This is a genomic window from Betaproteobacteria bacterium (assembly GCA_009377585.1).
GTDB lineage: Bacteria > Pseudomonadota > Gammaproteobacteria > Burkholderiales > WYBJ01 > WYBJ01.
In genome coordinates this window covers 67761-125431 of record WHTS01000002.1, presented here as the reverse complement: position 1 = coordinate 125431, position 57671 = coordinate 67761, and the positions used below count along the sequence as shown (strand labels likewise).

General features: G+C 67.0%; 49 protein-coding genes and 1 tRNA gene (1 of these 50 only partly in view). 36 read left to right on the top strand and 14 right to left on the bottom strand.

Annotated features, from left to right (window positions below):
- On the top strand, nucleotides 1–1185 hold the 3' portion of the coding sequence (locus GEV05_01360) for a hypothetical protein (protein MPZ42052.1). 255 nt of this gene lie to the left of the window's left edge; the window shows 1185 of its 1440 coding nt (coding positions 256–1440); its start codon lies beyond the left edge, outside the window; the stop codon is at nucleotides 1183–1185.
- Between the two features lie 9 nt (nucleotides 1186–1194).
- On the opposite strand, the gene GEV05_01355 is transcribed toward GEV05_01360, so the two are convergent.
- Entirely contained in the window at nucleotides 1195–5457 is a 4263-nt protein-coding gene (locus tag GEV05_01355) for a DUF748 domain-containing protein (GenBank protein ID MPZ42051.1), read from the bottom strand.
- A gap of 3 nt (nucleotides 5458–5460) precedes the next feature.
- Here GEV05_01355 and hrpA point away from each other — a divergent pair, with 3 nt between their 5' ends.
- Both hrpA and GEV05_01345 read left to right on the top strand, forming a co-directional pair.
- Entirely contained in the window at nucleotides 5461–9372 is a 3912-nt protein-coding gene (gene hrpA, locus GEV05_01350) for an ATP-dependent RNA helicase HrpA (GenBank protein MPZ42050.1), read from the top strand.
- 149 nt (nucleotides 9373–9521) lie between these two features.
- Complete coding sequence (locus tag GEV05_01345) at nucleotides 9522–9905, top strand: hypothetical protein (protein ID MPZ42049.1); 384 nt, start codon at nucleotides 9522–9524, stop codon at nucleotides 9903–9905.
- 83 nt (nucleotides 9906–9988) lie between these two features.
- Here GEV05_01345 and msrA read toward each other — a convergent pair whose 3' ends face one another.
- Nucleotides 9989–10642: a peptide-methionine (S)-S-oxide reductase MsrA gene (gene msrA / locus GEV05_01340; GenBank protein ID MPZ42048.1), complete on the bottom strand. Its 654-nt coding sequence runs from the start codon at nucleotides 10640–10642 to the stop codon at nucleotides 9989–9991.
- 139 nt (nucleotides 10643–10781) lie between these two features.
- Between msrA and GEV05_01335 the strand changes: the two genes are divergently transcribed.
- Nucleotides 10782–11945 carry an FHA domain-containing protein gene (locus GEV05_01335; GenBank protein MPZ42047.1) on the top strand — a complete coding sequence of 388 codons (1164 nt, stop codon included), beginning with the start codon at nucleotides 10782–10784 and terminating at the stop codon, nucleotides 11943–11945.
- A gap of 22 nt (nucleotides 11946–11967) precedes the next feature.
- Here GEV05_01335 and GEV05_01330 read toward each other — a convergent pair whose 3' ends face one another.
- Nucleotides 11968–13413, bottom strand: coding sequence for an FAD-binding protein (locus GEV05_01330; GenBank protein MPZ42046.1), 1446 nt, complete (start codon nucleotides 13411–13413; stop codon nucleotides 11968–11970).
- Between the two features lie 306 nt (nucleotides 13414–13719).
- On the opposite strand from GEV05_01330, the gene GEV05_01325 reads away from it, so the two are divergent.
- The 18 genes from GEV05_01325 to GEV05_01240 all read left to right on the top strand — a co-directional run bounded on the left by GEV05_01325 (nucleotide 13720) and on the right by GEV05_01240 (nucleotide 32005).
- On the top strand, nucleotides 13720–14688 hold the full coding sequence (locus GEV05_01325; protein MPZ42045.1) for an acetyl-CoA carboxylase carboxyltransferase subunit alpha: 969 nt from the start codon (nucleotides 13720–13722) through the stop codon (nucleotides 14686–14688).
- The gene (gene tilS / locus GEV05_01320) at nucleotides 14657–16081 is read left to right on the top strand and encodes a tRNA lysidine(34) synthetase TilS (protein MPZ42044.1); all 1425 of its coding nucleotides are present in this window, start codon (nucleotides 14657–14659) and stop codon (nucleotides 16079–16081) included. The genes GEV05_01325 and tilS overlap by 32 nt, the downstream gene beginning before the upstream one ends.
- A gap of 62 nt (nucleotides 16082–16143) precedes the next feature.
- The gene (locus GEV05_01315; protein ID MPZ42043.1) at nucleotides 16144–16569 is read left to right on the top strand and encodes a nucleoside-diphosphate kinase; all 426 of its coding nucleotides are present in this window, start codon (nucleotides 16144–16146) and stop codon (nucleotides 16567–16569) included.
- A complete protein-coding gene (rlmN, locus tag GEV05_01310; GenBank protein ID MPZ42042.1) occupies nucleotides 16569–17657 on the top strand; it encodes a 23S rRNA (adenine(2503)-C(2))-methyltransferase RlmN in 1089 nt (362 codons plus the stop codon). Before GEV05_01315 ends, rlmN begins: the two co-directional genes overlap by 1 nt.
- Nucleotides 17654–18439: a type IV pilus biogenesis/stability protein PilW gene (pilW, locus tag GEV05_01305; GenBank protein ID MPZ42041.1), complete on the top strand. Its 786-nt coding sequence runs from the start codon at nucleotides 17654–17656 to the stop codon at nucleotides 18437–18439. Before rlmN ends, pilW begins: the two co-directional genes overlap by 4 nt.
- The gene (locus GEV05_01300; protein ID MPZ42040.1) at nucleotides 18436–19392 is read left to right on the top strand and encodes a DUF4115 domain-containing protein; all 957 of its coding nucleotides are present in this window, start codon (nucleotides 18436–18438) and stop codon (nucleotides 19390–19392) included. The genes pilW and GEV05_01300 overlap by 4 nt, the downstream gene beginning before the upstream one ends.
- A gap of 11 nt (nucleotides 19393–19403) precedes the next feature.
- Entirely contained in the window at nucleotides 19404–20669 is a 1266-nt protein-coding gene (gene ispG / locus GEV05_01295) for a flavodoxin-dependent (E)-4-hydroxy-3-methylbut-2-enyl-diphosphate synthase (GenBank protein ID MPZ42039.1), read from the top strand.
- A gap of 102 nt (nucleotides 20670–20771) precedes the next feature.
- Complete coding sequence (hisS, locus tag GEV05_01290; GenBank protein MPZ42038.1) at nucleotides 20772–22043, top strand: histidine--tRNA ligase; 1272 nt, start codon at nucleotides 20772–20774, stop codon at nucleotides 22041–22043.
- A 101-nt stretch (nucleotides 22044–22144) separates the two neighbouring features.
- Entirely contained in the window at nucleotides 22145–22783 is a 639-nt protein-coding gene (locus GEV05_01285; GenBank protein MPZ42037.1) for a tetratricopeptide repeat protein, read from the top strand.
- On the top strand, nucleotides 22780–23934 hold the full coding sequence (gene bamB / locus GEV05_01280) for an outer membrane protein assembly factor BamB (protein ID MPZ42036.1): 1155 nt from the start codon (nucleotides 22780–22782) through the stop codon (nucleotides 23932–23934). Before GEV05_01285 ends, bamB begins: the two co-directional genes overlap by 4 nt.
- 64 nt (nucleotides 23935–23998) lie before the next feature.
- Entirely contained in the window at nucleotides 23999–25357 is a 1359-nt protein-coding gene (gene der / locus GEV05_01275; GenBank protein ID MPZ42035.1) for a ribosome biogenesis GTPase Der, read from the top strand.
- Nucleotides 25358–25632: 275 nt separating this feature from the next.
- A complete protein-coding gene (hfq, locus tag GEV05_01270; GenBank protein MPZ42034.1) occupies nucleotides 25633–25872 on the top strand; it encodes an RNA chaperone Hfq in 240 nt (79 codons plus the stop codon).
- On the top strand, nucleotides 25872–26981 hold the full coding sequence (gene hflX / locus GEV05_01265; protein ID MPZ42033.1) for a GTPase HflX: 1110 nt from the start codon (nucleotides 25872–25874) through the stop codon (nucleotides 26979–26981). The genes hfq and hflX overlap by 1 nt, the downstream gene beginning before the upstream one ends.
- A 38-nt stretch (nucleotides 26982–27019) precedes the next feature.
- Nucleotides 27020–28195: an FtsH protease activity modulator HflK gene (gene hflK, locus GEV05_01260; protein MPZ42032.1), complete on the top strand. Its 1176-nt coding sequence runs from the start codon at nucleotides 27020–27022 to the stop codon at nucleotides 28193–28195.
- Nucleotides 28195–29073 carry a protease modulator HflC gene (gene hflC, locus GEV05_01255; protein ID MPZ42031.1) on the top strand — a complete coding sequence of 293 codons (879 nt, stop codon included), beginning with the start codon at nucleotides 28195–28197 and terminating at the stop codon, nucleotides 29071–29073. Before hflK ends, hflC begins: the two co-directional genes overlap by 1 nt.
- 47 nt (nucleotides 29074–29120) lie before the next feature.
- Complete coding sequence (locus GEV05_01250; protein MPZ42030.1) at nucleotides 29121–29306, top strand: DUF2065 family protein; 186 nt, start codon at nucleotides 29121–29123, stop codon at nucleotides 29304–29306.
- Nucleotides 29307–29377: 71 nt separating this feature from the next.
- Nucleotides 29378–30625: an ATP phosphoribosyltransferase regulatory subunit gene (locus GEV05_01245; protein ID MPZ42029.1), complete on the top strand. Its 1248-nt coding sequence runs from the start codon at nucleotides 29378–29380 to the stop codon at nucleotides 30623–30625.
- 87 nt (nucleotides 30626–30712) lie between these two features.
- Nucleotides 30713–32005, top strand: coding sequence for an adenylosuccinate synthase (locus tag GEV05_01240; GenBank protein MPZ42028.1), 1293 nt, complete (start codon nucleotides 30713–30715; stop codon nucleotides 32003–32005).
- A gap of 86 nt (nucleotides 32006–32091) precedes the next feature.
- Here the strand turns inward: GEV05_01240 and GEV05_01235 are convergent.
- Nucleotides 32092–32178: transfer RNA gene (locus GEV05_01235), tRNA-Leu, on the bottom strand.
- A 38-nt stretch (nucleotides 32179–32216) separates the two neighbouring features.
- Between GEV05_01235 and rnr the strand changes: the two genes are divergently transcribed.
- The 7 genes from rnr to dnaB all read left to right on the top strand — a co-directional run bounded on the left by rnr (nucleotide 32217) and on the right by dnaB (nucleotide 38305).
- Nucleotides 32217–34394 (top strand): ribonuclease R, encoded by a 2178-nt coding sequence (gene rnr / locus GEV05_01230; GenBank protein MPZ42027.1) that lies wholly within the window; start codon nucleotides 32217–32219, stop codon nucleotides 34392–34394.
- Nucleotides 34387–35166 (top strand): 23S rRNA (guanosine(2251)-2'-O)-methyltransferase RlmB, encoded by a 780-nt coding sequence (gene rlmB / locus GEV05_01225; protein ID MPZ42026.1) that lies wholly within the window; start codon nucleotides 34387–34389, stop codon nucleotides 35164–35166. The genes rnr and rlmB overlap by 8 nt, the downstream gene beginning before the upstream one ends.
- Before the next feature lie 65 nt (nucleotides 35167–35231).
- Nucleotides 35232–35723, top strand: coding sequence for a 30S ribosomal protein S6 (rpsF, locus tag GEV05_01220; protein MPZ42025.1), 492 nt, complete (start codon nucleotides 35232–35234; stop codon nucleotides 35721–35723).
- 26 nt (nucleotides 35724–35749) lie between these two features.
- The gene (gene priB, locus GEV05_01215; GenBank protein MPZ42024.1) at nucleotides 35750–36016 is read left to right on the top strand and encodes a primosomal replication protein N; all 267 of its coding nucleotides are present in this window, start codon (nucleotides 35750–35752) and stop codon (nucleotides 36014–36016) included.
- Between the two features lie 9 nt (nucleotides 36017–36025).
- Nucleotides 36026–36322: a 30S ribosomal protein S18 gene (rpsR, locus tag GEV05_01210; protein MPZ42023.1), complete on the top strand. Its 297-nt coding sequence runs from the start codon at nucleotides 36026–36028 to the stop codon at nucleotides 36320–36322.
- Nucleotides 36323–36335: 13 nt separating this feature from the next.
- Nucleotides 36336–36788 carry a 50S ribosomal protein L9 gene (locus GEV05_01205; GenBank protein MPZ42022.1) on the top strand — a complete coding sequence of 151 codons (453 nt, stop codon included), beginning with the start codon at nucleotides 36336–36338 and terminating at the stop codon, nucleotides 36786–36788.
- Nucleotides 36789–36919: 131 nt separating this feature from the next.
- Nucleotides 36920–38305: a replicative DNA helicase gene (dnaB, locus tag GEV05_01200; protein MPZ42021.1), complete on the top strand. Its 1386-nt coding sequence runs from the start codon at nucleotides 36920–36922 to the stop codon at nucleotides 38303–38305.
- Nucleotides 38306–38399: 94 nt separating this feature from the next.
- Here the strand turns inward: dnaB and GEV05_01195 are convergent, their stop codons facing one another.
- From GEV05_01195 to mnmH, 5 genes are all read right to left on the bottom strand, one after another.
- Nucleotides 38400–39827, bottom strand: coding sequence for an AAA family ATPase (locus GEV05_01195; GenBank protein ID MPZ42020.1), 1428 nt, complete (start codon nucleotides 39825–39827; stop codon nucleotides 38400–38402).
- Between the two features lie 6 nt (nucleotides 39828–39833).
- Nucleotides 39834–40295: a redoxin domain-containing protein gene (locus GEV05_01190; protein ID MPZ42019.1), complete on the bottom strand. Its 462-nt coding sequence runs from the start codon at nucleotides 40293–40295 to the stop codon at nucleotides 39834–39836.
- 87 nt (nucleotides 40296–40382) lie between these two features.
- Complete coding sequence (locus tag GEV05_01185) at nucleotides 40383–41339, bottom strand: polysaccharide deacetylase family protein (GenBank protein MPZ42018.1); 957 nt, start codon at nucleotides 41337–41339, stop codon at nucleotides 40383–40385.
- Entirely contained in the window at nucleotides 41339–41857 is a 519-nt protein-coding gene (locus GEV05_01180; GenBank protein ID MPZ42017.1) for a GNAT family N-acetyltransferase, read from the bottom strand. Before GEV05_01180 ends, GEV05_01185 begins: the two co-directional genes overlap by 1 nt.
- Before the next feature lie 103 nt (nucleotides 41858–41960).
- A complete protein-coding gene (gene mnmH, locus GEV05_01175) occupies nucleotides 41961–43043 on the bottom strand; it encodes a tRNA 2-selenouridine(34) synthase MnmH (protein ID MPZ42016.1) in 1083 nt (360 codons plus the stop codon).
- A 53-nt stretch (nucleotides 43044–43096) separates the two neighbouring features.
- Between mnmH and selD the strand changes: the two genes are divergently transcribed.
- The gene (gene selD / locus GEV05_01170; GenBank protein MPZ42015.1) at nucleotides 43097–44170 is read left to right on the top strand and encodes a selenide, water dikinase SelD; all 1074 of its coding nucleotides are present in this window, start codon (nucleotides 43097–43099) and stop codon (nucleotides 44168–44170) included.
- On the opposite strand, the gene GEV05_01165 is transcribed toward selD, so the two are convergent.
- Nucleotides 44136–44768, bottom strand: a complete 633-nt coding sequence (locus GEV05_01165; protein MPZ42014.1) for an arylesterase — start codon at nucleotides 44766–44768, stop codon at nucleotides 44136–44138. The two genes, selD and GEV05_01165, sit on opposite strands and share 35 nt — an antisense overlap.
- Between GEV05_01165 and GEV05_01160 the strand changes: the two genes are divergently transcribed.
- From GEV05_01160 to GEV05_01140, 5 genes are all read left to right on the top strand, one after another.
- Nucleotides 44767–45462, top strand: a complete 696-nt coding sequence (locus tag GEV05_01160) for an ATP-binding cassette domain-containing protein (protein MPZ42013.1) — start codon at nucleotides 44767–44769, stop codon at nucleotides 45460–45462. The two genes, GEV05_01165 and GEV05_01160, sit on opposite strands and share 2 nt — an antisense overlap.
- Before the next feature lie 35 nt (nucleotides 45463–45497).
- A complete protein-coding gene (locus GEV05_01155; GenBank protein ID MPZ42012.1) occupies nucleotides 45498–47948 on the top strand; it encodes an FtsX-like permease family protein in 2451 nt (816 codons plus the stop codon).
- 154 nt (nucleotides 47949–48102) lie between these two features.
- Nucleotides 48103–49530, top strand: a complete 1428-nt coding sequence (gene rmuC, locus GEV05_01150) for a DNA recombination protein RmuC (GenBank protein MPZ42011.1) — start codon at nucleotides 48103–48105, stop codon at nucleotides 49528–49530.
- A 141-nt stretch (nucleotides 49531–49671) separates the two neighbouring features.
- The gene (locus GEV05_01145) at nucleotides 49672–50460 is read left to right on the top strand and encodes a hypothetical protein (protein MPZ42010.1); all 789 of its coding nucleotides are present in this window, start codon (nucleotides 49672–49674) and stop codon (nucleotides 50458–50460) included.
- Between the two features lie 18 nt (nucleotides 50461–50478).
- Entirely contained in the window at nucleotides 50479–52383 is a 1905-nt protein-coding gene (locus GEV05_01140) for an EAL domain-containing protein (protein MPZ42009.1), read from the top strand.
- A gap of 58 nt (nucleotides 52384–52441) precedes the next feature.
- Here the strand turns inward: GEV05_01140 and mobA are convergent, their stop codons facing one another.
- From mobA to GEV05_01120, 4 genes are all read right to left on the bottom strand, one after another.
- Nucleotides 52442–53014 (bottom strand): molybdenum cofactor guanylyltransferase, encoded by a 573-nt coding sequence (gene mobA, locus GEV05_01135; GenBank protein ID MPZ42008.1) that lies wholly within the window; start codon nucleotides 53012–53014, stop codon nucleotides 52442–52444.
- A 50-nt stretch (nucleotides 53015–53064) separates the two neighbouring features.
- Nucleotides 53065–53913, bottom strand: a complete 849-nt coding sequence (locus GEV05_01130; protein MPZ42007.1) for a sulfurtransferase FdhD — start codon at nucleotides 53911–53913, stop codon at nucleotides 53065–53067.
- On the bottom strand, nucleotides 53914–54945 hold the full coding sequence (gene moaA / locus GEV05_01125; protein MPZ42006.1) for a GTP 3',8-cyclase MoaA: 1032 nt from the start codon (nucleotides 54943–54945) through the stop codon (nucleotides 53914–53916).
- Nucleotides 54946–55054: 109 nt separating this feature from the next.
- Nucleotides 55055–56326 (bottom strand): molybdopterin molybdenumtransferase MoeA, encoded by a 1272-nt coding sequence (locus GEV05_01120; GenBank protein MPZ42005.1) that lies wholly within the window; start codon nucleotides 56324–56326, stop codon nucleotides 55055–55057.
- 353 nt (nucleotides 56327–56679) lie between these two features.
- On the opposite strand from GEV05_01120, the gene GEV05_01115 reads away from it, so the two are divergent.
- Nucleotides 56680–57671, top strand: a 992-nt coding sequence (locus tag GEV05_01115) for a hypothetical protein (GenBank protein ID MPZ42004.1), incomplete at its 3' end; no start/stop codon positions are given.

Genomic DNA, 57671 nt, shown 5'->3' with positions numbered 1-57671 from the left:
GACCGCCATGTGCTGATCGACGGTGGCTACAACCGCGCGAAGCAGCAGACCGGGAAGAACGCGGCCGATTTCGTCGACTGGAAGTTCGTGCGCGACTACGGCCGCGACGCGATCGTGCTCGACGCGATGATGAGCTCGCACTGCGATGCCGATCACTACGGCGGGCTGTGGGACTTGCTCGAGCCGGCGCACCAGGACGAGCTGGATGCGAAGTCGGTCGAGGTGAAGGCTTTCTACCACGCCGGCGTTTCGTGGTGGAGCGATGCGGGCAAGCGCAATCTCGGACCGGTCGAGAACGATCGCCTGGTTCGCCTGCTGCAGGGCCGCACGAGCCTGCGGGAAGCGTTGCGCGCAGGCGCGCAACCGGCATTGCAGGGGGAATGGGCGAGCTTCCTGCGCCGGGTGCTGGCGTGCGGTTGCAAGGTCAAGCGATTGAGCGATCGCACCCCCTATGTGCCCGGATTCGATCCGGAACAGGGCGCGGCGTCGCTGCGCGTGCTCGCCCCGGTGGAGCCGGACAAGGGGCGCCTGTACGATCTCGGAAGCAATTCGCAGAACACCAATGGCAACAGCCTCGTGCTGCGCCTCGACTACGGGCGCGCACGCATACTCCTCACCGGCGATCTCAACCGCAATGCGCACCGTCGCCTGCTCGAAGCCTATACCGGCAGCCGGCTGGATTTCGCCTGCGATGTGGCCAAGAGTTGCCATCACGGCTCCGACGACGTCTCGTATCAGTTCCTGGCGGCGACCGAGCCCTCGGCCACCATCATCAGCTCCGGCGACAGCGAACAGCATGCGCATCCGCGCCCGGCGATCGTGAGCGCCTCCGCGGTGGCGGGGCACGTCAGCGTCGATGCCGACCGCTTGCTTACGCCGCTCGTCTACTCGACCGAGATATCGCGCAGTTTCCGTGTCGGTCGAGTCGATGCCTTGACGTTATCCGGCAACACGCTGGATGCCGCGGCTCTGGCGGCAGCCAAGGCGCGCGTGGGGTACAAGCAGGTGAACGCGGGCGATCTGAAGGCGGCGAGCGGCTCGCGCCGGCTGGCGGGCTCCTACATGGTCACGGGAATCGTGTACGGCCTGGTCAACGTGCGTACCGACGGCGATACGCTGCTGTGCGCGACGCTGAACGAGAAGAACAGTAGCTGGGACTGGACGACGTTCAAGTCGCGCTTCTGAGGCGAATGGCTACTTGACGACGCCGAGCTCCAGGTTCGTCACCACGCTGCCTTCGGGCGGGACCTCGACCGCGCTCGGCGCGGCCGTGCCGAGCCGGGCGGGTTCGATTTTCTTGGTCGCGCGCAACGCCTCCGCGATTGCCTCGCCGCGCCGCTGCGCGAGCTCGGTAAGCGCAGCGTCCTCGACCGGCCGTGCCTCGATCAGCCGCCGCACCATGGCACGTGCGACGCGAATATCTCCGATGGCCGGCGCGCTCGTGGCCGGCTTGACGCCCGCGTCCGCAGGCGCGTCCGTGGCGCCAGTGCCTGCCGCATTCGCCGAGGCCTGCGGCTTCGGGGCGGCGGTCGGTTCCGCGGGCGGCTTCGCTTCGCTGCTGCCGGCAGCCGGTGAGCCGGCACCGGACTTCGGCTTGCGCTTCGCCACCTCCGCGCGCAGGTCGCGTGCGGCAGGAAAGCCGAACGCGTCCGTGAAGGTCGCCTCAATGGCGCTACGGATGCGCGAGCTGCCGTAGTCGAGCGGCCCGGGAGACTCGCCGGGATCGAGTTTGATGCCGGCGCGCGCGAGCACATCGCGCCGCACCGCGGCCGACTGCAACGCTTCCCGGTCGGCTTGCGGCGCATAGGTGGGATTCACGGTGAGCTTGAGCTCGGGCCGCTTCCCGAGCGCCTCGGCGACCGTCTCCAGATGCACGCGTTCGGGCGGCGCGATGCGTGCGCTGCCGGGATCGAACCGGATGGAGGAAAGCTCTTCGGCGCTGGCGCCGCCGCCGAGAATGCTCGCCAGAGCGCGAAACGGCGCGGTCACGATGCGGCCGAGCAGGTTGCCGAACGCGTTCCACACCACGGCCGCGATGCTGAACTGCGGGTCTTCGAGGCTGCCGGAAACCGGCAGCCCGATATCGATGCGGCCCTTGTCGTCCTTGAGGATGGCGATTGCGAGCTCCAGCGGCAGATCGAGTGCCGACGGGCTTTCGACCCGCTCGCCCAGCTCGAGCTTGTCGACGACGATCTTGTTCTCGCCCACGAGCTGGCTTTTCCTGATGCGGTACTGCAGGTCCATCGACAGCTTGCCGGAGGCGATGCGATAGCCCGCGAACTTGGCCGCATAGGGCGTGAGATCGGTCATCTCCAGGTTGCGGAAAATCAGGTTCACATTGGTGAAGACTTTCGGCTTGAACAGATTCATGACGCCGCGGATCTGAGCCGAGCCGAACTCGTCCACGCGCGCGTCGAGCTCCATCCGGGCGCGCGTGTCGGCCGAGGTGGAAATGCCGGTGACGACACCCTGCAGCTCGTGCATGCGCGTGTTGAATTGCGGCGTCAGGCTCAAGTCGGAGAATTCGAGCACCGAGTTGTCCACGCGCACGCGCGAAATCACGATCGGGAACGGATCGGCGGCATCGCTTGCATCGGCCGCGCGTTTCGCGCCTGTATCGGTCGGCGGCGGTTTCGCGACCGCAGCCGCGTTAGACGTTGCTGATTGCGCTTGCGGGCGCAGCAGCTTGACGATGTTGACGCTCTGGTCCTCGGTGATCAAAAGGCGCGTGGCGAGCTTGTCGAGCCGCAGGTCCGGGATTTCCAAACGATCGGGGCCCAGGGTCAGTCGCGTCTGCGCGGCGCGCAGCGTTTCGATCGACAGGAACGGCTGCGCCGGCTCGGTCTCCTCGACGATGACCTTGTCCAGCCCCAGCTCGCCCTCGAACACGAAATCCGCGCCGGCTGCTTGGGTGAATCCATAGCGCAGGCGTCCGTCGGCGGACGCGAGTGCCGACACGATCTGCACCCGCGCGTAGCGGGCGGCGTAGGGTTGTAGCGGCGTCAACGACAGCCCGCTCAGCTTCACCTTGAGATCGGCTGCATACGTGCGTGCGTGGACGCTTCCCGCGACATTGAACTGACCGCCGTCCTTGATACGCCCGCTGAGCTGAAGCTGCATCGGCTTGGCGCCGTCGGTGCTCGCATTGCGCACACGAGCGTTCAGCTGCTGCAGCTCGACGGCAAGCGGCGGCTCCTGGCGCCGATCGGTGAAGGTGCCGCCGAGATTGCCGAGCTCGATGGCGTTCACCACGACCTGCCACGGCGCCGCGGCCTGCGCGGGTTTCGCCTGCGCCGGCGTTGCGCCTGAACCGAATGCGGCTACGAGAGCATCCCAGTTCGACTTTCCTGCTGCGGCCAGCGTGACTGCGGCATGGACGTCGGCAACAGCGACCTTCTCGACGCTCAAGGTGCGGCTGCCCGTCGAGGCGGCTGCGCCGGCGAGCTCGGCGCGCGCCAGGCGCGCGAGCTCGTTGCCGCTCGCGGGGTCGCGCACCAGCGCCGATTGGATCGCACCGCCCAAGCCATCGATACGAACGCTCGGGTTGTTCGCGCCCGGTTCGAGTGCGACCGTGCGCGCACGCGCGGTCGCCGAACCGATTTCGATGGCGTTCTTTGCGTCCTTGCTCAGACGCGCTGCGATGCCGTTCGCTTCGAGCGCAAACCCGGTGCCTTCGACCCGTGCGCCGCCGTTCTCGCTGGCGCTGACCCGAACCGATTCGATTGCGGCGCCGGCCTTGCCGGCCTGCCAGCGGTCATCGCCTTGCCCTAGATCGATCGATGCGAGCGCCGCGTCGACGCCTTTGGCATCGAGCTCGATGCCGCTGCCGCCGAGCTTTGCGTCGACGCCGGCTGCCTTCAGCGCCGCTTGCGCGCCTTCGAGCTGTTGCTCGCCGCTGCGTAAGGCGAGCTTGCCGATCGCACTCCGGATGTTCGAAAGCGTGATCGCGTTCGCCGCGCTCGAATGGGTCGCCTGCGCAGTCGTTTCGAATGCAACGTCGGCAGCCGATACCTCGGCGGCGGACTCGACCCGCCGATCGGCATACGAGAACGCCGAACCGGTAACGACCAGCCGGCCGATGCGGCCGCTCCAGGGCTGGGCATTCGCGGCTGCGGTTGCCGGCGTTTCGGTCTGCGGGGCAGGTGCTGAGGCAGATGCCGCGGCAGGTGTCGGGGCAGGTGTCGGGGCAGGTGTCGGGGCAGGTGTCGGGGCAGGTGTCGGGGCAGGTGTCGAGATAGGCGCCGGCGCAGGTTCTGAGGCGGCGTCCGGCGCTCTCGGGATGGCGCCCGACCAGTTGCCGGACCCATCGGCGCCCACCTCCAGCGCGAGTGCCGCGTGCGCGATCTCCACGCGCTCGAGTGCGAACGTGCGTGCAGCGAGATCCAGCGTACCACCACTCAGCTGCAAGCTCTCGAGCTGCGCGAACGGCTCACGCGCAGCACGGTTCACCAGCGTCAGGTCCGCAATGCGCGCTTGCAGGTTCGACATCGTGAACGCGCCCACACCCCCTGCGAACGCGCTGTCGTAATCGAAGGACAGGTCGAGCGTGCCGGCGGCGCGCTCCAGCGCAATGCGGTTGCCGAGCCAACGCGCCAGGGTCGCAAAGTTCCAGCCTTGCAGGGCGAGCCGGCCCTTGGACGCGATCGGGTTGATGGAGACTTCGCCGTTCCATTCGATACGTTCCCCGTCCGGCGAACGGGCCGTCAGCTTGTAGGGCGCGGTGTCGGAGGCTTCGGTCGTGAGCTCGGTAAGCTCGAACGCGATTGGGGCGAGCGTCAGCCCCGCCGCTTGTCCTGCCTGCGGATCGGCCAGATCGATGCGACCTGCTTCGATGGCGATGTGCTCGATCGCAAGCCGGGGCCGGGGCTGGTCCGGCTGGGGCTTGGGATCGCGCAACGCATCCAGCAGCGCGCTGAAATTATGCCGCCCGTTCGGCCGCAGCTCGACACGGACCTCGGGCGCTCGTGCAGCGATGTCGGCAAAAGTCCAGGCGCGCCGCCACAGGCTCGCCGCTTCGAAGTCGACCCACAGATTACCGCAGGCGAACATCGCGCCGCCATCGGGCTCGCGCAAATCGATACCGACGAGCTCGGCCCTGAAGGTGAACGGATTGAACCGCACCTCGCCCAGCGTCAGCTTGTGGCCGAGATCGCGCTCGACGAACGAGACCAGCAAACGCTTCGCGGCATACGGCACGAGCAGGAAGCCGAGCAGGGCGTACAGCGCGACCGCCGCTGCCAGCGAGAGCACGACTATCCGTATGCGTTTGCGGTTCACGGCGCGAAGCTCCTTGCGCTCGATTATCGGGGAAAGCGCGGGTCGCACCAAGCAGCCGGTCGGGCTCGACCGCCGCAATGCGCACACGGTGTGAATATAATCACCGTTCGACAGCTCGTAGCACCGGCTTTGCACGGCTGCCCACATGCCGCGAGTGCAACGCTTGCTGCGTCGACCCACAGCATGCTCTCGATGCTCTCCACACCAGTCACCGACATCGTCGAGCACGCCGAGCACGCGCTCGCCGAATGCATGGCCGCCGACCGCTATCGTCTGGTCGCAGCGCTCGCGCGGCTGCGTGCCGCGGAAAGCGATCCCGAACGCTTTGCGGCGCGACTCGCGACCTTGCGCGCGGGCATGGCGCAATCGCAGGCACGCCGGCTGGAGCGCCTGGCGCACATGCCGCAGCCCTCGTATCCGGAGTCGCTGCCGGTAGCCGCCAAGCGCGACGAGATCGCGGCCGCCATCGCGCGCCATCCGGTCACCATCGTGTGCGGCGAGACGGGTTCGGGCAAGACCACGCAACTGCCCAAGATCTGCCTCGATCTGAAACGCGGCGCAAGCGGGCTCATCGGACACACCCAGCCGCGGCGCATCGCCGCCCGCAGCGTGGCTGCGCGCATTGCGCAAGAGCTCGGTTCGTCGCTCGGCGCGATCGTCGGTTACAAGGTGCGATTCCAGGACAAGCTCGCGCCCTCGGCCTACGTCAAGCTGATGACCGACGGCATCCTGCTCGCCGAGACTCAGGGCGACCAGCTGCTGGCGGCCTACGACACCATCATCATCGACGAAGCGCACGAGCGCAGCCTCAACATCGACTTCCTGCTCGGCTACTTGCGCCAGCTGCTGCCGCGGCGGCCCGACCTCAAGGTGGTGGTCACGTCGGCCACGATCGACGCCGAGCGTTTCTCGCGTCACTTCGACGCTGCGCCCGTGATCGAAGTCTCGGGCCGGCTCTATCCGGTCGAGATCCGCTATCGCGCGCCGCAACGCGAGGCCGATGTCGATGACGATGCCGACGAGAGCGAGCTCGGCGCGGCGATCGTGGACGCGGTCGACGAGGCGCACCGCTGCGGTCCGGGCCACGTGCTCGTTTTCCTGCCCGGCGAGCGCGAGATCCGGCAGAGCGCCGAAGCGTTGCGCAAGCGCCACCCGGCGGGCGCGGAGATCCTGCCGTTGTATGCGCGTCTGTCTGCGGCCGAGCAGGAACGCGTGTTCGAGCCGACCAATGCGCGCCGCATCGTGCTCGCCACCAATGTGGCCGAGACCTCGCTCACCGTGCCGGGCATCCGCTACGTGATCGACACCGGGCTTGCACGCATCAACCGCTACAGCTACCGCAACAAGGTCGAGCAGCTCCAGATCGAGAAGATCGCGCAAGCGTCGGCCAACCAGCGGGCGGGACGCTGTGGGCGCGTGTCCGACGGCATCTGCTTTCGGCTCTATGACGAGGACGATTTCGCGGCACGCCCGCGCTTTGGCGATCCGGAGCTGTTGCGCTCGTCGCTGGCCGGCGTGATCCTGCGGATGAAGGCGCTCGACCTGGGCGATGTCGAGAACTTTCCGTTTCTCGATCCACCGCAGCCGCGCATGGTGAGCGATGGCTATCAGCTGCTGGCCGAGCTGGGCGCCGTCGACGACAAGCGCCGCCTGACGTCGATAGGCCGGCAGCTCGCCCGCCTGCCGATCGATCCGCGCATCGGGCGCATGGTGCTGGCCGCGAGCCGCGAGAACTGCCTGCGCGAGATTCTTGTTCTAGCCGCGGCGCTCTCCATCCAGGATCCGCGCGAGCGTCCGCTGGACAAGGCGCAAGCCGCCGACGAGCGCCATGCCGCCTTCCGCGACGAGCGCTCGGATTTCACCGGCCTGCTCGCGCTCTGGCGCTTTTACGACGAGGCTGTCCGCCACAAGAAATCCAACCGCAAGCTCGTCGAGCTGTTGCGCGAGCACTTCCTGTCGCCGTCGCGGATGCGCGAATGGCGCGAGGTCCATGGCCAGCTGCACGTGCTGTTGAGCGAGAGCGGCGTGCTCGAAAGCGAGACCGAGGCGAGCTACGAGCAGATCCACCGCGCGCTGCTGACCGGATTGCTGGGCAACATCGGCTCGAAGAACGAAGACGGCGAATACGACGGCGCGCGCGGAATTCGCTTCGCCCTGCATCCGGCTTCGGGGCTGCGCAAGCGCTCGCCGAAATGGGTGATGGGCGCGGAGCTGGTGGAGACCGCGCGCTTGTTCGCGCGCGTCGCCGCGCAGATCGAACCGCAGTGGATCGAGACGGCGGGGGCGCACCTGGTGCGGCGGGCGTGGCTCGATCCGCGTTGGGACAAGGAACAGGCGCAGGCGATTGCGTGGGAGCAGGTCTCGTTGTACGGGCTCGTGCTGGTCGCGCGCCGGCGCGTGCCCTATGCGCCGGTCGATCCCGCCCATGCGCGCGAGATCTTCATCCGCGCCGGCCTGGTCGAAGGCGGTTACGTCTCGACCGCGCAATTCCAGCGCCACAACGCAGCGCTCAAGCGCGAGATCGTCGCGCTCGAGCACAAGTCGCGGCGGCGCGACGTGCTGGTCGATGATTCGGCCTTGTTCCGGTTCTTCGATGCGCGCATCCCGGCCGGGGTGAATTCAGGCGCGAGCTTCGAAGCCTGGCGCAAGCAGACCGAGCGCGACGAGCCGCGGCTGCTCTGCATGCGCCACGAAGACTTGGTGCGGGCCGAAGCGGGCGACATCTCGGCCGCGCGCTTCCCGGACAGCCTGCGTGCGGGTGATACCGAGCTCAAGCTGCGCTATCGCTTCGACCCGGGTCATCCGCTGGATGGCGTGACGGCGATCGTGCCGTTGCACCTGCTCAACCGCATCGCGCCCGAGCCGTTCGAGTGGCTGGTGCCTGGATTGCTGCGCGACAAGGTGAATTCGCTCTCGCGCGGTCTGCCGAAGACGCTGCGACGCGCCTGCGTGCCGATCCCCGAGACCGTGACGGCCTGTCTCGAATGGCTGGACCGGGCGGGGCACGAGCGCTCGTTGCTCGATGCGCTGTCGGAAGCGCTGGAAGCGGTGCGCGGGATCGTCGTGCCGCTCGATCTGTGGCGCGACATCGAGATGCCGGCGCACTTGCGCATGAACTTCAGCGTGGTGGACGAACAGGGCGAGGAAGTGGCCTGCGGGCGCGATCTGCCGGCATTGCAGCGCGCGCACGGCACTAGAGCCCAGGCGAGCTTCACGCCGCAGACGCAATGGGAGCGAAGCGCAATTCGCAGCTGGGATGACATCGCGCTGCCCGAAACGGTCGAGTTCATGCGCGCAGGGCAGCGGCTCGTGGGCCATCCGGCGCTCGTCGACGCAGGCGACAGCGTGCGTCTCACGCTGCTCGATACCGCGGCCAAGGCGCAGGCCGAAACGCGCATGGGCACGACGCGCCTGACGCGCTTGACGCTCAAGGACCAGGTGCGCGCGCTGGAACGGCTGTTTACGCCGGGAAAGCAGCTGGCGCTCGCCTACATCGCCTATGGCAGCGGCGACCAGCTGCGCGAGTCGTTGCTGCAGGCGAGCCTGAACCGGGCGCTTTGGGCGGACCCGGCGCCGGTGCGTACGCGCGGCCAGTTCGAGGCGAAATTGAAGCAGGCGCGGGCGCGGCTGCAGGTCGTGGGACAGGAATATCTGCGTCTGGCCGAGGCTATCCTCGGTGAGGCGCACGCGCTGCGCAAGGCGATCGAGGCGCCGCCGGCGCAAGCGTTTCGGCACGCGACCATCGATCTCGAACGCCAGCTCGATGCACTGGTATTTCCTGGCTTCGTCGCGCAGGTGCCCTACGAGCACCTGCAACACTACCCGCGCTACCTGGCCGCCATGTCGCGACGACTGCAGAAGCTGCCGCAAGCGCCGGATCGCGATGAGCAGCATAGTCATGAGCTCTCCCGCTGGTGGCAGCAGCTGCAGAGCCGTGCCGAGCGCAATCGCAAGAGCGGCCTGGTGGAGCCCGCGCTGGACGAGTTTCGCTGGATGCTCGAAGAGCAGCGCGTGTCGCTGTTCGCGCAGGAATTGAAGACGCCTTACCCGGTCTCGTACAAGCGGCTGGCAAGGGCGTGGGGCGCGCTGCCGTAAGCGGGAAGCGCGGCACGCGTGCGGGCGCGGCTTGTTCCGGCGCGTCGGGCGGGATAGCATCGAACGCGGCCCGCGCAGGCTCGTAGTTAGCGCGGCACGCGCATGCCCGTAGTTCTGACGCGCAAACGCGGCGTCGCAGCGGAGTATCTATGGCGATCAACTGGCTTTTCGCGCTCAAGGCGGTGCCGTGGGCAGACGTGGTGCAGGCAGCTCCGGCCATCGTGAAGGGCGCGCGCAAGCTCTTCAACACCGCGCGCGAGTCGCAGGCGCCGCCCGTCGGTGACGCCGAGACGTACGTGGAGCAGGGCGGCGATGCCGCGCATGCTCGCCTGCGGCAGCTCGAGATCGCGCTGCAAAATCTGGATGCGGAGCAGAACTCGAGCGCGGAGCTCATTCGCTCGCTCGCCGAGCAGAACGCGCGCGTGATCGAGGCGATCGAGGTCCTGCGTGCGCGCATGCGGCTTCTGCTCGGCATCAGCATCGGCTTGACCGTGGCGTTCGCCGCGGCTGCGCTATGGCTGATCACACGCTGAGGACATCCAGGAGCGCGCCCGCTATGCGCGCCTGATCGAGTCTGCCGGCATCAAGCTCGACTGACAGCTCGACTGACGCTTCTTCAGGCTTTTACTGCGGTGCCGACGGCGCAGCTCACGCCGGTTCCGCCCAGGCCGCAATAGCCGCCGGGATTCTTCGCCAGATACTGCTGGTGATATTCCTCGGCGTAGTAGAAAGCCTTGGCTGGCGCGATTTCGGTCGTGATCGGGCCGTAGCCCGCCCGCTTCAGCGCTTCCTGATAGTCGGCACGCGTACGCTCGGCGATTTCGCGCTGCGTGTCGGAGTACGTATAAATGGCCGAGCGGTACTGCGTGCCGACGTCGTTGCCCTGGCGCATGCCCTGGGTCGGGTCGTGCGCTTCCCAGAACTCCTTGAGGAGCGCCTCGTACGGCAGGCGCGCGGGATCGAACACCACCAGCACCAGTTCCGTGTGGCCCGTGAGGCCGCTGCAGACTTCCTCATAGGTGGGATTGGGCGTGGCGCCGCCACCGTAGCCGACCGCCGTGGAGAATACGCCCGGCGTCTGCCAGAACTTGCGCTCGGCGCCCCAGAAGCAGCCGAGCCCCAATTGCGCCAGTGCCATGGCCTCGGGGAATGGCGGCTTGAGCGGATTGCCGTTGACGTAGTGACGTGCGGGAACCGGCATTTCCTGTGCGCGTCCCGACTGCGCTTCGCCGGGCTCTAGCATGCGAGCCTTCTTGCCGAATTGGAACATGATGGCCTTTCTGCGTCGGTGGACAGTCTTGGGTCGGATGGTTGCGTGACAAATTACAAGGGCGCGGGGGTACCTTGCAAGCTCCGGCTGTGCAGCGCCCTGGACGCCGTCTTCAGTCCTGCGCCCGGCCAGCCGTTAAATGGAGCTTCGAGGGCCGGGCAGGCTCGGCGTTTCGCAGCCGGGCTCAAGTTTTTCCGCCGGCTGCCGAAATCATGCACCGAGTAGGGGTCTCCTCCTGGCGCTCTACTCGGTGTGGACTTTCGGGCAGCCCTCGGGGCTGCCCGTTTTTTTTTGCACTCGCTACTGGGTTCAGTGCTGTGCGAATCGGGTTCAGTGCTGTGCGAATCGCATCATGACGGCTCGTCATCCGATCACCAAGAAATCACCGCTTACGCGACACAGTACGGCCATGACGGTGCTGTTCGCCGATATCTGCGGCAGCACCCGGCTCTATTGTTCGCTCGGCGACGAAGCCGCACGCGCCATCGTCGCGGCCGGCCTCGATGCGGTGATCGACGTCCTGCCGCGCTACGGCGGTCGCCTGGTCAAGACGCTGGGCGACGAGGTGATGTGCGTATTTCCGGAACCGGATCGGGCCGTTCTCGCCGCCGCCGCAATGCAGGCGCAGATCGACGCCGCGCGCCCCGCCGGGCATGCCCTCGCGATGCATGTCGGGCTGCATCATGGGCCGGTGCTGGTGGAAGGCAGCGATCTATTCGGCGACACGGTGAACGCCGCCAGCTACCTGTGCGCGGTCGCTTCCCGAGGACAGATCCTGACCACGGAGGCGACCATCGGCGGCCTGTCCGAAGCCGTGCGGGAACGCACTCGCCCGCTGTTCTTCGCCGTCATCAAGGGTTCCAGCGTCGAGTCGGCGCTCTACCAGGTGATCTGGCAGCAGGATAGCGCTGTGCTCACCGACGTGAATCTGCGCCGTCACAACCTGGTGCCGCCCGACAGCGGCAGCCTGCTGGTCTCGTTCGGCGACGCGCAAGTGCGCATCGATCCGCGCCGGCCATCGATCGTTCTGGGCCGGGACGCGGACTGCGATATTGCCGTCGGCGACTCTTTCGCTTCGCGCCGCCATGCCACCCTCATCCTGCGCCGCACCCAGGTCTACCTCAGCGACCACAGCACCAACGGCACGTTCGTGCGCCGCAGCGACGGCGAGACCGCGCACGTGTTTCGCAGCGAGCTGCTGCTCGACGGCTCGGGAGAACTGAGCCTGGGGCGTGCGTTCGATCAGGGGGAGCCGCAGGCCATCGGTTTTCGCCGCGACCGACGCGCCCTCTATCGCGTCTGATGTCCGCGCAAGGCGCGGGCTTTCAGCGTGACGGCAGAACCTTGCCCGGATTGAGTATGCCGGCGGGATCGAGCGCGGCCTTGAGCCGTTGCATCAGTGCGAGCTCGGTCGGGCTCTTGTAGCGCGCGAGCTCGTCCACCTTGACCAACCCGATGCCGTGCTCGGCGCTGAAGCTGCCGCCGAGCGACATCACCAGATCGTGCACCAGCGCATAGACATCGTGCTGGCGGGCGATGAAATCCTCCACGTCGCTGCCCGCGGCTGCGGTGGCGTTGAAGTGGATGTTGCCGTCGCCGATATGGCCGAAGGCGACGATACGAACCCCGGGAAAGCGCGTGCGCAATGTTTCCGAAGCGCGGGTGATGAACTGCGCAATGCGGCTCACGGGCACCGACACGTCGTGCCGCACCCAGGGCGCTTCCCTGCGGTTGGCTTCCGGGATCTCCTCGCGCATGCGCCACAAGTGCTCGGCCTGCGCTTGCGAATTGGCGACGATCGCGTCGTGCACGCGACCCTCACGCATGCCCGCTTCGAGTGTGGCTTCGGCCATGGTGCGCAGCTCTCTAGCGCCTTGGGTGTCGCGCAACTCGCCGAGCACGTACCAGTCGTAGCGCGACGCGAACGGATCGCTGAAGCGCGGAATCTGTTTGAACAGGATGTCGAGGCACAGCCGCGACATGAGCTCGAATCCCGTCAGCCGGTCGCCGCAGCGGGCGCGAAAGCGGTTCAGCATGTCGACCGCGACTGCCGGCTCGGGCACCGAGAACAGCACCGTGGCCGCCGCCTTCGGCGCCGGATAGAGCTTGAGCACGGCGGCCGTGATGACGCCGAGCGTGCCCTCGGAGCCGAGGAACAGTTGCTTCAGATCGTAGCCGGTGTTGTCCTTGCGCAGGGCCCGCAGGCCATCCCACAGGGAACCGTCGGCGAGCACGACCTCGAGCCCCAGCACCATCTCGCGCGCATTGCCATAGCGCAGCACCGCGGTGCCACCGGCGTTGGTGGAAAGATTGCCGCCGATCTGGCAGCTGCCTTCCGCCCCGAGGCTCAAGGGAAACAGTCGATCCGCCCCTGCGGCCGCTTCCTGGACACGTGCTAGAACGCAGCCCGCTTCCACGGTGATCGTATTGTTCGCGACATCCAGGCTGCGAATCCGGTTCAGGCGCGACAACGACAGGACCACCTGTTCGCCTTCGGCCGATGGAATCGCGCCGGCGCATTGGCCGGTGTTGCCGCCCTGGGGAACGAGCGCGGTCTGCGTCTGCGCACAGATGTGCACGGCTGCGGCCACCTCGGCGCTGGACGCGGGACGCAGTACGGCGAGCGGGGTGGCGCGCACGCGCCCGCGCCAGTCGGCCGCATACGGCTCCATGTCGGCGCCAGCGCTCAGGACGCCCGCCGGCCCCAGTGCTTGCACGAAGCGAGCCAGCAGCGCTTCGCGCGCTACGGTGGGCGCGAGGCTAGCGGCCATGACGGCTCAATGAGGCAGGGCGCGCGCAACCGCGCCCGCGTCGAGCAGGACGCGGGTAGCCGCGCGCATGCTCGCATGCTCGGTGCGCATGCGCCAGGCAAGGAGGATCTCGCGCCTCTGCGTACGAAGTGTGTCGGCGAGACAGGCGTTGCTCAAGGGTCGCTCCGGTGACGCGGGATTCGGAGGAGGGCGTGCCCGCGGCATAAGGCGATGGTTGCGGGCGCGGCCTATTGTACACTCGATGCGCACGCGCTCCGGCTGCGGCGGGTGGCGCGAATCGTCACGAGCCCGCATGCGGTTAGGAAATTGAAAACGACTTTTCTCGACTTCGAGCAGCCGATCGCGGACCTGGAGGCCAAGATCGAGGAGCTGCGCTATGTGCAGGACGACTCCGCGGTCGACATCTCGGAGGAGATCGGCCGGCTGCAGAAGAAGAGTAACGCGCTGACGAAGGATATCTATGCCAAGCTGAGCGCGTGGCAGGTTGCCATGGTCGCGCGCCATCCGCAGCGCCCGTACACGCTCGACTACATCCAGGGGCTGTTCGCCGACTTCGAGGAGCTGCACGGCGATCGCAGCTTCGCCGACGACAACGCCATCGTCGGCGGCATCGCGCGTTTCGACGGCGAAAGCTGCGTCGTTCTCGGCCACCAGAAGGGACGCGACACCAAGGAGAAGCTGCTGCGCAATTTCGGCATGCCGCGCCCCGAAGGTTATCGCAAGGCGCTGCGGCTGATGAAGATGGCCGAGAAGTTCGGCCTGCCGATCTACACCTTTGTCGATACCCCGGGCGCCTATCCGGGGGTCGGTGCCGAGGAACGCGGTCAATCGGAAGCGATCGGGCGCAACCTGTTCGAGATGGCGCGGCTGCGCGTGCCGGTGATCACGACCGTGATCGGCGAAGGCGGTTCCGGCGGGGCGCTCGCGCTCGCGCTCGGCGACACGATCCTCATGCTGCAATACGGGACCTACTCGGTCATCTCGCCCGAAGGCTGCGCCTCGATCCTGTGGAAGAGCGCCGAGCGTGCTGCCGACGCCGCCGAAACCCTCGGCATTACCGCGTCGCGGCTGAAGACGCTCGGCCTGATCGACAAGGTCGTGCCCGAGCCGCTGGGCGGCGCGCATCGCGATCCGGAGACGACGGCGCAGAATCTGCGCCGCGCGCTGGTCGATGCGCGCCGCGAGCTCGCCAAGCTGAGCGAGGACAAGCTGCTCGAAGCGCGCTATCAGCGCTGGATTGCCTATGGTAAGTTCAAGGAAAGCGCCAAGCGCTGAGTCGAGCGGCCGGCTGGAGGCGCACGTCGCAGCCGAGATGACGGCTCAGGTCGCGGCCGCGATGACGGCGCAGGTCGCGCCGGGGGCGGCGACGGTAACGGTGGGCCTGAGCGGCGGGGTCGACTCGGTCGTCTTGCTTGCGTTGCTGCGCCGAATCGCGCCGGGCCTTGGTTTCGAATTGCGAGCATTGCACGTCAATCACGGCTTGAGCCCGCATGCGGCGGACTGGGAACGGTTCTGCCAGACGCATTGCGCGCGGCGGCGAGTGCCGTTCCAGGCGGTGCGCGTCCGCGTGCCCGGCGAGGGCTCCAACATCGAGGCGCAGGCGCGCGCGGCGCGCTACCGGGCGTTCTCGGAATGCGGCTCGGAACTGATCGCGCTTGCACACCACCGCGACGATCAGGCCGAGACACTGCTGCTCAACCTCGTCCGCGGCTCGGGCGTGCACGGGCTCGCCGGCATGCCGGCGGTGCGCTCGCTCGATGGTGCGCAGGATGCGGCGCATGCGAGCCGGGTGCGTCTCATCCGGCCGCTGCTTCGCATCGCACGCAGCGATCTGCTGCGCTATGCGCGCTCGCAGCGCCTGCGCTGGATCGAGGACGAGAGCAACCGCGATGCGCGCTTCACCCGCAACTTCCTGCGCTTGCAGGTCTTGCCGCTGCTCGAGCGGCGCTTTCCGGGCACGCATGAAACGCTGGCGCGCAGCGCGGCGCATTTGCGCGATGCGGCGGCGCTGCTCGACGAGCTTGCCGCCGCCGATTGCGCGGCCAGCGGCGACGGCCATCGGCTCGACCTGCAGCGGTTGTGCGCCTTGGGCGCTGCGCGCGGCGCGAACGCGTTGCGTCATTTGCTGGCGTGCCACGGCGAAGCGCCGCCGAGCCTTGCGCGCACGCGCGAGATGCTGCGCCAACTGACGAGCGCCAGGACCGATGCGCAGCCGGCAATCGATCTGGAGCGAATCAGCGTGCGCCGATTTCGCGGCTGGATCGAGCTGGTTGCGCTGGGGCCGCTCGAGCGCGAACGCGAACCGCTGCCTTGGAACGGCGAGCGCTCGCTGCGCCTGGCCGACGGCGCGGAGCTGATCGCGAGGCCGAGTCGCGGCAACGGGATCAGCGCGGCGCGGCTGCACACGGCCGCCGTCACCATTCGACGCCGCCGCGGCGGCGAGCGCGTGCGCATCGCGCATACGGGCGCGATGCGCACGCTGAAGAACCTGTTGCAGGAAGCGGGGGTCGCACCTTGGGTGCGAGCGCGCATGCCGCTGGTTTATTGCGGCGAACGCTTCGCCTGGGCACCGTTCGTCGGTGTTGCCGCCGATTTCCGGGCCGTGGCCGGCGAGCGCGCGTGGCAGTTTTGCTGGCGCCCGCGCGGAGCTTCCGAGCATTTTGGATAATGGCTTCGTTTCAATGCCTTATCGTGCTATATTCAGCGGTTAATTCAATCTGGAGAGCCTGGATGGCCGTCGAGCGCACGCTATCGATCATCAAACCGGACGCGGTCGCCAAGAACGTGATCGGCGAGATCTATTCTCGATTCGAGAAGAGCGGGCTTACGATTGCCGCTGCATGCATGCGCCAGCTTTCGCGTGCCGAAGCCGAGGCGTTCTACGCGGTTCACCGGGCACGGCCCTTCTTCAAGGATCTGGTCGACTTCATGGTGTCCGGACCGATCATGGTGCAGGTCCTCGAAGGCGAGAACGCGATCGCGAAGAATCGGGATCTGATGGGGGCGACCGATCCGAAGAAGGCGGAGAAAGGCACGATCCGCGCGGACTTCGCCGACAGCATCGACGCCAATGCCGTACACGGTTCCGACTCGGTCGAGACCGCCGCGGTCGAAGTCGCGTTCTTCTTTCCGCAAATGGAGATCCATTCGCGCTGATGCCGAACCTGTTCGACTACGACGCCGCCGGCCTGGAGGCCGTGCTGGCCGGCTGGGGGCAGAAGCCCTTTCGTGCGCGCCAGCTGCTGCGCTGGATGCACCAGCTCGGCGTGCGTGACTTCGGCGCGATGACCGATCTGGGCAAGCCGCTGCGCGCGCGCCTCGCCGCCGAGGCGACGATGCGCTTGCCCGAGGTGAGGCAGGACTCCGTAGCGCCGGACGGCACCCGCAAGTGGCTGCTCGACGTCGGCGCCGGCAACGCGATCGAGACCGTGCTCATTCCCGAGCCGGATCGAACGACGCTGTGCATCTCCTCGCAGGCGGGGTGCGCCCTCGAGTGCGCTTTCTGTGCCACTGGCCGGCAAGGCTTCAATCGCAATCTCGAAACCGGCGAGATCATCGCGCAGCTGTGGTGGGCCAACCACTGCCTCATGCAGGACGCGCAAGATGCGCCGCCACGCCGAGTCAGCAACGTCGTCATGATGGGCATGGGCGAACCGCTGGCGAACTTCGACAACGTGGTCGCGGCGCTCAAGCTCATGCTCGACGATCACGCCTACGGCCTGTCGCGGCGGCGCGTGACCGTCAGCACTTCGGGCCTCGTGCCGATGATCGACCGGCTGCGCGACGCGTGTCCGGTGGCGCTCGCGGTTTCGCTGCATGCCCCGAACGATGCGCTGCGCGAGCGCCTGGTACCGATCAACCGCAAATGGCCGATCGACACGCTGCTCGCCGCCTGCCGCCGCTATCTCGAACGAGCGCCGCGCGACTTCATCATGTTCGAATACGTGCTGCTGCGCGACGTGAACGACAGCCCGAAGCACGCGCGCGAGCTGGTTGCGCGCCTGCGCGACGTGCCGTGCAAGGTCAATCTCATTCCGTTCAACCCGTTCGCCGATTCGGGCTTCGAGCGCTCGACCCCGGATGCCGTGGCGCACTTCCGCGACATCCTGTTGCGCGCCGCGCTCATCACGACGGTGCGCCGTACACGCGGCGATGAAATCGATGCGGCGTGCGGGCAATTGGCCGGTCGGGTACAGGATCGTACCCGCCGGCGCGAACGCCGCGCGGCGGAGACTCGGGCATGAACAAGAAGCTCATGTATCTGGCGTGCGCAGCCGTCCTGGGGGGCTGCGCGCAGCAGCCGGTAGCGCCGCCGCACACGCCGGAGGCGCCGCTGACGCCGCAACAGGCCGATGCTCGCACGCGCGCCACCTTGCACACGCAGCTGGGCGCCGGCTATTACGAGCTGCGCAACTACGCCGTCGCGCTGGAGGAACTGAACGAGGCGCTGCGCGCCGAACCGAATCACGGCCCGGCGTACAACATGCTGGGGCTGGTGTACATGGCGCTGCGCGAGGATGCCGCCGCCGAGCAGAACTTCACGCATGCGCTGCGCCTCAATCCGCTCGATTCGGACGCGAACAACAACTACGGCTGGTTCCTGTGCCAGCGCCAGCGCTACGCCGAAGGCATCAAGCACTTCCTGAGCGCGGTGAAGAACCCGCTGTACCAGAATCCCGACAAGTCCTTCGTCAACGCCGGCATGTGCGCGCGCGCCAGCGGAGATGACGGCGGCGCGGAACAGTTTTTCCAGCGTGCGCTGAGCGCGCAGCCCGCGCATCCGCAGGCGCTGTACCAGCTGGCCGACCTGGCTTTCACCCGCGGCGATGCCGCAGCCGCCAAGAAGTACCTCACGCGGCTCAACCGAACCGGCTCGACGTTCAGCGCCGAAGCGCTATGGCTGGCGTTGCGCATCGAGCGCCGCCTGGGAGACCGCGACGCCGAGGCGAGCTATGGCTTGCAGCTGCGCAGGAACTTCCCCAACTCGCGTGAAGCCCAGGCGTTGTTGAACAGGCAGTACGAATGACCGAGCTACCCGGCGCCGACGCGGCGTTGGCCGCTACGCCGGGGGCTGCGCTAGCCACGGCGCGCGAGGCCAGCGGCCTTTCGATCGCGCAAGTCGCGGAGCAGATGCGCATCTCCCCGCGGCAGGTCGAAGCGATCGAGGCGGACCGCTACGGTGAGCTTCCGGGGACGGTGTTCGTGCGCGGCTTCGTGCGCAACTACGCCCGCCTGCTCAAGCTCGACCCGGTTCCGCTGCTGCACGCGCTGGAACCGGCGCTCGGCGGTGACGTGCCGCTGCGCGCGCACGAGATCGCCGGCACGTTGCCCGAGACCACGCGCCGCGGCCATGGGCGCTTATGGCTCGGCGTGATCGTGGTGGTGGTGGCCGCAGCCGCGATCGCGGCCGCGTACGAATGGTGGCGCGGGCGCGTGCCCGCGGTTGGCGGAAGCATCGGTTCCGTCGCGCCGGGCGAAACGCCTTCCACACCGCAACTGCCGGGACCCGAAGCCACTGCGCCGGCACAAGCGACGGTCCCCTTGTCGCCCGAGCGCGTGACCGATAGCCCGGCCCCGCCTGCCGACGAAGCAACGCAGTCCAACGAGGCTGTGGATGGGGTTCCGTCGCCGGCGCCTGCGGCTACGCCGCAGAGCCCAGGGGCCATGTCGCAGAATTCCACGGCTACGTCGCAAAGCCCCGGAGCTACGCCGCAGAGCCCCGCGGCGCGCGATGCCTCTGTTGGCGTGCGCATGCAGATCGCGTTCGTGGGCGAGTCGTGGATCGAGATTCGCGACGGTGATGGCATGGTGCAATTCTCCGGAACAGTCCCCGCGGGCAGCACGCGCAGCTTCGAAGTGCAGCCGCCGGCCGACGTGATCGTCGGCAACGCTTCGGGCGTTCGGATCACCTATAATGGCGAGCCTTTCGATCTCGCCCCGCACGCAACTCGCAACATCGCCCGTTTCCGGCTGGAATAATCTTGACCCCCATGCGCTTCGGTCCATCCGCGCGACGCAGCACCCGGCGCACGCAGGTCGGCGACGTGACCATCGGCGGCGGCGCGCCAATCGTCGTGCAGTCGATGACCAACACCGACACCGCCGACGTGAACGCGACCGTCGAGCAGGTGTTCGCGCTGGCCCGTGCGGGTTCCGAGCTGGTCCGGGTTACGGTCAACACGCTCGAGGCGGCCCGCGCCGTCGCAGCGATCCGCAGCCGCCTCGCCGCCCGCGGCTGCGACGTGCCCCTGATCGGCGACTTCCATTTCAACGGCCACAAATTGCTGGCGCAGGTGCCCGATTGTGCCCAGGCGCTCGCCAAGTACCGGATCAATCCCGGCAACGTCGGTCAGGGCCGCAAGCGCGACGAGCAGTTCGCGCAGATGATCGAGATCGCGTGCCGTTACCAGAAACCCGTGCGCATCGGGGTGAACTGGGGCAGCCTCGATCCGGCGCTGGCGCGCAGGATGATGGACGAGAATGCACGCTTGCCCGAGCCGCGGGAGGCAGCCGCCGTCACGCGCGAAGCGCTGATCGTCTCGGCGCTGGCGAGCGCCGAGCAGGCCGAACGCTGGGGCTTGCCCGGCGATCGCATCGTCCTCTCGGCCAAGGTGAGCAACGTGCAGGAGCTGGTGGCGGTCTACCGCGACCTCGCGCGCCGCTGCGACTATCCGCTGCATCTCGGCCTCACCGAGGCCGGCATGGGCTCGAAGGCGATCGTCGCATCCACCGCGGCGCTGGCGATCCTGCTCGAGGAGGGCATCGGCGATACCGTTCGCATATCGCTCACGCCCGAGCCGGGCGGCGATCGCACGCGCGAGGTGCTGGTCGCGCAGGAGCTGCTGCAGACCATGGGACTGCGCGCGTTCGCACCCTTGGTGACCGCCTGCCCGGGCTGCGGACGAACCAGCAGCACCTTTTTCCAGGAGCTCGCCGAGCGCATTCAGTCGTATTTGCGCACGCAGATGCCGCTGTGGCGCAGTCGCTATCCGGGCGTGGAGAACCTGGAGGTCGCCGTGATGGGCTGCGTGGTGAATGGGCCGGGCGAAAGCAAGCACGCCAACATCGGCATCAGTTTGCCCGGATCGGGCGAGAATCCGGTCGCACCGGTCTATGTCGACGGCGAGAAAACCGTGACGTTGAAGGGAGCGACGATCGCGGAGGACTTCCAGCGCCTGGTGGATGAGTACGTACGCAGCCGTTATGGCGCATCCAGACCCGCGGAAGCGGCGCCGGAGGAGAGCGGCGTCCAGTGATAGCGCCTCGCCGCCTCGCGCCAGCCGGCGATCGGAGCGCCTGACGGGTCCGCCAGCCCGCCGGCGGGACGGTCCGTTGCCCGCCACGCTTCGCTCAAAACCATGACGACCACCAGCATTCAGGCGGTTCGAGGAATGAACGATGTCCTGCCGGAGGCGGGCGCGGCATGGGATCACCTCGAGAGCACGGTGTTCGATTGCTTGCGCCGCTACGGTTACCGGCCGATGCGCATGCCGCTGGTGGAGCGCACGGAACTCTTCGTGCGCTCGATCGGCGAGGTGACCGACATCGTCGAGAAGGAGATGTACACCTTCACCGACCGGCTGAACGGCGACAGCCTCACGCTGCGCCCGGAAGGCACCGCCTCGTGCGTGCGCGCGGTGCTCGAGCACAATCTGCTCTACGCCGGCCCGCAGCGGCTCTACTACGCCGGTCCGATGTTCCGCCACGAACGCCCGCAGAAGGGGCGCTATCGCCAGTTCCACCAGATCGGCGTCGAGGCGCTCGGCTTCGCCGGACCCGACATCGACGCCGAGCTGATCGTGATGTGCGCGCGCATCTGGGTCGCGCTGGGCCTCGCGGACGTGAGCCTCGAATTGAACACGCTCGGCAACCCGGAAGCACGGCTGCGCCATCGGACGCGGCTGGTGGCCTATCTGGAACAGCATCACGCCGATCTCGACGAGGATGCGCGCCGGCGTCTGCGTAGCAATCCGCTGCGCGTGCTCGACAGCAAGAATCCGGCAATGCAAACATTGATCGAAGCCGCGCCGCGGCTGGTGGACGATCTGGACGAGGCGTCGCTGTCACACTTCGAACAGGTGCAGGCTGTCCTGCGCCAGGCCGGCATCGCCTTTCGCATCAACCCGAGGCTGGTGCGTGGGCTCGACTACTACAACCGCACCGTGTTCGAATGGGTCACCGGCAAGCTCGGTGCGCAGTCGGCGGTGTGCGCGGGCGGGCGCTATGACGGATTGTTGGAGCAGCTCGGCGGCAAGCCGGCGCCGGCGTGCGGATTCGCGCTCGGCATCGAGCGCCTGATCGGCTTGCTCGAGGCGGAAGGCGTGCGCGTCCCGCAGCCTGCTCCCGATCTTTATATTGTCCACCAGGGCGATGCCGCCGCGCGCTGGGCGTGGAGCGTGTGCGAGCGGCTGCGCGATCAGGAGCTTGAGGTGGTGCTCCACTGCGGCGGCGGCAATTTCAAGGCGCAGCTCAGAAAAGCCGATGCGAGCGGCGCGCGCTTCGCGTTGGTCCTGGGCGAGGATGAAGCTGCCGCCGGCAAGGTCAGTCTCAAGCCACTGCGGCACGCGGCGGCCCAGATGCTGGTCGATATCGACGAGGTTCCGGACCTGGTGAGCGCGGGTCGGAGCTGAAGCCGCGGGACGGTGCAGGTCCGCCCCGCCATCATAAGGAAACCTGATTAGCGACATTCTTCCTGCTGAAGAATGTCGCTAATCAGGAAAGGAAATGACCAATGGCCTTCTACGACCTGGAAGAACAGGAGCAACTGTCCGAGCTGCAAGCCTGGTGGAAGCAGTGGGGCGCGGCGTTGCTGCTCGGTATTGTGCTGGTGCTCGGCGCGGTCGCGGCCTACCAAGGCTGGGGCTGGTACAAGCGTGACCAGGCCGCGAAGGCGTCCGAGCTGTACGCGGCGATGCTGAAGGCCGAGAGCGCCGGCGATCCGAAGCAGGCGCGCGAGACGGCCGCCATGCTGGCCGAGCGCTACCCATCGGTCGGTTACGCCCCGCTCGCGCAGCTGCTGAGTGCGCGCCTGAGCTTCGAGGCGGGCGATCTGGCAGCCGCGCAGCAGAACCTGCGCTGGGTGATCGAGCACGCACGCGACGACGACATGAAGGCCATCGCGCGCTACCGCCTGGCCGGCGTGCTGCTGGACGAAAAACAGTACGACGAGGCGCTCGGGCTGCTCGATGTCAAGCCCGGGCATCCGATGGCCAACCTGTTTGCCGATCTGCGCGGCGATGTCTATTTTGCCAAGGGCTCGGAACCGGAGGCGCGTGCGGCCTACCAGAGCGCGCTGGAGAAGACCGAAGTCGGCAGCCCGTATCGCAATCTGATCCAGATCAAGATCGACGCGCTGGGGCAGACGCAATGATCGGACGCATCGCCGTCCTGCTGGCTGTCCTCGCGCTGGCGGGCTGCGAAACGGTCGGCGGCTACTACGATCGCTTTTTCGGCTCTTCCACGCCGGCGCAGAAGCCAGCCGAGTTGCAGCCGTTCACGCCGAGCGTGGACGCGCGGGTGGTATGGCAGGCAGCCGTGGGAGGCTCCGACCGGTTCGCCTTCGCGCCGGCCGTAGTCGGCGGCGCGGTGTACGCTGCCAATGCATCGGGCGAAGTCACGAAGCTCGACGCGGCGACCGGCAAGGTTCAATGGCGGGTCGATACCGGCTCGCGGCTGTCGACCGGGCCCGGAGCCGACGGCCGGATCGTGGTCGTCGGCTCGCCGCGGGGCGAAGCGCTGGCGCTCGATGCGAGCGGAAAGCTGCTGTGGAAAGCTTACCTTTCGGGCGAAATTCTCAGCGCCCCGCAGGTCGAGGAAGGCATCGTCGCGGTGAAGAGCGGCGATGGCCGCATCCACGGTCTCGCCGCCCAGGACGGGCGCCGGCGCTGGCTCTATCAGCGCGCGCTGCCGGCATTGACGGTACGCAGCCCCGCTGGCCTCACGGTCATGAACGGCGGAGTCTTTTCCGGTTTCCCGGGCGGGAAGCTGGTCGCCCTGCTGCTCAACAAGGGCGCGCTCGCTTGGGAGGCCACGGTCGCCACGCCGCGCGGATCGACCGAGCTTGAGCGCATCACCGATATCGTGGGCGCACCCCTGGTCGACGGCCGCATGGTGTGCGCCATCGCCTACCAGGGCAAGGCCGGCTGCTTCGATGCGTTGAAGGGGTCGCAACTGTGGGCACGGGATCTTTCCAGCATCATGCCGCTCGCCGCCGACGCCCGCTATGTTTACGCGACCGACGACCAGGGCAATGTCCACGCACTCGACAGGGCAACCGGCGCGAGCATCTGGCGCCAGGAGCAATTGAGCGGACGCGGCGTGACCGGCGCCGCCCCGATCGGCAGCTATGTCGCGGTCGGCGACTACCAGGGCTATGTGCATCTGCTCAACCGAGCCGACGGCGCGTTTGCGGCGCGCATGGCGACCGACGGCAGTGCCATCCTGTTGCCGCCGGTTTCGACCCGCGACAGCGTGCTCGTTCAGACCCGCAACGGCGGCATTTTCAGTATCGCCGTGAGATGACCGTAGTGGCCATGCGGTCAGCGGGGTTCGCAGCACCGTCCCGGGTACGCCAGGAACCAATGCCGTGCTTCCCACGCTCGTAATCGTCGGACGCCCCAACGTGGGCAAGTCGACGCTGTTCAACCGGCTGACCCGCTCGCGCTCGGCCATCGTCGCCGATACGCCCGGCGTCACCCGCGATCGGCACTATGGACGTGGGCGCGTCGGCGCGCGGCCGTTTCTGGTGGTCGATACGGGAGGTTTCGAGCCCGCGGCCAGCGCGGGATTGCCGCTGCAGATGGCGCGGCAGACGCTGGGCGCCATCACGGAGGCCGACGCGGTCGTTTTCCTCGCTGACGGCCGCGAGGGATTGACAGCCCAGGACGCAGTGATCGCTCAGCGCCTGCGGGAAAGCGGGCAGCGCATCTGGCTGGTGATCAATAAGGCCGAAGGTCTCGACCGCAGCGTCGCGGCGGCGGAGTTCCACGAGCTCGGGCTGGGCGCGCCCTGGCCGGTCTCGGCGGCGCACGGCGATGGCGTTGCCGCGCTGATCGAGGACATGCTGGATGCGGTCGCCGGCGCGCCGGAGCCGGAGCCCGATGACGCAGCCGAGCGCGGGGAAAAGCGGCCGCGGATCGCGGTGGTGGGACGGCCGAATGCCGGCAAGTCCACCCTCATCAATACCTTGCTCGGCGCCGAGCGCCTCATCACCTCCGAGACCGCCGGCACGACCCGCGACAGTATCGAAGTCGAATTTGACCATCGGGGCCGCGGTTACACGCTCGTGGACACGGCCGGACTGCGGCGGCGGGCGAGGGTTTCGGACCCGATCGAGAAATTTTCAGTCATTCGCGCCATGCAGGCGATCGAGCAGGCCAATGTCGCGATTCTGGTCGTCGACGCCCTCGAAGGCGTGAGCGACCAGGACGGCAATATCGCCGGCTACGTGATCGATGCGGGCCGCGCCACCGTGGTGGCCGTCAACAAGTGCGACCGGCTCAGCGCCGCCGAGCGCTCGCAGCTCAAGGCGCAGCTGGAGCGCCGTCTCAACTACCTCGACTTCGCTCGCTTCCAGTTCATCTCCGCGCGCAACGGCCAGGGGCTCGATGCGCTCATGCGGGCCGTGGACGAAGCGTATCGGGCTGCGTTTCTGAAAATGCCGACGCCGAGACTCACCCGCGTGGTCCGGGACGCGATTGCCGCCTACCCGCCGCCGCGCAAGGGGCTCAACCGGCCGAAGCTGCGCTATGCCCATCAGGGCGGGAACAATCCCCCCATCGTGGTGGCCCACGGCACGGGTGTGGCCAATTTGCCGCAAAGCTATCGCCGCTACCTGGAAGGTCGGGTGCGCGCCGTTTTCAAGCTGCACGGGACGCCGCTCAGAATCGAATACCGCCAGGGCGACAATCCTTACGTGCACGGTTCAGGGCGCCGCGCCCGCTGACGACTCGGGGCGTGCCGCCCGCAAGAGACTAGGGGCGTGCTGCCCCAAAGCGCGACGGCAAGCCGGCCCATGACGGACGCGTAGCATGACGGCAAGATGCCTCCGGGCAGGTAGCTTGCAGAGAGCTCGGCGAATTTTCGGAACCGAATCGTGCGGCGCGGTTCTTATTGCATTTGCGCCGGCTATCGGCGCCGGGCGGCGGCGGCCCGTTTTATGGTATTCGCCGCCGAAATCGCGTACAGTGCCGCGGTGGGACCGACTAGAATGGAGTCAATATGAGCGGAAAAGGCCAATTATTACAAGACCCATTCCTCAACGCGCTGCGCAAGGAGCATGTACCGGTGTCAATCTACCTGGTAAATGGCATCAAGCTCCAGGGCCAGATCGAGTCGTTCGACCAGTACGTGGTGCTGTTGCGCAATACGGTCACTCAGATGGTATACAAGCATGCCATTTCCACCGTCGTACCCTCCCGACCGGTCAACCTGCAGGCGGAACAAGCGCAAGAGAGCTGATGCTGGAGCGTCCGGGTAACGGTCACCGGGCCATCTTGGTTGGCCTCGACCTGGGTGAGGTCGGTCATGCCGAAAGCGTCGCGGAGCTGAAGCAGCTCACCTCGAGCGCCGGCGTGGCCGCGCTGGCGACCGTGGGCGGGCGCCGCGAGCGACCCGATCCTGCCTATTTCGCCGGCAGCGGCAAGGTCGCAGAGCTCGAACGCGTGGCCACCGATCTCGGTGCCGACGTGGTCATCTTCAACCACGACCTGGCCCCGGCACAGCAGCGCAACCTGGAGCTGCGGCTCAAGCGCCGGGTCATCGATCGCACCAGCCTCATTCTCGATATCTTCGCCCAGCGGGCACGCAGCCATGAAGGCAAGCTGCAGGTCGAGCTCGCCCAGTTGCAGCACTTGTCGACCCGGCTCAAGCATGGCTGGAGCCACTTGGAGCGGCAGAAGGGCGGCATCGGCTTGCGCGGGCCCGGCGAGACCCAGCTCGAAACCGACCGGCGGCTGGTCGGCAATCGCATGAAGGTGCTGCGGGAGAAGCTCGACAAGGTGCGCTCGCAGCGCCGCGTTCAGCGCCGCGCCCGGCACCGGGCCGAGGTCTTCAACGTGTCCCTGGTCGGATACACGAACGCGGGCAAGTCGACGCTCTTCAATGCCCTCGCGCAAGCGTCCGCGTACGCGGCCGACCAGCTGTTCGCAACCCTCGATACCACCTCGCGGCGCATCCAGCTCGACGCCCAGACCGAGGCCGTCGTCTCCGACACGGTCGGGTTCATCCGCGGGCTACCGCATACGCTGGTCGCGGCGTTTCGCGCCACTCTCGAAGAGACCGTGCAGGCGGATCTGCTGCTGCACGTGATCGATGCGGCCCATCCCGGCCACGACCAGCAGGCGGTCGACGTCGACAAGGTGCTGGACGAGATCGGGGCGGGCGGGATCCCGCAGCTGCTCGTCTACAACAAGGTCGACCTGCTGGGGATCGAACCGGAGGTTGTGCGCGATGAGTGTGGTAGCATTTCAAAGATTTGGCTCAGCGCGCGCGACCGGTCGGGGCTCGCCGCGGTACGCGCAGCGATTCGCAGCCACAGCCAGCAATCCAAAAAGATAGCGGCCGCCTGATAGCGCGGTCATCCTGTAGCGAACTCCAATAGCCAGCCATGTCGTTGAACGATCCGCAGTGGGGCAAACGAGGCAACGAAGGCCCGCCCGACCTCGACGAACTATTGCGCAATCTGAATGCCAAGCTGAACGGATTGTTCGGCCGCAAGGGGGGCAGTCAGCCGCCCTCGGGCGGGGGCGACGGCGGCGCGCGTGTCGGCGGCGGCGGCGTGCTGCTCCTTGCCATCCTGGTTTTGCTGGTGTGGCTTGCGAGCGGGTTCTACATCGTCGATGCCAGTAACCGTGGCGTGGTGCTGCGCTTCGGCAAGTATCACGAGACCACCCAGCCGGGGCCGCGCTGGCACCTGCCGTATCCGATCGAGTCGGCCGAGATCGTGAACCTCTCGCAGGTGCGCACGGTGGAGGTCGGATACCGCAACAACGTCAAGAGCAAGGTGCTGAAAGAGGCGCTGATGCTCACCGACGACGAGAACATCATCGATATCCAGTTTGCGGTCCAGTACATTCTGAAGAGCCCCGAGGACTACCTCTTCAACAATCGCGACACCGACGACGCGGTGCTGCAGGCCGCGGAAACCGCGATTCGCGAGATCGTGGGCAAGAGCAAGATGGACTTCGTGCTCTACGAGGGCCGCGAGCAGGTGGCCGCGGAGGCGACCAAGCTCATGCAGGGGATTCTCGATCGCTACCAGACGGGCATCCTGGTGAGCAAGGTGACGATGCAGAACGCGCAGCCGCCCGAGCAGGTGCAATCCGCCTTCGACGATGCGGTCAAGGCGGGCCAGGACAGGGAGCGCCTGAAGAACGAGGGCCAGGCATACGCCAACGATGTCATCCCCAAGGCCAAGGGCGCTGCGGCGCGACTGCTCGAGGAAGCTCAGGGCTATCGCCAGCGGGTGGTGGCAAGCTCCGAGGGCGAGGCCTCCCGCTTCACGCAAGTGCTGGCGGAATACCAGAAGGCGCCCGCTGTAATGCGCGAGCGGCTGTACCTGCAGACCATGCAACAGGTGCTCGAGTCGACCAGCAAGATCGTCATCGATCAGCGCGCCGGCGGCGGCAGCCTCCTGTACCTGCCGCTGGACAAAATCCTGCAATCGGCCGGGAGCAGGGGCGCGCCGCTGCCGCAATCGCGCCAGGATGCCACTGAAGCGAGCCCCGCACAGACACAGCGCTCGCGCGAGGCGTTCCGTTCCCGCGAAAGGGAGTCGCGCTGATGCGCACCAAGCTGGGAGGTGTGCTGGTTGCGCTGATCGCGGCCGCGGTGCTGGCTGCGTTGTCGATGTTCGTGGTCGATCAGCGCCAGCACGCCATCGTGTTCCGTCTGGGCGAGATCGTCGACATCAAGACGAGCCCGGGACTGTACCTGAAGCTTCCGATCGTCGACAACGTGCGCTATTTCGATACGCGCATCCTCACGCTGGATACGGCCGAACCGGAACGCTTCATCACCTCGGAGAAGAAGAACGTCCTGGTGGACCTGTTCGTGAAGTGGCGCATCGTCGACGTGCGCCAGTACTACATCAGCGTGGGCGGCGACGAGATGCGCGCACAGACGCGGCTGTCGCAGACGATCAATTCGAGCCTGCGCGACGAGTTCGGCAACCGCACGGTGCACGACGTGGTCTCGGGCGAGCGCGACCAGATCATGGAGTTCATGCGCGACAGGGCGAACGAGGATGCGAGCAAGATCGGCGTGCAGGTGATCGATGTGCGCCTCAAACGCGTCGATCTGCCGCAGGAAGTGAGCGAGTCGGTGTACCGGCGCATGGAAGCCGAGCGCAAGCGGGTGGCCAACGAGTTGCGCTCCACCGGGGCGGCGGAGTCGGAGAAGATTCGCGCCGATGCTGACCGGCAGCGCGAAGTCATCATCGCGGACGCCTACAGCGAAGCGCAGCGGATCAAGGGCGAGGGCGACGCAAAGGCCGCCGCGATCTACGCGCGCGCCTACGAGCAGAACCCGGAGTTCTACGCCTTCTACCGCAGCCTCGAAGCTTACCGGGTCGGGCTTGGCAGCCGCAGCGACGTGCTTGTTCTCGATCCGAACTCGGAGTTCTTCAAGTACCTGAAGAGCCCCGCGCGGCCCGCCAAGTAGCGCCGCTCACGCATGACCGATCGCTACCGGGCCGCCAGAGGCGTGCGATGTCGAAGATGCTGCTCACCGCGTTTGCCCTGGTGCTGGTGATCGAAGGCATTTTGCCGTTTCTGATACCGGCCCTGTGGCGCGAGGCGTTTCGGCGCCTGACCGAAATGAGCGACGGGCAGGTGCGTTTTCTCGGCCTGAGCTCGATGGTCGCGGGTGTGCTGCTGCTTTATCTCGTCAGGTGAGGCCGAGGCGAGCGGCGATGCGCGCGTGCGCGGTCGGGACGCCGCCGCCCTCACCATAGTCGGAGCGATCGTTGACCCCGCGCTGGGTATTGCCCGAGTACATCGAAGACGCGCTGCCCACCGAGGCGATGCGCATCGAACGGCTGCGCCGGCGCATGCTGGACCTGTTCGTCGCGCACGGCTATGAGTTGGTCATTCCGCCGATCATCGAATACCTGGATTCGCTCCTCACCGGCACGGGCGGTGACCTCGACCTGCAGACCTTCAAGCTGGTGGATCAGCTCAACGGCCGCATGCTCGGGCTGCGTGCCGACATCACGCCGCAGGCGGCGCGCATCGATGCGCATTTGCTCAATCGCAAGGGCGTGGCACGGCTGTGCTACGCGGGTAGCGTCGTACACACGCTGCCGGTAGCCGGCAGCCGTACGCGCGAATCCATGCAGGTGGGCGCGGAGCTTTTCGGCCACCGTGGGCTCGAAAGCGACATCGAGGTGCAGCGGCTCATGCTCGCGGCGCTGGCGCAGGCCGGAATCGCGGCTCCGCAGATCGACCTCGGCCATGTCGGCGTGCTGCGCAGCCTCGTGAGCCGCAGCGGCTTGAACGGCCGGCGCGAAGACGAATTGTTTCTGGCACTGCAGGCCAAGGATCTACCCGAGCTGCGCGCGCTGCTGCGGGAGGTCGAAGCGCCGTATCGCGAGGCGCTCGAGCTCCTGCCGCAGCTGTACGGCGACGAGACGGTGTTGCGCGAAGCGGGGCGCCGGCTGCCGCGACTTCCCGAGATCGCCGGTGCGCTGCGGGACTTACGGCGGTTGGCGGCCGCCACGCGCGATCTCGCTCGCACCATCCAGTTCGATCTGGGGGAGCTGCGCGGTTATCGCTATCACAGCGGGGTGGTGTTCGCGGTTTACGCGCCGGGCTTCACCGCTGCAGTGGCGCGCGGCGGACGCTACGACGAGGTGGGCGAGGCCTTCGGGCGCGCCCGCGCGGCAACCGGGTTCAGTCTCGATGTGCGCGAGCTCGCGGGCGCATGCGGCAAGCGCGAGCAACGCCGCATCCTGGCGCCTGCGGCACGCGCGCCGCAGCTCGAACGGCTGGTTGCCGAGCTGCGCGGGCGGGGCGAGATCGTGGTTGCCGAGCTGCCGGGTCATGCGGATACTCGACAAGAGCTCGGCTGCGACCATGTCATCGCGCGGGTCGGCGGCCGCTGGCAGGTGCGTGCCCTCGATCGTGCGCAACGGCCCGCCGCGAACAACGGGCGCCGCATTGGCGCGAGCAATGCGCGCCGACCGGGCCGGGAACGATCTGCGCCGACGGGCTGAGAATGTGCACGAGCGCGTCGAAAAGAATGAGAATGCGCGCGAGCGCGCAAGAGGCAACGAGTCATCCAGGTCACGGGGTCGCTAGGCATGGGCAAGAATGTAGTGGTCATCGGCACGCAGTGGGGCGACGAAGGCAAGGGCAAGATCGTCGACTGGCTGACCGATCGTGCGCAGGGCGTGGTGCGCTTCCAGGGCGGGCACAACGCCGGCCACACGCTGGTGATCGGCGAACGCAAGACCGTGTTGCACCTGATCCCATCCGGCATCCTGCGCGAACAGGTCGCCTGCTACATCGGCAACGGCGTGGTGCTCTCTGCCCCGGATCTGCTCGCGGAAATCGATACGCTGGAAGCGGCCGGAATCGACGTGCGCTCGCGCCTGAAGGTGAGCGAGGCCTGTCCGCTGATCCTGCCGTACCACGCCGCTCTGGACCGTGCGCGCGAAGCGGCCAAGGGCGATTTCGCGATCGGCACCACCGGCCGCGGCATCGGCCCGGCGTACGAGGACAAGGTGGCGAGACGCGCGATCCGCGTGCAGGACCTGCTCGCACGCGAACGCTTCGCCGCGAAGCTGGGCGAGGTGCTCGACTATCACAATTTCGTGTTGAAGAACTATTTCGGCGCCGATATCGTCGACTTCCAGCAGACCCTGGACGATGCCATGGCCTATGCCGATCGCATACAGCCGCTCATCGCCGATGTGCCACGCATGCTCTACGAAGCCAATCGCGCCGGGCACAACCTGCTGTTCGAGGGCGCGCAGGGGACGCTTCTGGACGTCGACCACGGCACCTATCCGTTCGTGACCTCCAGCAACTGTCTCGCCGGCGCGGCTTCCGCGGGCGCGGGCATCGGGCCGCAGGCGCTGCACTACGTGCTCGGCATCACCAAAGCGTATACGACGCGGGTGGGCTCGGGTCCGTTTCCCACCGAGCTCGACGATGACGTCGGCCGCCGCCTGGCGAGCCGCGGCAACGAGGTCGGCTCCACCACCGGCAGGGCGCGGCGGGTAGGCTGGTTCGATGCGGCTGCATTGAAGCGCTCGATCCAGTTGAACGGGGTGTCGGGCCTGTGCGTGACGAAGCTCGACGTGCTGGACGGCGTCGAAACCTTGCGCCTCGGCGTGGGCTATCGTATCGACGGCACGCTAAGCGATATCCTTCCCGTGGGGGCGGAAGCGCTGCAGCGCTGCGAGCCGGTCTACGAGGACATTGCGGGATGGAAACAGAGCACGGTCGGATTGCGCAGCCATGCGCAGCTGCCGCCGAGCGCGCAGCACTATCTGCGACGCATCGAACAGATCTGCGGCGTGCCGATCGACGTCATTTCGACCGGGCCCGAGCGGGAAGAGACGATCGTGCTGCGCCATCCGTTCGGCTGAGCGCGCGGAGCGTAGATGAACTCGAGGAAATCATTGCGCAGCGCGGGTTCGCGGGAGCATTGCGCCGAATTCTTAGAACCGCGCCATGGTGCCGAGGAAGGGACTCGAACCCCCACAGTGTTGCCACCGCCAGGACCTGAACCTGGTGCGTCTACCAATTCCGCCACCTCGGCGAGGCGCCAGAATCTAAACGCAAAACCATGGAATGTCAATGAAGCAGCGTGCGTCTGAGAGGTCGGAACGCAACCGGGCTCGCGGCACGCGCCGGCGCGGCTCCAATGTCGCGGAGTCGCTGCTGAGCGAGTTGCGGACCGCGGCCGTGCCGCTGCAGCCGCGCGATCTCGCGCGCCGCGTGGGCTACGGCAACCCCGCGCATGCCGAGTTCCAGCAAGCCCTCGAAGACCTCGAGCACGAAGGCAGCGTCATGCAGAACCGGCGCGGCGCGTTGTGCCTGGTCGACAATCTCGATCTCATCCGTGGTCGCGTGCAAGGCCATCGCGACGGCTACGGCTTTCTCGTTCGCGACGACGGCAAGCCCGACTGCTTCGTCGGCGCGCGCCAGATGCACAAGGTCCTGCACGGCGATCGGGTCATGGCGCGCGAGATCGGCGTCGACCGGCGCGGGCGCTGCGAGGTGGCGATCGTCGAGGTGCTCGATCGCGGCAACGCGACCGTGGTGGGACGACTGCGTCGCGACTACGGCATTCTCGTGATCGAGCCCGAGGACCGGCGCATCAGCCAGCCGCTGCTGGTCGCACCCGATGGCGCGGGCGAGGCACTGCCCGGGCAAGTGGTGGTGGCCGAGATCGTGGCGCAGCCCTCGCGCGCCGCGCAACCCGTGGCGAGGATCGTGGAGGTGCTCGGTTCCTACGCCGATCCGGGCATGGAGATCGAGATCGCGCTGCGCAAGCACCGGCTGCCGTATCGCTTCGGTCCCGAGGCCGAGGACGAGGCCGCGCGCTTTGCGCCCGCGCCCGAGGCGCGCGACCTGCGTGGCCGCAAGGATCTGCGCAGCCTCGCGCTGGTCACGATCGACGGGGAGAATGCGCGCGATTTCGACGACGCGGTCTGGTGCGAAGCGCTCTCCAAGGGCGCAGGCGGTGCCAGCCGTGCCGCGGGAAGCGGCGGCTTTCGCTTGATCGTCGCGATCGCCGACGTGAGCCACTACGTGCATCATGGCGCCGCGCTCGACCAGGAAGCGCTCGAGCGCGGCAATTCGGTGTACTTCCCGCGCCGGGTGATTCCCATGCTGCCCGAGGCGCTGTCGAACGGCTTGTGCTCGCTCAATCCCGAGGTCGATCGGTTGTGCGTGGCATGCGACATGACGATCGGCGCGCGCGGTCGGCTGGAGAGCTACGCTTTCTATTCCGCAGTCATTCATTCGCGCGCACGCCTGACCTACACGCGGGTTGCGGCGTTCCTCGAAGGCAGCCGCGAGGACTTGGCGCCGGAGGTATGCGCGAATCTCGATGCCCTGGCACGAGCGTACGGCGCGCTGGCACAGGCACGCAGCCGCCGCGGCGCGATCGACTTCGAGACGATCGAGACCGAGCTCGTCTTCAACGAGGAGCGCAAGATCGAGCGCATCGTCAAGGTCCAGCGCAACGACGCTCACCGCCTGATCGAGGAGTGCATGCTGGCGGCCAATGTCTGCGCCTCGAGCTTCCTGAAGCGCAATCGCCAGCCGATGCTGTATCGCATTCACGAGGGGCCGACGCCGGAGAAACTCGGCGCCGTGCGCGAATTCCTGGGCGACTTCGGCCTGCAGCTGGGCGGGGGCGACGAGCCGAAAGCGGGCGACTATGCGCGCCTGCTCGGCACCATCAAGGACCGGCCCGATGCGCAGCTGCTGCAAACGGTGCTGCTGCGCTCGCTCCAGCAGGCAGTCTACAGCCCGGACAACGTCGGCCACTTCGGGCTCGCCTACGAGTCGTATACCCACTTCACGTCGCCCATCCGGCGCTATCCGGATCTGCTCGTGCACCGTGCGATCAAGGCGGTGCTGGCGAAGAAGCGCTATACGCCGGGCGACTGGGCCGCGCTCGGCGCGCATTGCTCGATGACCGAGCGGCGCGCCGACGAGGCAACCCGCGATGTCGTCAATTGGTTGAAGTGCTATTACATGCGCGATCGCGTCGGCGAGCATTTCGAGGGCAGCGTGTCGGCGGCTACCGGGTTCGGTATTTTCGTCGCGCTCGACGAAGTCTATGTCGAGGGGCTGGTGCACGTCTCCGAGCTCGGCAACGACTACTTCCATTTCGATCCGGCGCGGCATCTGCTACTCGGCAGCCGCACCGGGCGCCGCTTTCGCCTCGGCGACCGGGTGGGCGTGAAGCTCGTGCGCGTGGACCTGGAGCAGATGCGGATCGACTTCACGCTCGATGAGTGACACGCGCATCCTGTTCGGCTTCCACGCGGTCGTCGGCCGGCTGCGGCGGCGTCCCGACAGCGTTCACGAGATCTATCTCGACCCGGCGCGGCGCGATGCGCGTGCGCGCGATCTGGCGGCGCGAGCGGCGGCGGCCGGTGTGCGAGTGATCGAAGCCGATGCGAGCCGTATCGAGCGCATCGCTGGCGCCGAGAAGCACCAGGGGGTTGCGGCGCGCGTGGTCGCAATCGAGCTGCGCGCCGGCATCGAGGACGTCATCGCGCAGGCGCAAGAACCCGTGCTGCTGCTCGTGCTCGACGGCGTGCAGGACCCGCACAACCTCGGCGCCTGCCTGCGCGTGGCCGACGGATTCGGCGCCCACGCGGTGATCGCGCCGAAAGACCGCGCGGTGGCGCTCACGCCCACCGTCGCCAAGGTCGCCGCGGGCGCCGCGGACGCGGTGCCTTATCTGCAGGTCACCAACCTCGCGCGTACCCTGAAGCAACTACAGCAAGCGGGCATCTGGGTCATCGGCGCGGACCAGGAGGGCGCGGACCCGCTGCCCGCGGCGCGGCTGGACGGTCCGCTTGCCTGGGTGCTAGGCGCCGAGGGCGAGGGCCTGCGCCGCCTGACGCGCGAATCCTGCGATCAGCTCGTGCGCATCCCCATGCAGGGGAGCGTGGAAAGTCTGAATGTTTCGGTGGCGGCGGGAATCTGCCTGTACGAGAGCCGCCGCCAGCGCGCCATGTCACAACGCGCCATGGCCTTGAACTCGCGCTCCAAGGGGCTATAATCGCGCGCTTCCTTGCCTCACCGCCGGTCGCGCATGCGGGAGGCTTCAACCCACAAGGAGAATCGATGCGACACTACGAGATGGTATTCATCGTCCATCCGGACCAAAGCGAGCAGGTCCCGGCGATGATCGACCGCTACCGCACCATGGTAAGCGGCCGCGGCGGCAAGCTCCACCGCCTGGAAGACTGGGGCCGCCGCCAGCTCGCCTATCCCATACAGAAGCTGCACAAGGCCCACTACGTACTCATGAACATCGAGTGCGATGACGAGACCTTGCAGGAGCTCGAACACGCATTCCGCTTCAACGATGCCGTGCTGCGGCATCTCACGACGAAAGCGGACGAGGCCGTCACCACGCCGTCGCCGATGATGCGCGAAGAGAAACCGCGCTCGAGCGACCGGGATCGGGGCCGTGACCGCGATCGGGGTGACCGCGGCGATCGCGACCGGGGTCCACGTCCCGAGCGCGCGCCGCAACCGCAGCCGCAGCCGCAGGCGGAAGAAAAGCCCGGGGAAAAGATCGAAGAGAAGCCGGCCGAGAAAACCCCAGCGTGAGCAGCAACGACGTGCGGCTCTCCGGAATGGCGCACGACGCGCTCGAACTGCGCTTCACGCCCGCCGGCATTCCGGTCCTGGAGTTCCGCTTGCGACACACGTCGGTGCAGAGCGAGGCGGGCGGAGCGCGCCGCGTCGAGCTCGACATGCCGGCGATCGCATTCGGGCCGCTGGCGCAGCGCCTGGCGCAGGACGCGCCGGGAGGCGAGGTTGTCGCGAGCGGATTCCTGGCTCCACGCAGTCTGCGCAGCACGCAGCTCGTACTGCATGCGCAGGAGATCGAATTTCAATAGAGGTGCATGATGGCAGTCAGACGCTCTAGCAAGACGACAAAAGGCCGCGGACGCCCCGGTGGACGCCGCGACGGACGCGGCTCGCGGGCGCTGTTCCGGCGCCGCAAGTTCTGCCGCTTCACCGCCGAGGGCGTGAAGCAGATCGACTACAAGGACATCGATGTCCTGAAGGAATTCGTCAACGAGAACGGCAAAATCATTCCCGCGCGGATCACCGGCACGAGCGCGAAGTACCAGCGCCAGCTCTCGGTTGCGATCCAGCGGGCGCGCTTCCTGGCGCTGCTGCCGTACACCGACCTGCACTGAACGGAGCACGCGCATGGAAGTAATCCTTCTGGAGAAGCTGCCGAACCTGGGCGGCCTGGGCGACGTGGTCAAGGTGAAGGCCGGGTTCGCGCGCAACTATCTCATCCCGTACGGCAAGGCGCGTCGCGCCACACCCGAGAACATTGCCGAGTTCGAAGGCCGGCGCGGCGAGCTGGAGAAGCTGCAGTCCGAGGCGTTGGGGCAGGCACAGGAGCGTGCTGCCAGGCTCGAGGGCCTGATGCTGCAAATCACACGCAAGGCGGGCGTGGACGGCAAGCTGTTCGGCTCGGTGACCAATGCCGATATCGCCGAAGCTCTCGAAGCCGCCGGGCACGAAGTGCCCAAGGCTGTCATCCGCATGCCGCAGGGACCGCTCAAGCAGATCGGCGATCACGACATCGCGCTCGCGTTGCACGCCGACGTGAACGCGCAGATCAAGGTCTCGGTGCTCGGCGATACCGTCTAGGCACGATCATCGCCTGCGGCCATCTGACAAGCCGCGACGCCGCTTTCGCCTTGGCGGTAGACTGCTAGAATCGCACGAGGCGCTGCATCCGGCGCCTCGCCTCCCGTTCCGCATTCGCTGCGAGAGCCCGCATGGTTCAACTCGTCATTGCTAGCGCGGACGCGAGCCTCGATTCGTTGCGTACGCCCCCGCACTCGGTGGAAGCCGAGCAGGCGGTGCTGGGCGGACTGTTGCTGGACAACAGCGCCTGGGACAAGATCGGCGACTTCATCTCCGAAGCCGATTTCTACCGCGCCGATCACCGGCTGCTCTATCAGTACATCTCGCGCCTGATCGAAGGCTCCAGGCCGGCCGACGTGATCACGGTGACCGAAGCGCTCGAGCGCTCCAGCAAGCTTGCCGAGGCCGGCGGACTTTCGTACCTGGCGGCGCTCGCGCAGAACACGCCCTCCGCGGTCAACATCCGCCGCTATGCCGAGATCGTGCGCGACCGCGCCGTCATGCGCCAGCTCGTGGGCGTCGGAACGGAGATCACGGAGTCGGCTTTCAATCCTCTGGGCAAGAGCGCCGAAGAGCTCATCAACGACGCCGAGGCGAAGGTGTTCGCGATCTCGGAGCAGGGCGCGCGCGGCCGGCAGGGGTTCGTGGAGATCCGGCCGCTGATCGCGCAGGTGGTCGAGCGCATCGATCAGCTGCATGCCAATCCGAGCGACATCACCGGCATCCCCAGCGGCTACGTCGATCTCGATCGCATGACCTCGGGCTTGCAGGGGGGTGATCTCGTGATCGTGGCCGGGCGGCCGAGCATGGGCAAGACTGCGCTGGCGCTCAATATCGCCGAGCACCTGGGTTTGGTGGAAGGACTGCCCGTTGCCGTATTCAGCATGGAAATGTCGGGCACGCAGCTCGTCATGCGCATGATCGGCTCGGTGGCGAAGGTGGACCAGTTGAAGGTGCGCACCGGGCGCATCGCCGACGACGAGTGGCCGCGGCTCACGCAGGCGTGGGGCCGGCTGAATGAAGCGCCCATCTTCATCGACGAGACGCCGGCGTTGAACGCGCTGGAGCTGCGCGCACGCGCGCGCCGACTGCACCGGCAGGTGGGCGGACCGGGTCTGGGCCTCATCGTGATCGATTATCTGCAGCTGATGAGCGCATCGTCGCACGGCGAGAATCGGGCCACCGAAATCTCGGAGATCTCGCGCTCGCTCAAGGCGCTGGCGAAGGAGCTGTCGGTGCCGGTGATCGCGCTCTCGCAGTTGAACAGGAGCCTGGAGCAGCGGCCGAACAAGCGCCCGGTGATGTCGGATCTGCGCGAGTCGGGCGCGATCGAGCAGGATGCCGATCTCATCCTGTTCATCTACCGCGACGAGGTGTACAACCCCGACACGCAAGACAGGGGTATCGCCGAGATCATCGTCGGCAAGCAGCGCAACGGCCCGATCGGGACCGTGAAGCTCACTTTCCAGGGCCAGTACACGCGCTTCGAAAGCTATGCGGACCCGGGCAGGTTTTGACACCAGAGAGGCGGAGTGAAGAGTGAATGAGTGAAGGGAGAAGTGCCTGCGACGCGAGCCCGTTTCACTTTTCACTCCTTCGCTCTTCACTGCCTCATAACGCCTCCGCCGCAAAATCCGCCAGTCGCGACCGCTCTCCCCGCTGCAGCGTCACGTGACTCGCATGGCGCCAGCCCTTGAAGCGGTCTACTACGTAGGTAAGTCCCGAGCTGCCCTCGGTGAGATAGGGCGTGTCGATCTGTGCGATATTGCCCAGGCATACCACCTTCGTGCCCGGTCCCGCGCGCGTTACCAGCGTTTTCATCTGCTTGGGCGTCAGGTTCTGTGCCTCGTCGATGACGAGATACTTGTTGAGGAAGGTGCGCCCGCGCATGAAATTGAGCGACTTCACCTTGATCTTGGAGCGGATGAGGTCTCGCGTTGCGGCCTTGCCCCATTCGCCGGCCTCGTCGTCGGACTGATCGAGCACGTCCAGGTTGTCCTCGAGCGCGCCCATCCAGGGATTCATCTTCTCTTCCTCGGTGCCGGGCAAGAAGCCGATGTCCTCGCCCAGCGGAACCGTCACGCGCGTGATGATGATCTCGGTGAATGTCTTCTGTTCCAGCGTTTGCTGCAGTCCCGCAGCCAGTGCGAGCAGCGTCTTGCCGGTGCCGGCCTGGCCCACCAGGCTGACGAAATCGATCTCCGGGCTCATCAGCGCATTGAGCGCGAAATTCTGTTCGCGGTTGCGCGCCGTGATGCCCCAGATGTTGTTGCGTGCCTGCGCGTGGTCGCGCAGCGTCTCCAGCACGGCGCTACGGCCGTCGCTTTCCTTCACCCAGGCGTCGAACGGCGGCTCGGCCGGAAGGTGCACGAACTGGTTGACGTAGAGCGAGGCCACCAGCGGCCCGCCGATGCGGTAGAGGCTGCGCCCGCCGCTTTGCCAGGATTGCATGCCCGCGCCGTGTTGCTCCCAGAAATCGCCGGGCAGCTCGACCGCGCCGGTGTAGAGAAGCTCCGTGTCCTCCAGGACCTTGTCGTTGTAGTAGTCCTCCGCCGCAAGGCCCAGCGTGCGGGCCTTGATGCGCATGTTGATGTCCTTGCTGACCAGGATGACCTGGCGGCCCGCGTGGCGGGTCTGCAGGAACTTGACGACGCCGATGATCTGGTTGTCGGTTCGGCCGGAAGCGAGCCGCGCCGGCAGCTCGCCGTTGATGGCTTCGGTCTGCAGGAACAGGCAGCCGCTAGCGGCGCGGTTGCCGCGCGAATCGAGCGGGATGCCATTGCCGATGTCGTGCTCGGCTCTAGCGACCAGCTCCTCCAGGAAGCGGCTCGCCTGGCGCGCGTTGCGCGCGACTTCGGAGACGCCCTTCTTGTGCCCGTCGAGCTCCTCCAGAATCGCCATCGGCACGTAGACGTCATGCTCCTCGAACTGGAACAGACTGGTCGGATCGTGCATCAGCACGTTGGTGTCGAGCACGAACAGCTTGCGGCCGGAAACCTGCGGCCGGGGGACGATCCGGGCTGGCTTGCGCTGCGCCATCGCGCTTTACGCGGAAAGCGACTTCACGAAGTCGAGCACTTCCTGCGCGTGGCCGGGGACCTTCACGCCGCGCCATTGGCCGCGTACGATGCCGGCGGCATCGACCGCGAAGGTGCTGCGTTCGATTCCGCGCACCTGGCGCCCGTACATGTTCTTCATCTTGATGACGGCGAACGCGCTGCAAGCCTTTTCATCCTGATCGGATAGCAGCTCGAAGGGAAAGCTCATCTTGGTCTTGAACGATTCGTGCGACTTGATGCTGTCGCGCGACACCCCGAAGATGCGCCAACCCACGTCCGTGAACTGCGGATGGAGGTCGCGGAAATTCTGGCCTTCCGTGGTGCAGCCGGGCGTATTGTCCTTGGGATAGAAGTACAGCACGAATGGCGAGCCGCGCAACTCGCTGAAGCGGACGGTCTTGCCGCCGGTAGACGGCAGCGCCAGTTCGGGCACGGGGTGATCGATCATGGGGGGATAGGCCAAGGTGGGGCGGCTCAATTGTTGACAAAAACCCCGCGCGACGCAAGCGCGCCCTGGGGACCGTGCCCCGAGCGCTCAGGCGAGGAACTCCGCGCCCTGCAGGGCGACAGGACCCGCGAATCCGTCCAGGCGTGCGATCCTGACGCAGTGACGCGGAAGCGTCGCGGCGCGCGCTGCCTCGAAATAACCGTTCAGGCTGAGCAGTTCCATGCCTCTATCGCGCCATGCATGCACGATCTGCTCGAACAGCGGCAGCAGCGCCATGCCTTCGAGCTCGGCGCTCAGCGTGTACACATGACCCGCGGCCGCGGGCAGCGTACGCGTTGCCTTGACCAGCAACGCCGCAGCGTTGTCGGGACTCATGCCGTCGCGGGCGAGCAACTCGTCCAATGCAGGCAACGTGGTCGGAATCTGCGGACACGCGATCAGCTCGGCCTTGACGACCGGGGTGAAGGGATGGAGTCCCCGCGTATCGGAGCAATAATCGAACCCGAGCCGCTGCGTTAGGCGATACGCATGCGTATTCATCTGCCAGCCGGCCGCGCCGTGCACGCGAGGCGCCGTGCCGAATATCTCCTCGAATCGGTCGGTCGCGCGTTGCATCTGCTCCAAGGTCCAGCGGGCGTCGGAGGCGGCTGCGGCTTCGCGCCAGCGCGCGCTGTCCCAGGCCTGAATTCCGACTTCGAACCCCGCGTCGCGCACGTTTCGCATGATCTCGGCGCAGCGCCGCCCGATATCGGGCGCGGGCAGCACGGTGCCGTACATGAGCGTCTTCGCACCGTAGTGCGACAGCAGCGTGTGGCCGCCGATCTTGCGTCGTGCAGCCGCTCCCATGCGCAGCAGCCGAGCGCCGGTATGCTCGGTCCCGAGAGTAAACAGGAACGTGGCTTGCGCGCCGTGGCGGCGCAGCGCCTGCACCAGGCGAGGAACGCCTTCCAGCGTGCCGCGATAAGTTTGCACGTCGACCTTGAGGGCGAGGCGCTTCGCGGGTGGCGCCGCAGGGCGTTCGGGCGGGAAGATCGTCTGCGCCATCAGGCGTCCTGGGCGGCAAGCCGACCGAGCGCATCTCCGGTCAGCCGCACGATGCGCCAGTCCGGCAATACCAATGCTCCGAGCCCTTCATAGAAGCGCTGTGCGGAGATGTTCCAATCGAGTACCGACCACTCGAAGCGGCCACAGCCACGCTCGCACGCAAGGCGCGCAAGCCGGACGAGCAACGCCTTACCGCAACCGCGGCCGCGGAACTCCGGCCGCACGTACAGATCCTCGAGGTACAGCCCGCGGCGGCCGAGGAAGGTGGAATAGTTGTGGAAAAAAAGCGCGAAGCCGGCCGCGGCACCGCCGTCGCGCGAGCAAGCGAGCAGGGCCTCCACGCACGGTTCGGCGCCGAACAACGCCTCCTGCAAGCGCGATTCGGTGCACTGAACGATGTGCGAAAGTCGTTCGTACTCGGCCAGGCCCCGAATCAGCTCGAGCAACTGCGGGACATCGGCCGACACGGCCGGACGGATGTCGAAGCCCGTGGCGCGTTCGCCGGTCGACGCGCTCATCGCCATCTCATGGCGGCGGCGCGGCGAACTCGCGCGCAGCCGCTACCAGGCAAGTGGCGTATGCCTGCGACATCATAGGCCGCCCGGCGCGCACGCGCCGCGCTCAGGCCGGCTGCTCATGCGCACACTGCGCGAAGATCTGCTCGGCGACAGCCCGGATCGCAGGTGCCGATGCGACATCGAGCCGGTAGGTCTGCGCCTCGCAGACGTGGGCGAAGTTGCGCGTGATGGAGCGATCGTAGGCAGGATCGTAGTGCTGCTCGAGCAGCTCCGCGACCAGCTCGGGATGGCGGCCGGCCTGCGCCAAGGCGCACCAGCGCTCGATGGTCGCGCGACCATAATGGCTCGTAAGCGCATGCAGACGCTCGGACAGCAGCGCGTCCTGCTCGAGAAAATGCGCGTAGTGTTTCATCAGCAGCGCCGTGCGCACCGGGGTCGGCGCCTGCACCAGCGCACACGGCGCAGCGCGCATGGCTGCGATCAACGCCCCCGGAACCTGGACGTTGCCGACCTTGCGGCTCTCGGCCTCGACGAAGACCGGGCGGCTGCGATCGAGCTCGCGCAGCCGTTGCCATAGCAGGCTTTCGAACATTTTCTGCGTCGGCTGCGGGTGGCCGGGCACGTCGCCGAGCACCGAGCCGCGGTGACTCGCCAGCCCTTCGAGATCGAGCACCTGCGCGCCGAGCGCGGCCAATGCCTCCAGCACCTGGCTCTTGCCTGAACCGGTGCGCCCGCACAGCACGCGATAGTCGTAGGCTTGCGGCAATTGCTCCAACGCTGCCACCACCGAGCGCCGGTACGCCTGATAGCCGCCTTGCAGGCGCGCGGCGCGCCAGCCCACCCTGCGCAGCACCTCGCACAGCGCATCCGAACGGCCTCCACCGCGCCAGCAATAGACCAGCGGCGACCAGCCCGGCGGCCGATCGTGCAATCGCGTTTCGAGCATATGGGCGATGTTGCGTGCGACCAGCGCGGCGCCGCTGCGCTTGGCAGCGAACGCCGAGACCTGCTTGTACATCGTGCCGACACGTGCGCGCTCGTCGTCGCTCAGCACCGGGCAATTGATCGCCCCCGGGATGTGACCGAGGGCGAACTCCGCGGGCGTGCGCACGTCGACGATCTCGTCAAAGTCATCGACCTGTGCTACGGTAACGTCTCGGCTGTGCTCCACGGCGCGCGTCGCAATCGGTTTCGGACGCGGCCGCAGTCTACAGCAATTTCATGCGCGCGGCTTCATCCATGTGCCCCAACGACCCTCCTTTAGATCCTGTGCGGACAGCAATCCGGCTCACCCAGCTGTCGCACGGCGGCGGGTGAGGCTGCAAGATGACGCCAGCGTTGCTGAGCGAAGTCCTGGCCAAGGCGCCCGCGGGCATCATCGATCCCAATCTGCTGGTCGGCAACGAGAGTTGCGACGATGCCGCGGTCTATCGCCTGAACGCCGAGCAGGCGCTGGTGGCGACCACCGACTTCTTCATGCCGATCGTCGACGATCCGTTCGACTTCGGCCGCATCAGCGCGGCTAACGCGCTCTCGGACGTGTATGCCATGGGCGCACGGCCCATTATGGCGCTCGCCGTGTGCGGAATGCCGGTAGGGAAGCTGACTGCGGAAGAGATCGCGCGCATTCTTGCGGGCGGGCAATCGATATGTATCGAAGCCGGCATTCCGATTGCGGGCGGTCACTCGATCGATTCGCCCGAGCCGATCTACGGCTTGGTGGCGCTGGGGTTGGTACATCCGGATCGCATCAAGCGCAACGACCGGGCGCGCGCAGGCGACATCCTCATACTCGGCAAGGCGCTCGGGGTCGGCATTCTGAGCGCCGCGCTCAAGAAGGACGATCTCAGCGCCCAAGGCTACGCGCAAATGGTCGAGACCACCACCCGACTCAATACGCCAGGTATCGCGTTGTCCGAAATGGATTCGGTGCATGCGTTGACCGATGTCACGGGCTTCGGCTTGCTGGGACACCTGCTGGAGATCTGCAAAGGTTCGAGCGTTGCCGCGCAGCTGCGCATGACGTCCATCCCGGTCCTGTCCGAGGCAGGGCAGGCCGCGCAAGCGGGTCACGTCACCGGCGCCTCGGCACGCAACTGGTCGAGCGTCGGTATCGATGTCGATCTGGCGCAAGCATTGCCGCAGTGGCAGCGCAATCTGCTCACCGATCCGCAGACCAGTGGCGGATTGCTGGTGGCCTGCAGCGCCGACAGCGCGGCCGCGGTGCTCGGCGTCTTTCACCGCGCCGGTTTTGCGCAGGCGGCGGTGATCGGCGAGCTCAGCGCGGGCTCGCCGCGGGTCGCCGTGCGTTGAGCATCGGACCGAGCACGCGCCACACCGTCTCGAGCATCAGCGGCTGCGCCTCGCGCGCGGGGTGGATGCCGTCGGGCTGGAACAGCTCGTGGCGCTCGCCGAAGCCTTCGAACAGGAACGGAACCAGCGCCACGCGCGGCTTCTTCGCCAGCTCGGCATAAACGGCTTCGAACTGTTTCACGTAACCGGCCCCGTAGTTGGGCGGCAAGCGCATGCCCACCAGGACGACGCGCGCATTGCGCTTAAGACACGCATTCAGAATCGCGTCCAGATCCGCGCGCAAGGTTTCGATGCGTTGGCCGCGCAAGCCATCGTTCGCGCCCAGCTCGACCACCACGATGGCGGGTTTGTGCAGCGCCAGCGCCGACTCGATCCGGCGCCGCCCGCCGGCTGCCGTTTCCCCGCTGATGCTGGCATTGACCACCCTATAATCGGGCGCGACCTTGCCGATGCGCTGCGCGAGCAGGCTCACCCAGCCCGCGTTCTGGGCTAGCCCATAACCAGCCGAAAGACTGTCGCCGAATACGAGCACGGTGCCCGCCGGCCAGGCGAGCAGCGGGAACCCCAGCAGCGCGATCAGGACTAACAGTCTCGACATGAAGACGAACGACATACGGCCGATTGTGGAGGCGGCTGGCTTGGTGAAGCAAGTCAGAAGCGATGGCCGCGACCTAAGAATCGTTGACAACGTCAGTTTCAGCGTGTTCCCGGGCGAGTCGGTGGCCATCGTCGGCGTCTCCGGCTCGGGCAAGTCGACTTTGCTCGGCTTGCTCGCTGGCCTCGATACGCCGAGCGAGGGGCAGGTCTACCTCGATGGCGAGGACATCACGGCACTGAACGAGGATGGTCGCGCGGCCGTGCGCGCGCGCGCGGTCGGTTTCGTGTTCCAGTCCTTTCAGCTCCTGCCCGCGCTCACGGCCATCGAGAACGTCATGCTGCCGCTGGAGCTCGCGGGCGCAGCCGACGCACGCACGGCCGCGGCGGCGCTGCTCGATCGGGTCGGCTTGAGCGAGCGCCTGACGCATTGTCCCAAGCAGCTTTCCGGCGGCGAGCAGCAGCGTGTCGCAATCGCACGCGCGTTCGTCGCAAGACCGAAGCTGCTGCTGGCCGACGAGCCGACCGGAAACCTCGATGCCGCCACCGGGGCGTGCATCGCCGAGCTCATGTTCGAGTTGAACCACGAGCGCGGCACTACGCTCCTGCTGGTTACGCATGACGAAGCGGTTTCGAATCGCTGCAGGCGCACGTTGCGCCTGGCGAGCGGACGCTTGCTGGAGCCGCAACGGCAGTGAAGGACATCGTACTCGGCCTGCGCCTGGCCGCGCGCATGCTGCGGGCCGGGGAGCTCAATCTGCTCGTGGCGGCGATTGCGCTGGCAGTTGCGGCGATGGCGACGGTCGGCTTGTTCTCCGATCGCGCGCGCCTGGCCATGGAGCAAGAAGCCAACCGGCTGCTGGGCGCGGATCTCGTGTTGCGTTGGACGCGCCCGATTTCGCTCGAGCTCGAGCAAGCAGCGCGTGCGCGCGGTCTCTCTGCGGTGTCGACGCTGGCCTTCAGAAGCATGGTGATCCGTGCCGAGACGAGCCTGCTGGGCGAGATCACCGCGGTCGATCCGGGCTATCCGTTGCGCGGCACGACCCGGATCGCATCGAGGCGCGGCGGCGCGGACGAAGTGCCGCGATCGATGCCCGCGAGCGGAACGGTCTGGGCCGACGAGCGCCTCTTCAGCCAGCTTAAAGTGCAGGTGGGCGATCGCATCACGCTCGGCGAGAAGACCTTCACGCTGGCGGCGGTGCTCACGCAGGATCCGAGCCTCACGCTGAGCATTTTCGGCATGGGCCCACGCTTGGTGATGGCGCGCGCGGACGTGGCGGCAACCGGATTGATGGTGCCAGGCAGCCGCGCCGTGCATCGGCTGTTGATCGCGGGTGAGCGCCAGGCGGTCGACGCCTATCGGGCATGGGCCGGGCCGCGGCTTCCCGCCGGCACGCGCCTGGAGGGCGTGCGCGACGCGCGGCCCGAAGTGCGTGCGGCGCTGGAGCGCGCCGAGCGCTTCATGAGCCTTGCCGCCCTAGTGGCTGTCGCGCTCGCGGCCGTGGCGGTCATGCTCGCCACGCGGCGCTATCACGAACGCCAGCTCGACGTCTGCGCGATGCTGCGTTGCCTCGGCGCCGGCGAGTGGCGGGTGTTCCGCCTGCAGTTCGTTCAGCTCGCAGCCGTCGGCGTGGGCGCGAGCATCGCGGGTTGCGCCGTCGGCTACGCCGGCCAGGCGGCCCTGGGCTCCTGGCTCGGTTCGCTCGTCGGCATCGAGCTGCCGCAACCCAGCCTGGGCGCAGCCGTGCGCGCAACGCTGCTCGGCATCGTGCTGCTGGCGGCTTTCGGTTTGCCGCCGTTGTTTTCGCTACGCAAGGTGCCCGCGCTGCGGGTCCTGCGGCGTGAGGCAGGCGGCCCGGGCATCGCGGGCATGGGAGCCTATGCACTTGGCATCGGCTGCGTTGCCGGTCTGGTCCTATGGCACGCGGGCGACCTGCGACTGGGCGCTTATGTGCTGCTCGGCTGCCTTGCGACGATCGCGGCCGCAGCCGCGCTCACGTGGTCGAGCCTGCGCGCGCTTGGGGCGGTGCGAAGCGGCGGCGCCGTGAGCTGGCGCTACGGCATCGCAAGCCTGCGCCGACGCTCGGCCGCAACCGTGTGGCAGGTGGTCGCGCTCGCGCTCGGCCTCGCCGCGCTGCTCACGCTGACGCTCATCCGCTCCGATCTGCTCGCGGCCTGGCAGGCCAATCTGCCGGCGGATGCGCCCAATCGCTTTCTCATCAACATCCAGTCTGATCAGGTCGCCGCGGTGCAGGAACTGCTTGCGTCCCGCCTGGGCTACCGGCCCGAAGTCTATCCAACGGTGCGCGGGCGATTGGTGGCTGTGAACGGCGAGCCGATCGATCCGTCGGCCTACGCCGACGATCGGGCGCGAAGGCTGGCGGAGCGCGAGTTCAACCTGGGCTGGGGCGATCGGCTTCCGGTGCACAATCGCATCACGGCCGGGCGCTGGCACGGCGAGGGCAGTAGCGACCCCGGATTGTCGGTGGAGGAGGGCATCGCGCGCACCTTGCATCTTCGGCTGGGCGACCGGCTGACCTACGACGTCGCCGGCGTGCGCTTCGAGGCGCGGATCACCAGCTTGCGCGAGGTCGAATGGGACAGCTTTCGCGTCAACTTTTTCGTGATCGCAGCGCCCAGTCTGCTCGCCTCGCATCCGGCGACGCACATCACCAGCTTCCATCTGCCGCCCAACGACAGCACCGTGGTGAATGCGCTGGTGCAGCGCTTTCCCAACGTGGTGGTGATCGACGTGGCAAGCCTGGTGACGCAGGTGCAGGCGATGATCGGGCAGGTATCGCGCGCGATCAGTTTCGTTTTCGTTTTCACGCTGGCGGCGGGCATTCTGGTGCTCTACGCCGGTATCGTGGCCACCCACGACGAGCGCGTACGGGAGGTGGCGATCATGCGCACACTCGGGGCGAATCGGCGCCAGGTGGTGCGGGCGCATGCGACCGAGTTTGCGCTGATCGGCGCGATGGCCGGCGTATTCGCCGCGGCCGGTGCGAGCGCACTCGGTTACACGGTGGCCGCGAAAGTACTGAATCTGCCCTACCAGTTCGACCCGCTGGTGTGGCTGTTCGGATTCGTCGCCGGCGTTGCCGGCGTGTTGGCGGCCGGGATGCTGTTCACTCGGCGCGTTCTGGCCACGCCGCCGCTCGCGAGCCTGCGCCAGATCGGTTGAGCCTTCTCGCGAGGGTCCGGTCAGTGGTCTAGCTGGCGCTCGCTCCATCGCGCAAAGCGACTTGTCAGGGACTTTTCGGTCGATAGCGGCGAGCCGCGTGCGCGCGGCGGCCCGAATGCCTGGGCTATACTGCGGCGAGTAGCGGAGGGGCAACATGGTCGAAATCGTCGTCGTCATTCTGGCGCTGGTGGTCCTGGGCGCCGTCATCCTTTTGGTCGTCAAGATGGGCGCGCTGGCGAAGGCGATGAACGCTCACGCGTTGAGCCAGGTGGAAGCGAACGAGCAGAAACAACGCGTTCTGGTGGGCGAGTTGCGCGACAACCTGGAACGGCAGGGCGATCGGCTAGCCGGCACGCTCACCGACAATTCGGAGCGGCTGCGTGCCGTGGTTTCGAACGATCTGAAGCATGCGCGCGAGGCCATGCAGGTGCTGCAATTGTCGCAGCAGCATGAGCTCGCGACCTTCCGCGAGGCGGTGCTGTCGCGCCTGGCCGACATGAGCCTCGGCTTGCAGACGCGGCTGACCGAACAGGCAGGCGCCGATCGCGACGTCATGGATCGCTCGCTCAAGTCGATGACGCAGGAGCTGCGCGTGGCGATGGAGGCGCTGGCGAGCCGCACCGACGAGCGCCTGGAGCAGATCCGCGGCAACGTCGAGCAGCACCTGGATCAGATCCGGGGCAGTGTCGCCGAGCGCCTGGACGAAGGCTTCCGCAAGACCAACGAGACTTTTTCCAACGTCATGGCGCGGCTCGCGGTGATCGACGAGGCGCAGCGCAAGATCGACGGGCTTGCCACCAACGTCGTCAGCCTGCAGGAGCTGCTCGGCGACAAGCGCGCGCGCGGCGCATTCGGCGAGGTGCAGCTGGAGGGGCTGGTGCGCAATTGCCTGCCGCCGAACGCCTGGCAGATGCAGGTGACGCTCTCCAACGGCGCGCGCGCCGATTGCGTGTTGCGCTTGCCCGAGCCCACCGGCTCGGTCGCCGTCGACTCCAAGTTTCCGCTCGAGAACTATCACCGGATGTATACGCCGGGGCTCGCCGAGGCCGAGCGCGCACAGGCCGAGCGCTCGTTCAAGGCCGACCTGCGCCGGCATGTCGACGATATTGCCGACAAGTACGTGATCCCGGGAGAAACCTCCGATGGCGCGGTGATGTTCGTGCCGGCGGAAGCGGTATTTGCCGAGATCCACGCCTATCATCGCGACATCATCGATCACGCCCTGGCGCGACACGTCTGGGTGGTGTCACCCACGACGCTGATGGCCGTGCTCAATACGGCGCGAGCGGTCATCAAGGATGTCGAGACGCGGCGCCAGGTGCACGTGATCAAGGACGCACTGGGCAAGCTGGCGAAGGACTTCTCGCGTTTCGACGAGCGCATGCGCCGGCTCGCCGACCATATCCGCCAGGCGCACGAGGATGCCGAGCGCGTGCACGTCTCCAGCGTGAAGATCGCGCAGCGCTTCGCACAGATCGAGAGCGTAGAATTCGAACATCCGCAAGCGGCCGCGGAGGAGATGCTGCCGGACCCGGCCGGCGAAGGCCGGGAACCGGAGCAGCAGGCCGAGCAGGCCGTCTAGCGAGCTTCAGGTAATGCCTTGTCGCTCGCTCCCTCACCCGCAACCCCTCTCCCGGAGGGAGAGGGGAGCGTTTTGCGGAAAGCGGCTTGTCAGCCACTTTCCGGTGCATCAATAGCCGCGGCGCGATACGGAGTGCGCGGCATGGGATTCAGCCTGCAGCGTTGGCGACGCGCACGCATCGTGCGCAGGGCCCCACTGGACGAAGCACTATGGATGGAATCGCTCGCACGCTATCGCTTCCTGAGCGGATTGAGCGATGCCGAGCGCGAGCGCCTGCGCGGCCTCGTGACGGTTTTCCTGCACGACAAGCAGATCCACGGCGCCGCGGACCTCGAGCTCGACAATTCGATGCGCATGGCGCTGGCCGTTCAGGCCTGCGTCCTGTTGCTGAACCTGCCCGACGATTGGTATGACGGCTGGGTGGAGATCGTGGTCTATCCGAACGAATTCGTGCCCGATGTCGAGTGGCAGGACGAATTCGGGGTGGTCCACGCCGGCAAGGAAATCCGCTCCGGCGAGGCGTGGCTGCACGGGCCGGTGATCCTGTCGTGGGCCGACATCGGCGAGGATTTCGCCGACGGAATCAACGTGGCGATCCACGAGTTCGCGCACAAGCTCGACATGCTCAACGGCGACGCCGACGGCTATCCGCCCTTGCACGCGGGCATGGATCGGGCGGCCTGGACGAAGGCGTTTACGTCGGCCTATGAGGATTTTTGCCACAGCGTCGATGCCGGCCGCCGGACTACAATCGATCCCTATGCGGCCGAATCTCCGGGCGAGTTCTTTGCCGTGCTGAGCGAGGCGTTCATCGAACGGCCCGAGATCGTGCGCGCCGGCTATCCGGCCATCTACGAGCAATTGATGAGGTTTTATCGCCAGGATCCCTATGCGCGCCATGTCGCGGCCGGGCTCCTGGAGGAAGTCTGAGCCCCCGACGAGCCCATCATGGTGCGACCCCTGCTTCGCCCTGCAACTGTAATCCTCACGCTGTGGGCGCAGTCCTGCCTGGCGGCCGAGACTTGGCCTGCGCTCGACGGCGCAGCGATGCTCGTTGCGGCGGCGCTCGCGGGGGCCGTGGCCGCGGTGCTGGTCACTCGCCTGTACTTGAAGAAGAGGCGTTTGCCCATCGATCCGGCCCGGGCGTGGTCGGTCCTGAGCGACTTGCGCGAGGGCGTGATCGCGACCGGCACGGACGGGAACGTGGTCTATCTGAACGCGGCGGCCGAGGAGCTTTCGGGCTGGGGCATCGCCGAGGCGAAGGGCCAGCCCCTGCACATGGTCTATCGCATCATCGACGAGCACAGCCGAAGCACGCTCGACTACATCGCCCAGGGCGCTCCCGAAGGCGCTCATCTGGCCGACTCCGGGCGTGCGGCGGCGCGGCTCATCCGCCGCGACGGTCAGGAGACTTCGGTACACGATTCGTTCACCGAGGTGCGCGACGAAGCAGGGCAGCGCAGTGGTTATGCGGTCGTCTTCCACGACGTATCTCAGTTGCGTGCGCTGGCGCAGCAGCTGTCGTGGCAAGCAAGCCACGACTCGCTCACAGGACTGGTCAACCGGCGCGAGCTCGAGAGCCGCCTGAACCAACTGCTCGAGTCCGCGCGCACACAAGGGCGCCAGCACGTGCTGCTCTACATCGACCTGGACAACTTCAAGACGGTGAACGATTCGTGCGGGCACACGGCCGGCGACGAGCTGCTGCGCAGCCTCACCTCGGTCATGAGCACCAAGATCCGCGGCAGCGACATCCTGGCGCGGCTCGGCGGCGACGAGTTCGCGGCGCTGCTGCAGTCGTGTCCGCTCGATCAGGGTTTGCGCATTGCCAATGGCATACGCGAAGTGGTGCGCGACTTCCGTTTCGCCTGGGAAGGCAAGTCCTTCACCGTCGGCGCGAGCATCGGCCTGGTGCCGATCGACGCGGCCAGCGGCGACATCGCGGACGTGTTGACGGCCGCCGATGCATGTTGCTACGAAGCGAAGAACAAGGGCCGCGACAGGGTGCAGGTGCACCGCCCGCAGCAGGCTGGCCAGCGCGAGAACGGCGAGCCGCAGATGATCTCGCGCCTGAGCCAGGCGTTCGAGCAGGGCGACTTCGTGCTCTACCAGCAATACATCCAGCCGCTCAAGGAAGCGGTATCGTCGCCGCACTTCGAGATACTCGTGCGCATGCGCGGCGACAACGGCGAGCTGGTGCCGCCGATGGCGTTCATTCCGGCGGCGGAACGCTACAACCTGCTGACCGCGATCGACCGGCTGGTGATCACCGAGCTGCTGCAGGTGCTGGCTGCCCGTAGCCGCGCTGCCGGCACCCAGATCGCCCCCGAGGCTGGGCTGTATTCGGTCAATCTGTCCGGCGCGAGCATCAACGATTCCAGCTTTTCGGATTTTCTGCGGCGCCAGCTCGCGCGCTACCCCGTGCCGCCGAGCCTGCTGTGTTTCGAGGTGACGGAAACGACCGCGATCTCGAATCTGACCAAGGCAGCCGAGCTCATGCACGAGCTGAAGAACATGGGCTGCCGCTTCGCTTTGGACGATTTCGGCATCGGCATGTCGTCGTTTGCCTATCTCAAATATCTGCCGGTGGACTTCCTCAAGATCGACGGCACGTTCGTGCGCGACATGGCGGACGACGAGATGGACTGTGCGATCGTGGAAGCCATCAATCGTATCGCGCACATCCTCGGCATGCAGACGGTGGCCGAGATCGTCGAAGATCAGGCGACGCTGGACCGCTTGCGCCTGCTCGGCGTCGACTATGCTCAGGGCTTCCACATCGCCCGGCCCGAGCCGCTGCAGATGCATTTGCCGGAAGCGCCGGCGCTTGCCCAGGCGCAGTTGCTGATCTGACGCAGGTGCGTCGCGCCCGCGACGGCGGCCGCTTAGGCGGAGAAGACGACGCTACGCTTCAGCGCGAACCGGGCTCGGTCCCGATTTCCCGGGCGCCGCCGGCCTGCTCGGCATGCACTTGCAGCTCTTCGCGCGTATTGATGTTGCTGAATGCTTCCGGCATGTCGTCGAAGGGCACTTCGATCACGCGCAGGCGCGCATACCAGGCGTCGATCTTGCGCCCGCCACCGGCGAGATAGTCCCGCAGATCGGCGTGCAGGCTGCGCTTGCACAGGCAGAAGACCGGATGCGGCTGCTCGCCCGTGCGCGCCACCGCAAGCTCGGCTTCGTTCTGCGACAATCCTTGGTGCAGCCGCGCCACCAGCATCGCGGGCAGGAACGGCGAATCGCACGGCGCGGCAACGACCAGCTCGTTGCGCGCGAGCGCGAGCCCGCGCTCGAGGCCGGCGAGCGGTCCGGCAAAGCCGCCGACCTCGTCCGGCAGCACCGGATGACCGAAGCTGCGGTAGCGCTCGAGGTTCTGGTTGGCACTCACGAGAATTTCGTCGACCTGGGGACCGAGGCGCTCCAGCACCCACGCGATCAGGGGACGGCTCTGCAGGAGCTGCAGACCTTTGTCGACGCCGCCCATCCGTCGACCCTGGCCGCCTGCGAGGATCAATCCGGTGACGGCAATACCTGTCACGTCGCGACCGAAACCCGGTTCGGATCGTCGGCCGACGCGCCGCGGACGAAGCGGTGCGAGCCGGTGAAGAGGAGGTAGTGCTTGCCGGTGGCGCGGCCGATCATGGTGATGCCGACGCGGCGCGCGATGTCGTGGCCCATTTGCGTGAGCCCGGAGCGCGAGACCAGGAACGGTATGCCCATCTGCGCGCACTTGATCACCATCTCGGAGGTGAGCCGGCCGGTGGTGTAGAAGATCTTGTCGGCCCCGTCGAGATTCTCCAGCCACATCTGGCCGGCGATGGCATCGACCGCGTTGTGGCGGCCGACATCTTCGACGAACATCAGAATCTCGTCGCCACGCGCGAGCGCGCAGCCGTGTACCGCGCCCGCCGTCTTGTAGACGGTGTCGTAGCGCCGCACATTGTCCATGAGGCCATAGTAGGTCGCCTCGGTGAGCTTCGCATCGGCCGGCAACGCCACGCTGTCGATCTCGGCCATGAGATCGCCGAACACCGTACCCTGGCCGCAGCCGGTGGTGACGGTGCGCTTCTCCATCTTGCCGTCCAGATCTTCGACGCCGGCGAAGGTGGTCACCGCGCACGAGTCGACGTCCCAGTCGACCTGCACCGAGCGGATCTCGGCCAGCGAGCGCACCAGACGTTGATTGCGCAGATAGCCGATGGCGAGCGCCTCGGGACATTGCCCGAGCGTCATCAAGGTCACCAGCTCGCGCTTGTCGAGATAGATCGTGAGCGGATGCTCGCCGGCAATGGCGGTGGCGAGTCGCTCGCCGCGTTCGTTCGTCGACTCGACTTCCACGGTTGCCGGCCGGGTGGCGTTGCTCAGCAGGGGACGTTCGCGCATTCAGCCACCGATGTAGGACATTTCGACCTTCTGCAGGCGCACGGTGTGGCTGCCCCGAATCTCCGAATAGCGATCCGAGCGCTTGCTCCACAGGCCGACGATGAATTCGCGGATCGCCTCGTCGGAAGCCCCGCTTCGCAGCAGCGCGCGCAGATCGTGCCCCGAGGTCGCGAACAGGCACGTATAGATCTGGCCTTCGGCCGAAAGCCGCGCGCGGGTGCAATCGCGGCAGAACGCTTGCGTGACCGAGGCGATGACGCCGATCTCGCCCGAGCCGTCGCGGTAGCGCCAGCGCTGGGCAACTTCGCCGCGATAGTGGGCACCGATCGGCTCCAGCGGCAACTCGCGGTCGATGCGCTGCACGACTTCGGCGGCGCTCACCACATCGTCCATGCGCCAGCCGTTGCTGTGGCCCACGTCCATGTACTCGATGAAGCGCACGATGTGGCCGCGTTCTCGGAAAAAGCGCGCCATCGGCACGATGCTGTCGTCGTTCACCCCGCGCTTGACCACCATGTTGACCTTGATGGGCGCGAGCCCGGCGGCGGCCGCGGCGTCGATGCCTGCGAGCACCCGCTCGACTGGAAAGTCGACGTCGTTCATCGCCCGGAACACCGCATCGTCGAGCGAATCGAGGCTCACGGTGACGCGCTTCAGGCCCGCTTCATGCAGGCGCAACGCCTTGAGCGCGAGCAGCGAGCCGTTGGTCGTGAGCGTGAGATCAAGACCTTCGATCGTGGCGAGCTTCCCGATCAAGGCCTCGAGATTCCGCCGCACCAGCGGCTCGCCCCCGGTCAGACGGATCTTCTCGATGCCGAGCCCGCGAAAGATGCGCGCGACCCGTTCGATCTCCTCGAAGCTCAACAGCGCCTTGCGGTCGAGAAACTGAAAGTCCTTGCCGAACACCTCCTTGGGCATGCAATAGACGCAGCGGAAATTGCAGCGGTCGGTGACCGAGATGCGCAGGTCGCGCAGCGGGCGGCCGAGCTTGTCCTGCGCAAGGCTTGGCGGGGTGGTAGGAGAATGCGACATTTGAAGCAATTATGGCACACACCACAGGCGCGCGAAGGCGCGCGCGGGTTCGCTCCAGCACCGAGTCATTGCCGGGCACGGATTCAAATGGTGCGCCGAAAATCCGCCGTCAGATAACCCCTTCCATCACCTGGACATCGACCGTCGCGCCGGCGGGGACATTGCCTTGCTCGGCGGGCAGAATGATGAAGCAGTTCGCTTCCGACATGGAGCTCAGGATTCCGGAGCCTTGCTCGCCGGTGACGCGCACGCGCCACTGACCGTCGGCATCGCAGGAGAGGATGCCGCGCTGGAACTCGGTACGCCCCGGCGCCTTCTTCAATGCGCTCGTGCAGTGCGCCTTGAGCACTGGAATCGGCGGGACCGGATCGCGCCCCATCAGCACGTAGAGCGCTTCGCGCACGAACTGATAGAACGTGGCCATCACCGAGACGGGATTTCCCGGCAGACCGAAGAAGTGCGCGTTGCCGACGCGCCCGTAGGCGAGCGGCCGACCCGGCTTCATCGCGATCTTCCAGAACACGACCTCGCCGAGACGATTGAGCAGATCCCTGACGAAGTCCGCCTCGCCGACCGATACCCCGCCGCTGGTGATCACGACATCGGCGATTTCGGAAGCATCGCGGAATGCGCACTCGAGCAACGCGGGATCGTCGCGCACTACGCCCATGTCCATCGCATCGACGCCGAGCCGGCTCAACATGCCGTGGATCGTGTAGCGATTGCTGTCGTAGATCTGGCCGGCGGCGAGCGGCTGGCCGATCGAAACCAGCTCGTCTCCGGTGGAGAAGAAGGCCACGCGCAGTTTTCGATAGACGCCGACTTCGCCGATGCCGAGGGAAGCGAGCAATCCGATGTCGGCCGGCGTGGCGAGCCGGCCTTTTGCGAGAGCGACGCTGCCCCGGCGCAGATCCTCGCCGGCGCGGCGCACGTGCTGGCCCTTTTGGTGTCCGCCGCCGATGGTGACTCGGTCGCCCGCCGCGCGCACGTGCTCCTGCATGACGACCGTATCCAGGGTTGCAGGGACCACGCCGCCCGTCATGATGCGGATGCATTCGCCGGTCTCGATTCGACCGCCATAGGGCTTGCCGGCAAAGGCGCTGCCGACGATTCGCAAGCCGGTCTCGCCGCTGCCCAGATCCGATGCGCGCACGGCATAACCATCCATCGCGGAATTGTCGTGCGCGGGCACGTCGACGGGAGAGGTCACGTCCGCGGCCAGTATGCGCCCGAGCGCAGTCCGAATGGCGCAGCGCTCGATGCCGCGGATAGGGGCCAGAAAACGCCGGATCAGCGCGCGCGCCTGGTCGACAGGCAGCGAGTTCGGATCGTAGTCGTCGGTGCAGCTCAGCTCGCGCAGCGTCGTCTTCGCTTCGCTCATCCCGAGCTCCTTGGTCAGCCAGGAGAAGCAGTTTACCGCAGGCTGCGTCGCACTCCGCCGGCGATGCAGCGCGCGCGCAAACGATCAGGTCCGGGATGGGCGCCAGGGCACGCTCGGTGCGTTGCTTGTCCGGGCTCGTCGGGTGCGCTATATTCCGTTATTCATAACGACCGTGCTGGCGGCGCTGTCGCCCGCGCCACCGGCGCTGTCGTAATGGACGAGCTGCAGGTCGAAAACACCAAATCGTCCGAATTTCGGCGCACCGCGGTCGGATTGCGGCCCGCCGCAGTGGGATTGCCGAGCTCGCAAGCTCGGATTGCCGAATCCGGAATTGCCCGGCAGTGGAGCGATGCATGGACAGTATCGATCTCGACGTTCTGAAGACGAGCCTGGAATGGGTGCGGGCAGGCCGTGGTGCAACGCTTGCGACGGTGGTGCATACCTGGGGCTCCGCGCCGCGGCCGGTGGGCGCAATGACCGTCATTCGCGACGATGGCCTGGTGGCGGGATCGGTGTCGGGCGGTTGCGTCGAGGACGACATGATCGAGAAAGTGCGCGCGGGCACCATGGCGGTTGCGGGTCCGGAGCTCGTCGTGTACGGTGTGACGCGCGAGCAGGCCGAGCGTTTCGGCTTGCCCTGCGGCGGGACGCTGGAACTGGTGGCCGAACCTCTCGGGCCGCAATCGGGATTATCCGAGTTGGTTGCGTCGATCGAACGCCATGAAGTCGTCACGCGCCGGCTCGATATGGCGAGCGGACGGGTGGAAGTGACTGCGGGCCGCGCCGGCGATGATCTGGTCTTCGACGGTAAGAGCCTCACCACCGTGCACGGACCACGCTGGCGGCTGCTGCTGATCGGCGCGGGTCAGCTCTCGCGCTACGTGGCGCAGTTCGCCCAGGCGCTCGACTACCACGTGACCACCTGCGATCCGCGCGAAGAGTACGCGAGAAGCTGGGAAGTGCCCGGGGCCGCGCTCACGCGCGAAATGCCGGACGACGTGGTGCGCGAGATGGGAACGGACGCGCACACCGCAGTGGTCGCGGCCACGCACGATCCCAGGCTCGACGACATGGCCTTGCTGGAAGCGTTGCGCTCGCCGGCCTTCTACGTCGGCGCGATCGGATCGCGCGCGAACAATCGCAAGCGCCGCGAGCGCCTGATCAAGCACTTCGACATGACCGAGGCAGAGATCGACCGGCTGCACGGGCCGATCGGCTTGCAGATCGGCGGCAAGACCCCGCCCGAGATCGCGCTCTCCATCATCGCGGAAATGACCGCGGTACGCCACGGTGCCCGCCTGGAGAAGACGGACAAAGGGACCGTGGTCTCCGCTGCCACCGATCC

Bases quoted from the DNA above. Each gene is read 5' to 3' on its own strand.
- GEV05_01300 (MPZ42040.1), top strand. From the start codon at position 18,436: ATGACCGAGCTACCCGGCGCCGACGCGGCGTTGGCCGCTACGCCGGGG.
- rlmN (MPZ42042.1), top strand. From the start codon at position 16,569: ATGCCGAACCTGTTCGACTACGACGCCGCCGGCCTGGAGGCCGTGCTG.
- GEV05_01160 (MPZ42013.1), top strand. From the start codon at position 44,767: ATGAAGACGAACGACATACGGCCGATTGTGGAGGCGGCTGGCTTGGTG.
- GEV05_01130 (MPZ42007.1), bottom strand. From the start codon at position 53,913: ATGCGCGAACGTCCCCTGCTGAGCAACGCCACCCGGCCGGCAACCGTG.
- tilS (MPZ42044.1), top strand. From the start codon at position 14,657: ATGGTAAGTTCAAGGAAAGCGCCAAGCGCTGAGTCGAGCGGCCGGCTG.
- moaA (MPZ42006.1), bottom strand. From the start codon at position 54,945: ATGTCGCATTCTCCTACCACCCCGCCAAGCCTTGCGCAGGACAAGCTC.
- dnaB (MPZ42021.1), top strand. From the start codon at position 36,920: ATGGTTCAACTCGTCATTGCTAGCGCGGACGCGAGCCTCGATTCGTTG.
- GEV05_01315 (MPZ42043.1), top strand. From the start codon at position 16,144: ATGGCCGTCGAGCGCACGCTATCGATCATCAAACCGGACGCGGTCGCC.
- GEV05_01185 (MPZ42018.1), bottom strand. From the start codon at position 41,339: ATGGCGCAGACGATCTTCCCGCCCGAACGCCCTGCGGCGCCACCCGCG.
- rpsR (MPZ42023.1), top strand. From the start codon at position 36,026: ATGGCAGTCAGACGCTCTAGCAAGACGACAAAAGGCCGCGGACGCCCC.
- rlmB (MPZ42026.1), top strand. From the start codon at position 34,387: ATGAGTGACACGCGCATCCTGTTCGGCTTCCACGCGGTCGTCGGCCGG.
- GEV05_01205 (MPZ42022.1), top strand. From the start codon at position 36,336: ATGGAAGTAATCCTTCTGGAGAAGCTGCCGAACCTGGGCGGCCTGGGC.
- pilW (MPZ42041.1), top strand. From the start codon at position 17,654: ATGAACAAGAAGCTCATGTATCTGGCGTGCGCAGCCGTCCTGGGGGGC.
- GEV05_01145 (MPZ42010.1), top strand. From the start codon at position 49,672: ATGGGATTCAGCCTGCAGCGTTGGCGACGCGCACGCATCGTGCGCAGG.
- hflC (MPZ42031.1), top strand. From the start codon at position 28,195: ATGCGCACCAAGCTGGGAGGTGTGCTGGTTGCGCTGATCGCGGCCGCG.
- GEV05_01140 (MPZ42009.1), top strand. From the start codon at position 50,479: ATGGTGCGACCCCTGCTTCGCCCTGCAACTGTAATCCTCACGCTGTGG.
- GEV05_01345 (MPZ42049.1), top strand. From the start codon at position 9,522: ATGGCGATCAACTGGCTTTTCGCGCTCAAGGCGGTGCCGTGGGCAGAC.
- GEV05_01180 (MPZ42017.1), bottom strand. From the start codon at position 41,857: ATGAGCGCGTCGACCGGCGAACGCGCCACGGGCTTCGACATCCGTCCG.
- rnr (MPZ42027.1), top strand. From the start codon at position 32,217: ATGAAGCAGCGTGCGTCTGAGAGGTCGGAACGCAACCGGGCTCGCGGC.
- rpsF (MPZ42025.1), top strand. From the start codon at position 35,232: ATGCGACACTACGAGATGGTATTCATCGTCCATCCGGACCAAAGCGAG.
- GEV05_01165 (MPZ42014.1), bottom strand. From the start codon at position 44,768: ATGTCGAGACTGTTAGTCCTGATCGCGCTGCTGGGGTTCCCGCTGCTC.
- bamB (MPZ42036.1), top strand. From the start codon at position 22,780: ATGATCGGACGCATCGCCGTCCTGCTGGCTGTCCTCGCGCTGGCGGGC.
- priB (MPZ42024.1), top strand. From the start codon at position 35,750: ATGGCGCACGACGCGCTCGAACTGCGCTTCACGCCCGCCGGCATTCCG.
- hisS (MPZ42038.1), top strand. From the start codon at position 20,772: ATGACGACCACCAGCATTCAGGCGGTTCGAGGAATGAACGATGTCCTG.
- msrA (MPZ42048.1), bottom strand. From the start codon at position 10,642: ATGTTCCAATTCGGCAAGAAGGCTCGCATGCTAGAGCCCGGCGAAGCG.
- GEV05_01285 (MPZ42037.1), top strand. From the start codon at position 22,145: ATGGCCTTCTACGACCTGGAAGAACAGGAGCAACTGTCCGAGCTGCAA.
- GEV05_01330 (MPZ42046.1), bottom strand. From the start codon at position 13,413: ATGGCCGCTAGCCTCGCGCCCACCGTAGCGCGCGAAGCGCTGCTGGCT.
- GEV05_01250 (MPZ42030.1), top strand. From the start codon at position 29,121: ATGTCGAAGATGCTGCTCACCGCGTTTGCCCTGGTGCTGGTGATCGAA.
- GEV05_01240 (MPZ42028.1), top strand. From the start codon at position 30,713: ATGGGCAAGAATGTAGTGGTCATCGGCACGCAGTGGGGCGACGAAGGC.
- hrpA (MPZ42050.1), top strand. From the start codon at position 5,461: ATGCTCTCGATGCTCTCCACACCAGTCACCGACATCGTCGAGCACGCC.
- ispG (MPZ42039.1), top strand. From the start codon at position 19,404: ATGCGCTTCGGTCCATCCGCGCGACGCAGCACCCGGCGCACGCAGGTC.
- mobA (MPZ42008.1), bottom strand. From the start codon at position 53,014: ATGGGCGGCGTCGACAAAGGTCTGCAGCTCCTGCAGAGCCGTCCCCTG.
- GEV05_01120 (MPZ42005.1), bottom strand. From the start codon at position 56,326: ATGAGCGAAGCGAAGACGACGCTGCGCGAGCTGAGCTGCACCGACGAC.
- hfq (MPZ42034.1), top strand. From the start codon at position 25,633: ATGAGCGGAAAAGGCCAATTATTACAAGACCCATTCCTCAACGCGCTG.
- GEV05_01190 (MPZ42019.1), bottom strand. From the start codon at position 40,295: ATGATCGATCACCCCGTGCCCGAACTGGCGCTGCCGTCTACCGGCGGC.
- GEV05_01335 (MPZ42047.1), top strand. From the start codon at position 10,782: ATGGAGCTTCGAGGGCCGGGCAGGCTCGGCGTTTCGCAGCCGGGCTCA.
- GEV05_01195 (MPZ42020.1), bottom strand. From the start codon at position 39,827: ATGGCGCAGCGCAAGCCAGCCCGGATCGTCCCCCGGCCGCAGGTTTCC.
- hflK (MPZ42032.1), top strand. From the start codon at position 27,020: ATGTCGTTGAACGATCCGCAGTGGGGCAAACGAGGCAACGAAGGCCCG.
- hflX (MPZ42033.1), top strand. From the start codon at position 25,872: ATGCTGGAGCGTCCGGGTAACGGTCACCGGGCCATCTTGGTTGGCCTC.
- rmuC (MPZ42011.1), top strand. From the start codon at position 48,103: ATGGTCGAAATCGTCGTCGTCATTCTGGCGCTGGTGGTCCTGGGCGCC.
- GEV05_01155 (MPZ42012.1), top strand. From the start codon at position 45,498: ATGCTGCGGGCCGGGGAGCTCAATCTGCTCGTGGCGGCGATTGCGCTG.